The organism is Variovorax gracilis, from assembly GCF_030317115.1.
Lineage (GTDB): Bacteria > Pseudomonadota > Gammaproteobacteria > Burkholderiales > Burkholderiaceae_C > Variovorax > Variovorax gracilis.
This window is the reverse complement of sequence record NZ_JASZYF010000020.1, coordinates 1-57129: the sequence shown is the minus strand read 5'-3', so window position 1 is coordinate 57129 and position 57129 is coordinate 1. Positions and strand designations below refer to the sequence as shown.

The following is a 57129-nucleotide window of genomic DNA, read 5'->3' as shown; positions in this document are numbered from 1 at the left end:
CCGGTGACCGTGTAGCCGGAGGCAGTCATCGTAAGCTGGCCCAGCTTTTCGGATAGCGTCATCCGGGCCATGAGGGTGTCGATGCGACTCATTGGAGACTTCGAAGCAGAACCCAAGGGGGCCTGATGATGGCATGCTGCGGGGGGTCATCGGCGGCGTGGCGCCGATGACTCAATGAAACCAAACGTGACACACCCGACTACGACAACGGGAGCCGCTCGTGTTGAAAGATGACAGGACCCCGAGGGCACTGGCGGCCCTGCCCGATGAAGCCTTGATCGAGGCCGTGCAGCGCCAGACCTTCCGCTATTTCTGGGACGGTGCGGACGCAGCCAGCGGCCTGGCGCTCGACCGCCGCACGCTCGTCGGCCTCACAGGCGAAGACAGGGCCGACGACAGGGTCGCGATCGGCGGCTCGGGCTTCGGCGTCATGGCCTTGATCGTTGCGGTCGAGCGCGGCTGGGTCACGCGAGACGCAGCCCTGGATCGCCTGCAGCGCATGCTCGACGCCTTGCTCCGCGCCAGGCGATACCACGGCGCTTTCCCGCACTTCATGGACGGCGCCAGCGGCGCGACGATCCCGATGAGCCCCAAGGACGATGCGGGCGATCTGGTCGAGACTTCGTTTCTCGTCATGGGCTTGCTGTGCGCGCGCCAGTACTTCAGCGAGGACACGGCGTCGGAGCGCCGGCTGCGAAGCCATATCACCACGCTGTGGCACGACGTCGAATGGAACTGGTTCACCCAGGGCGGACGGGACGTCCTCTTTTGGCACTGGAGCCCGAACCATGGCTGGGCGATGAACCATGAAGTGCGCGGCTGGGACGAGTGCCTCATCACCTACCTGCTGGCCGCGGCCGCGCCGCGCCATGCGATCGATCCGCGGGTCTACCACCGCGGCTACGCGGCAGGGCGCGGCTTTGTCAACGGCCGGTCGTACTACGGCATCGAGTTGCCGCTGGGCATGCCGTACGGCGGCCCGCTGTTCTTCACGCACTACTCGTTCTGCGGCCTCGATCCGCACGGCCTGAAGGATCGCTACGCCGACTACTGGGATCTCAACTGCCGCCACTTGCGGATCAACCGCGCGCATTGCGTCGCCAATCCCAACGGCCACCGTGGCTACGGCGAATCGTGCTGGGGCCTGACCGCCAGCGACGACCCCGACGGCTACCTCGCGCACGCGCCGGACGTCGACAACGGCACCATCTCGCCGACGGCCGCGCTGGCCAGCCTGCCGTATGCGCCCGACGAGGTGATGCGGGTGGTGCGGCATTTCCTCACGGTGCATGGCGAGCGACTGTGGAGGGACTACGGTTTCGTCGATGCGTTCTGCGAGCAGCGCGGCTGGTTCGCAGAGACCTTTCTTGCCATCGACCAGGGCCCGATCGTCGTGATGATGGAGAACCATCGGACGGGCCTTCTCTGGAAGCTGTTCATGAGCGTGCCTGAAGTGCAGGCCGGGCTGCGTGCCCTCGATTTCAGCAGCCCGCATCTCGGGCCACCTGCACCGTGACCTTCAGCGTGACGCGCCAGCAAGACCCGGAGTTCGAGTCCTGGCTCGAGGGACAGCTGTGCCATTCGGCGAGCGCGATGCTGTCCAGCATCTCGCCGGTGTCGATTGTCAAGCATCGCCCAGGCTTCGGTCAGACGGTGCACCCGATCGCCGGCGCCATCGTCGCCTCGCCCGTACTGGGCGGCTACGACCCGGACCCGGACTACTTCTTTCACTGGTTCCGCGACTCGGCCGTCGTCATCGATGCACTGCGCCTGCTCTACGTCGACCGACGCGTCGGCGACGAAGCCCTGCAGCATCTGCGCGACTTCACTCGCTTCAGCCTTGATCTGAACCGACTCGACGGCCGCGCGATGGCCGCGGTGCCGGACCGCAGAGCGCGCGTGGCCCCCGAATTCCTGCAATACCTGCGTGAGGACTCTGACCTCGCAAGCGCCCACGGCGAGGCCGTCGCCGCCGAGACGCGGGTGAACCCCGACGGGACGCTCGACGTCGCACGGTGGTCGCGCCCCCAGCACGACGGCCCGCCATTGCGCGCCCTGGCGCTTCTGCGTTGGGTGGCCGGCGGGCGCCTCGACGCGCCCCTGTTGGCGGAGGTCAACGCCTTGATCCGCTTCGACATCGACTTCACGCTGCATCACTGGCGCGAGCCGTCGTTCGACATCTGGGAGGAGGAAAGCGGCCACCATTACTACACGCTGCGCGTCTCGGCGGCCGCGCTGGCCGAAAGCGCGGCATGGCTGCATGGCGAGGGTGACCCGGCGCAGGCGCAGCGCTGCAGAGAAGAGTCGCAGGCCGTGCTCAGCCGGCTCAACGACTTCTGGGTCGACGAACGGACAGGCGATCGCGACGCGACGCACGGCTACTACCGTTCGCGCAGGCTGCCGGATGACCAGCCCAGTTCGAAGGCGCTGGACATCGCGGTGATCCTGTCTGCGATCCATAGCCTCGGCGCAGAGGCCGCGCATGGCCCGGCCGATCCACGCATGCAGGCCACGCTGGCGCGACTCGATGCGCTGTTCGATGCGGCCTATCCGATCAACCACGGCCGCGCGGCCGGCCGTGGCCCTGCGATGGGCCGCTATGCCGGCGACGTGTACTACTCGGGCGGCGCGTACTACTTCTCGACGCTCGGCGCCGCCGAGTTCTGCTTCCGTGTCGCGGCGCTGGGCGGCGATGCACCCTGGTGGCTTGAGCGCGGCGACGCCTACCTGGCCACCGTACGCGCGTACACGCCGGCCAGTGGCGATCTGTCGGAGCAGTTCGATCAGCGCAGCGGCGCGCAGACCTCGGCGAAGCAACTGGCCTGGAGCCACGCCGCGTTCATTTCGTGTGTCTCGGCGCGCCGAATCGCGGCCGCCGCTTGTCAGGGGCCGCTGCGGCAATGAGCGCAACGTCGCAGAACGATGTCGAGCCGGCTGCAAGGACCGGCGTCTTCCGTCAGGTCCGCGAGCTGCTCGGCGCCTTGCGAGTGTCGCCGGTCGGCAAGACGCTGGTCGCGCTGATGGGCGGGATCGTCGTGGTCATCGCGCTCACGGCGTATGGACAGCTCGAGCTCAATAGCTGGAACAAGCCCTTCTACGACGCGATCTCGCGTCGCGACCTGAGCGACTTCATCGTACAGGTCGGCGTCTTCGCGGTGATTGCGGGCGTGCTGCTGGTCTTGAATGTCGCGCAGAGGTGGCTGGGCGAAACCTTGCAGCTGAAGTTGCGCGAAGCCGTGGTCAATGACCTCGTGGGACTGTGGCTGCACCCGCGCCGGGCGTTCTGGCTTCAGGCCAGCGGCCCCATGGGCGCCCACCCGGATCAGCGCATGCACGAAGACACGCTGAAGCTGTGCGATCTGTCGGTCGCCCTCGGCGTGGGCCTGCTGCAGGCAGCGATTCTGTTCGGCAGCTTCGCGAGCGTGCTGTGGGTCCTCTCCAAGGACTTCAGCATCTTCTACGACGGACAGGACCATGTCTTGCCGGGCTTCATGCTATGGGCGGCGATTGTCTATGCGATCGTTGGCTCGCTGATGACCTACTGGGTCGGCAACGGCCTGATCCTGCGCAACGCCGAGCGCTACGCGCGCGAAGGCGAACTGCGCTTCTCGCTGACCCGCATCAACGAGCATCTCGACGGCATCTCCCTGGCCGGTGGCGAGGCCGACGAGAAGCGTCGCGTCGCCATGCATTTCGGCGACGTCTTGCACGCCACATCGCGCGTGGTGCTCGGGCTGACCAACCTGACCTGGGTCACGGCGGGCTTCGGCTGGGTCACCATCATCGCGCCGACGCTGGTGGCCGCACCCCTGTACTTCTCGGGGAAGGTTTCATTCGGCGGCTTGATGATGGCCGCCGCCGCCTTCACGCAGGCGCAGTCGTCGCTGCGCTGGTTCGTCGACAACTTCAGCATCATTGCCGACTGGCGCGCCACGCTCCTGCGTGTCGCCGATCTGCGCCGGATGCTGGCGTCCGATCTGGAGGCACAAGCGGGCGGCAGCCGCATCGCCTACGAGGAGAGCGAAGCCGGAACCCTCTCGATCGAAGCGCTCGAGGTGCGCGCCTGGACCGGTCACGACCGGCTGGACGCTCCGGACCTCGTCGTGCACCCCGGTGAGCGCCTGTTGATCCTCGGCACGCCGGGCACCGAGAAGACCTTGCTGTTCCGGGCGCTCGCGGGCCTCTGGCCCTGGGGTTCCGGCACCGTGCGCCGGCCCCGCGGCGAGACGATCCACTACATGCCGCGCGGCACGCCCTACCTGCCGCGCGGCACACTGGCCGAGGTGCTGTCGTATGCGATGGAGCCGTCCAGCTATCCGAGAGAAGCCATGGTGGCCGCGCTGGCGAGTGTGGGCCTGCAGCGCCTCGAGCAATTGCTGCACAAGACGGGTCGATGGGAGCGCGAGCTCAGCATGGACGAGCAGCTGCGGCTGGGCTTCGCCCGCGTGGTGTTGCAGGCGCCGCCCTGGCTGGTCATGGACGACGCCTTCGGCGCGTTCGACGACGACACGCTCGAAGTGATCATCGACGTGCTGGACAAGCTCGCGCACACGGGCATCGTCCATATCGGCTCGGCCGGAGAGGCGCACGACCGGCTGTTCACGCAGGTCGTGCATCTGGTCAAAGCGCCGAACGCCGTGCCCGAGGAGCCGCGACCATGAGACAGCCTGTGTCAACCTCTCGTCGTGCGCGTCGCGCCCTCGTACGGCTGATTCTCGCGCTGCCAGCCTGGGCCTGGGCAGGGAATTTCGGCTTCCGGCCACCGCGCGATCCTGACGATGCCACTGCCGCGGACCTGATGCGAGATCTGGCGCAGCGCATCTTGCCGGTCTACCAGGAGGCGAACACCGAAGTCTTCCTGGCCAACGTGACTGCTCTGCAGATCGTGACCGGCGCCTACCGTGCGGCCTACGACAGCAGCAGGTCCCTGCGCAGCCGGCGCCAGGGAAAGCCGTTCGACGACCTGGTGGAGCGCGCGATCCTCGACGGCATCTATGCGCGTGCGCGCGTGCTCGAAGCGGACGAGCGCCTCGGCTTCGCCGAAGCCTACGCGCGCTCGTTCCAGGAACTGGTATCGCCGCTCGACAATGCGCAAGCCCAGGTCATCATGACGCGGCTCGAGACCCCGCTGGCCGTGTACAGGGAGCCGCTGCGCCAAGCGTTCGATCTCTGGCGCGCGAAGGGCAGCCTCCCGGAGGCCGATGCTGTGGCTCTCGTGCGCACCTGGCTTTCGTACGATTCGCGTCGCAGCGTCGGTGCGCTGCTGCCCGAATTGTTCGCGGCGGAAAACCGCAGCCGCTACGTGGCGCAGGCCGATGTCCGGATTCCCGTGCGCGCGGGCGTCATCCATGCCGGCCTGGTTCGTCCCGTCGGCGCGAATGGGGCCCTGCCGACGCTGCTGCGCTTCACGCTCGATCCCGCCGAGGACGACGCGCAGCGCAGCGCCGTGAAAGGCTACGTCGGCGTCACGGCGTACGTGCGCGGACGCACGCCCGACGGAAAAGGCGCCGTGTGGCCGTTCGTTCGCGACGGCGAGGACGCCGTGGCCGTCATTGACTGGATTGTCCAGCAGCCGTGGAGCGACGGCCGCGTGGCCATGCTCGGCGACGGCTACTCCGGCTACGCCGCGTGGGCGGCCGCCCGCAGGAGACCGGCGGCGCTCAAGGCCATCGCCACGATCGCGCCGATGGCGCCGGGCATCGACTTCCCGATGGCGGGGCAGATCTTCCGCAACGCCATGGTGCGCTGGGCGCAGGAGCACGCGACGGTCGAGCCCCTGCGGGCCGACGTCGACGCTGACGCCGATCCGGACACGATATGGCAGGCACTCGACGCGCGCTGGTATCGCGGCGATCGCCCCTACTGGGACGTGGACCGGGTCCTGCTGGGCAGGCGGAGCAGGCTGATCCGAACCTGGCTGACGCATCCGAGTCACGATCGCTACTGGCAGAAGTTCTTGCCCTCGGCGGAGCAGTTTGCGCGGATCGACATCCCGGTGCTCAGTTTCGCCGGCTACTACGGCGCCGACGCCGGCGCGCTGTACTTCCACCACGAGCATCGTCGCAACCGACCGCAGGCCGACACGACGCTGCTGCTCGGCCCCTACGACGCGACCTCGATCCGGCTCGGCACGGAGGCAACGCTGCGCGGCTACTCGCTGGACGCCGTCGCACGCGTCGACCTCCCCGAGCTGCGCTACCAATGGCTCGACCACATCCTGAAGGGCGCGAACAAGCCTGCTCTCCTGTTGGATCGCGTCAACTACCAGGTAATGGGCGCGGACCTGTGGCGCCATGTGCCGACGCTGGACTCGCCGGAGCGCGCCCGGCTGCGCCTGTACCTCGACACCCGCGAGCGCGAGGACCCGCACCGCCTGTCGTCGTCGCCCTCCGAAGGCGGTGGCAGGGCGCAACTCTCGGTCGATCTTGCCGATCGACGCGACGTTCGCATCCCATGGTCGAACGCGCTGCGCGTGAAGCAACTCCCGACGCGCAACAGCATCAGCTTCGTCAGCGAACCGCTGTCGGAGGACACGGAGATCGACGGCAGCCTGCGCGGCGTGTTCGACATCACGCCCTCGCGGCAGGACGTGGATTTCAACATCTCGCTGTACGAGCAGACGGAGAGCGGCGAATACCAACTGCTGTTCGAGCCCTACGACTTCCGCGCCAGCTACGCCGGCCATCGCGTGCGACGCCGGCTTCTTCGGGCCGGCGAGCGTCAGGTGCTTGCGTTCACCGCCGAGCGCGTGACCGCTTGCAAGCTGGCGATGGGCAGCCGCATCGTGCTGCTGATCGGCCTCAACAGGCGCCCCGACCGGCAGATCAACTACGGCAGCGGCAAGGACGTGAACTCGGAAACCATTGCCGACGCAAGATGGCCTGTGCGCGTGCGCTGGCATGCTCACAGCTACGTCGAGATTGCGACCGGCAAGCCTTGAGGCGGCGATTGCTCATCGCATCGTCGCAGCCTTGTCGACCACGGCGCCAATGACGACGCCCTCGTAAGGCGCCAGCACCAGGGGTCCCTTGATGAATTCGGCGCGGGCAGGATCGGTCGATGCCAGTACGATCGGCTGGCGCGGCAGCAACGCCGGCGACATCGGCGCCGAGGCGGCGCCGAAGTTCAAGAGAACCACCAGTCGCTGTCCTTCGCCGTTGCGCGCATAGGCGAGCACCTCGTCCTCGGCTGCAAGTGCCTCATAGCTGCCCCGGTTCAGCGCAGGCTGCGCGCGGCGCAACGCGATGAGGTGCCGGTAGAGCGCCAGCATCGACCCTGCTTCGTCGTGTGACTGCGCTTCCACGTTGTGCGTGCGCCAGTCGGCCGCCAGGCGCAGCCACGGAGTTCCCGTCGTGAAGCCTGCGCTGGCTGCGGCGCTCCACTGCATGGGCGTTCGCTCCGGGTCGCGACCCAGGCCCATGCCGGGTTTGTTCTTCTCGAACGGGTCCTGGACTTCGTCGGCAGGGATGGGGACGTCCGTCATGCCGATCTCGTCGCCGTAGTAGAGCGTCGGCGTGCCGCGCAGCGTGAGCAGCAGCATGGCCGCGATCCGCGCCATCTGCTGCCCGACGCGGCTCGCGATGCGGGGCTTGTCGTGATTGCCCAGCACCCAGTTCGGCGCGGCACCCGGGGGCAAGGCGGCTTCGTAGTCGCGCACCAGACGGTCGATGCGCGCCGCCTGCCACTCGGTCGCGATCAGCTGGAAGTTGAAGGGCAACTGCACGCCTTCGAGTGCGCCCTGGGCGTTGAGGCCGTAGTAGGCGACCAGGCGCGCGAACGGCAGGTAGAGCTCGCCGATCAGCACGCGCGACGAGTGCGTGTCGCTGAATGCATCGACCACGCGACGCATCTCGGCCACGATCTGCTGCACCTCCGGAAGGTCCGTGTTGTAGAGCATCAACCAGCGGTGGAACGGGTCCTGGCCCTCGACGAAGTCCGGGTTCGGCGGGTTGTCTCGAAACTGTGCGTCCTTGATGATTTGAGAGAGAACGTCGACACGGAAACCGTCGACGCCGCGCCGAAGCCAGAAGCGCAGCACCTCGTACATCGCGGCTCGCACCTCGGGGTTGCGCCAGTTGAGGTCGGGCTGCTCCTTCAGGAACGAGTGGCCGTAGTACTGGCCGGTCGACGGATCGAGGGTCCAGGCCGGGCCGCCGAAGTTGCTGACCCAGTTGTTGGGCGGCCCGCCATCTGGCGCCGGGTCGCGCCACAGGTACCAGTTGCGCCGCCGGTCACTGCGCGCGCTGCGGCTCTGCACGAACCACGGATGCCGGTCGGACGTATGGTTCGGCACGAAGTCCAGGATGACCCTGAGCCCCCGCGAATGGGCATCGCCGACCAGGGCATCGAAGCCATCCAGCGTGCCGAAGCGCGGGTCGATGTCGCAAAAGTCTGAAATGTCGTATCCGAAGTCCGCCATCGGCGAGGGATAGATCGGCGAAATCCACACCGCGTCAATGCCGAGCGAGACGAGATAGTCGAGCCGCGCACGGATTCCATCGAGGTCGCCAATGCCATCGCCGTTGCTGTCCTGGAACGAGCGCGGGTAGATCTGATAGACGATCCCGTTCTTCCACCATGTGTCGGCCGACATCCTGGTCCTTTCGCCTTCAGGTTCGATCGCGTGCATTTTCTCCAGAAAGTGCGGTGCATGATCAACAGCGTCCGACGCAAGAGGTCCGTCACAAGGCCTGCGCAGACAAGGCAGAGGGCACCTGCTCGGCCAGAAAATCGTACACCGCTCGTATGCGCGGACTGGTTCGGATCTCACGGTGCACGGTGAGCCAGATGGGGAAGCGCGGCAGCTTCAGCGTCGGCAGCAGGGGCTGCACCTGGGGGTCGGTGCGCATCACGTATTCGCTGATGAAGCCAACGCCCAGGCCAGCGCGCACAGCGGCCCATTGCGCCATCAGGTCGTCGCTGCGCAGGCCGAAACGCAACGTGTCCGGCGCGATGCCCATTGCCGCGGCATGTTGACGCACATCGTTTTCCTGGTCACCGCCCACCAACAAGTGGGTGCCGAGGTCTTCCGGGCGTTGCGGCTTGCCGTTGCGCCGCAGGTAGTTGCGGTGCGCACAGGCGCTGATGGTCACCTGCGCGATGCGCCGTGTGACCAGCGAGGCCTGCTGCGGGCTCACCATGCGCAAGGCGATGTCGGCCTCGCGCCGAAGCAGGTTGCTGACGGCATTGCTGACCACCAGTTCCACCGTCACATCGGGCAGCGCCTCCCGCATGCGCGCAAGCAGCGGCGGCAGCAGCACACAGGCCACAGGCTGGCTGGCGCTGAGTCGCACGGTGCCCTTCGCGCCTTCTTCTGCGCCCTGAGCCAGCCGCCATAGCGTGGCGGCGCTGCCTTCCATTGCGCGCGCCGTCTCGGCGAGCCGCAACGCCTGCTCGGTGGGCACCAGGCCGCGGCCGGTACGCTCGAACAGCCCGACGGCGAGCTGGCGCTCCAGCTCTGCGATGTGGCGGCCCAGCGTCGGCTGGCTGGCGCCGATGGCTCGCGCAGCCGCCAGCAGGCTGCCGTGGTCCATGGCCGCCAGAAACGCGCGCACCAGCGACCAATCAAAGCTTGGAATATTCATTAATGCATATCTGATCTCAACGTTCGTGAATTGTGCTGTTGCGCAGCGACTTCCACAATGCTGGTCATCAACGACAGGAGAACTCTCATGCAGATCCAGCGGCGCAATGCCTTGCGAATGATCGGCGGTGGGGTGATCGCGGCGGCCACCGCCGCCATGACGGCGTGCAGCGACGCGCTGCCGGCCGACGCTGTGGTCGCTTGGCAAGGACCGGGCGCCGAAGCCGACCTGCGGCACTGGGTCCTGGCGCATGCCATCCTGGCGCCGCATTCGCACAACCTGCAGTCTTGGCTGGTCGACTTGCGTGAACCCGACGTGATCACACTCCATATGGATCTGGAGCGGCTTCTGCCTGAAACCGACCCGTTCTCGCGCCAGCTGGTCATGAGCCAGGGCACCTTTCTGGAGCTGCTGGACCAGGCGGCGCGGCAACGCGGCTACCGCGCCGAGATGCAGCTCTTTCCGCTCGGGGCCTTCGATCGCAAGGGCCCTGATCAACGGCCCACCGCGCGCATCCATCTGCTGGAAGACGCGGCCGTGCTTCCCGACCCGCTGTTCGCCCACGTGTTCCGGCGCCGCACGAACCGTTCGCCCTACGAGATGCGTCCGCCCAGCGCGCAGGCGCTGCAGGCGATTCGTGACGCGGTGACGGGATTTCCGGTGACGGTGGGCTTGACCGAGCCGTCGCAGGCTGCCGCACTGAACGTCCACCGCGAAATCGCCAAGCAAGCGTGGAGCATCGAACTGAGCACGCCGCGCACGCTGCTGGAGTCGTACAAGGTGCTGCGCGTGGGGCCGAAAGAGATCGCGCAGCATCGCGACGGGCTCTCGCTGAACGACCCGATGGTGCGCTTGCTCACGACCATGGGCTTGTTCGACCGAACGAAAGCCTCGGCACCCGACAGCCACGCCATCCAGGGCCAGATCAAGCGTTTCAACGCAGCCATCGATTCGACGCCGGCGTTCTTCTGGATGGCGACGGCCGACAACGAGCGCGTCACTCAGCTGCTCGCGGGCCGGGCCTACGTGCGCGCGCAGCTGGCCGCCACGGCGCATGACTTGGCGATGCACCCGCTGCAACAGGCGCTGCAGGAGTATCCGGAGCAGAAGCAGATGCGCGCACAGATCCACCAGTTGCTGGGCGCGCAGCAACCGGGCCAGACGATCCAGATGTGGGCGCGGCTGGGCCACGGACCCGCTGTGGGTCCCGCGCCGCGCCGCAGCGTGCAGTCCCACCTGCTCCACGCCTAGGGTTGCACGTCCGTCCGCCCGTGGAAGCCGTCATTCCGAGCGAGGCCGTCTGCAAGCTCCCCAAGCGCGGCGGAAGGCCGCCACTTGCGCACCCGTGCGGCTTGGCAGGATGATGGCGTCCGTTGCCTTCGTGAGCACGCCGAGGTCCCGTCGAGGAGTTCCGAAAGAGGTGAGGCCAAATTGACAGCGTCTGCAATCACGGTTTGCGCAGGGGTAGGCGGGCTGTGCCATGTCGACTGAGCGCGTCGAAACCATCGTGATCGGCGGTGGTCAGGCAGGCCTGGCGATGAGCTACCACCTGGGTCGACTGGGCGGCGAGCATCTCGTGCTCGAGCGCGGAGAAGTGGCGGAACGCTGGCGCAGCGAGCGCTGGGATTCGTTGCACTTCCAGTCTCCCAACTGGAACATGAATCTCCCGGGTTGGTCCCGCATGACGGCCGACCCGCAAGCCGACCCCGATGCCTTTGCACCCCTGCGCGAGGTGACCGACTACATCGAGCGCTATGCGGCGACCATTCGCGCTCCCATGCGCACCCAGAGCGCAGCGCTCTCGGTCACGCGCAGGCCGGGGTCGCGCATGCTGCAGGTACAGACCGACGGCACCCTCTACCTGGCACAGAACGTCGTCGTGGCGACGGGCCCATACCAGGTTCCGCGCGCGCCACCTCCGCTTGGCGCTAGCGTGTTCCAGCTCCACTCGACCCAGTACCGCAACCCCACCCAGCTGCCCGCCGGCGCTGTCCTCGTGGTCGGCAGTGGGAACTCCGGCGTGCAGATTGCCGAGGAACTTCGCCGCGCCCAACGCCGCGTTTTCCTTTCGGTCAGCTCGCACGAGCGAATCCAGCGTCGCTATCGCGGAAGGGATTGCATATGGTGGCTGATCGCAACGGGTTCCGCCGATTCAACGCTTGGCGAGTGGACGGGCGCTCGACTGTCTCGTTTGATGACCGGTGTGGATGGCGGGTACGACATCGACCTGCGCCGCCTGGCGGCTGAAGGAATCGTGCTGACCGGGCGCGTAGTCGGCGCCGAGAACGGCAAGATCGCCATTGCGGACGATCTTGCCTCCAGCATGGCTCACGGCGACGAATCGCTGAAGGACTTCACCCGCCGATGCGAGGAGGCGGTTCGCGCGCAGCACTTGGATCTGCCTCCGCCGGAGCCATCTCCCGACCCGTTGCCCGATCCTCCGGAGCTTCAGACGCCGATCCGTACCCTCGATCTCGCTCGCGAAGGGATCGACACGGTGATCTGGGCCAATGGAGCGCACGCAGACTTCAGCTGGATCGATCTGCCCGTCTTCGGCCCGTCACCCGAATCGAAGAGGGCTCCCGTGCACCAGCGCGGAGTGACCAGCGAAGCCGGTCTGTACTTCCTGGGCCTGCCCTGGCTGCACAAGTGGAAGTCGGGCTTCCTGTTCGGCGCAGACGAGGACGCGGCCTACTTGGCGGCCAACATCCTCCCACCGAGGGAAGGCTGAACCAGCTCGCATCGATGATTTCCTTCGGCGCTCGCCGTGACGGGCAGAGTCAGAGGGGGCGCATCGACCCGGGCGCAGCGCCTATGCGCGTTGGACGACGCCCACGCCGACCAGCATTTCACATGGACCGACAAAACCGTCAACGGTTTCAAACCGGCTCAGCGCCTCTTCGATGGCTTTCCAGGCCTGAGCCCTTTCGGCATCGCTCAGCCCCACCATCATTTGGTGCAGCGCACCAAACGATTCACGCTCGAAACGCACACATTCGGCCGCGGTCGGCAGCTTGACGGGCGATGGCACCCTGCGCACCTCGATGTCGCGCAGGCCCGCTTTTTCAAACGTCGCTTCGAGCACGCCTTCCGCGCCGAGCGAGAACGGGCCCGGCTGTCCGGGCAGCGGTGGAGGCAGTTGTGCCCGCTCGCGGATGATCCTGACCGGAATCGAGAAGAAGGGATTGTTTTCCGGCGTCGAATAGACGATGGCCGCGACTCTGCCGCCCGGGCGCGCGGCAGATGCCTGCCAGCGCGCGCTGTTGGTCGGGAAAGTAGATCAGTCCGACGCGGCTGATGGCTGCGTCGAAGGATGCGGCAGGCAGCGCGTCGAGCGCCTCGCCGTCGATCTCGCGCGTTTCCAGGTTGGAAAGGCCCGCTTTCCTGGCGTCTGCCGCCGCCCGTTCGAGCAGCGCGGGCGCGATGTCCGTTGCGAGCACATGCCCTTTCGTGCCCACGCGGCGTGCCGCCGAGATCGACTGCTCGCCGGCGCCCGCGGCGATGTCGAGCACGCGGCAGCCGGGGCCAATGCGGGCCAGATCGAACATGACTTCGGTGGCCTCTCCAAGCCAGTTCCCGACGAAGGGGCCCCAGCGATGCCAAGCATCGGCAGCGGCTTGCCACTGAGCGCGGGTAGTGACCTTGAAGGCCGCAGCGTCGAAGGAAGGTTGCAGAACGGTGCTCATGGTGAGTCTCCCTACAGGGTTGGCATGCGCAAAGCATCGTCCTGCGGGCCGGCATGTTCCAGTCCAGAAATTGCACTAGCTCCGGCGCCGCTGACGGGATAGATTGACGTCACCATGATCGACTTTGGCCAGTTCTGCACCGTCGCACGCGGCGCCGAGGTGCTTTGCGAACGCTGGACTCCTCTGGTCGTGCGCGAACTGCTGTGCGGCAGCACCCGTTTCAACGACATTCGGCGCGGTGTTCCGCGAATGTCGGGTTCATTGCTGGCCCAACGGCTGCGCAAGCTCGAGGAGGTGGGTGTCGTCAAACGCGTGCAGGGCAAGGGTGTGTCGGCTGAATACCACCTGACCGGTGCCGGCGAGGAACTGCGACCGATCGTGATGGCGCTCGGCCATTGGGGTGCGCGCTGGATCGGCAGTCGCCTCAAGCGCGGGCAGCTGGACGCGGGCTTCCTGATGTGGGACATGCGCCGCTTCGTGCGTCTGGCCGAGTGCCCGACCGGGCGTTGCATTGTGGTTCACTTCCGCTTCACCGACGCGGCCGAGGGCGAAAGGCGATGGTGGCTGGTCGTGGACCATGGCAGCGCCAACCTGTGCCGCGACGATCCGGGTGAGGACGTGACGCTCATCGTCGAATCGTCGGTTCTGACGCTGACCGAGGTCTGGACCGGCGACCGCGACGCCGAAGAGATGGTTCGCCAACGCAAGCTGCGCGTGATCGGCCCGGCACGTGATGCCCGCGATCTGTGGCGCTGGCTGGGCCGCAGTGCCTTCGCCCAGACCCGCGAGGCGGCTCGCGCACAGCCGTAGGCGGGAATCCGTGGAAAGGGGCAAGGATCTGCGCTACGCTGAGGATCGCGGCGCTCTTCGGCGCGACAAGTGGTGGAGGCAACGATGGCCGATTCTCCTGGTTCCCCCAATGTGCTGTTCTTCATTCCGGACATTGGTGGCTTCACAAGGTTCGTGACGGAAACGGAGATCAGCCACAGCCAGCACATCGTCAGCGAGCTCCTCGAGTTGCTGGTGGACTCCAACGAGATCGGCCTGGAAGTGTCGGAGTTCGAAGGTGACGCGGTTCTCTTCTATCGCAAGGGCGAGCTTCCCACGCTCGATGAGTTGCTGGCACAGGCCAGGAAAATGTTCCTGAACTTCCATGGGCACCTCAAGAAGCGCGAGGCGGTGCGCGTGTGCCAATGCGGTGCCTGCGCGGGCATGCACAAGCTCACGCTCAAGTTCATTGCGCACAGCGGCCCGGCCAGCACCATGGAGGTCAAGGGGCATTCGAAGTTCATTGGCAAGAGCATCATCGTTGCGCATCGACTGCTGAAGAACACGGTGCCAGAGTCGGAATACCTGCTGGTCACCCAGGAAACGCTCGACCAGTTGCAGGGCGATCCCTCCCCACCGCCGATGTTCGAGAGCGGCAGTTGCCGCTACGAAGAGATCGGCGAGGTGGTCTACCGTCACCATTCGATGGTCGACTACCTGAGGGACCTGTCGCCACACAGTTAGGCGCCGTGCCTGTGCACGTTCCGCGCCTTACCCCGCTTGACCGAATTTAACCGCTCGATGGCGTGGGTCGCCCTAGACTCGCTGCGTCTTCTGGCTCCGGATGGCCAGGGAGCCAGGTCCCCGGGGCTGACCTCGAGAAGCGCAGCACTTCTCGTCTCGGACCGAGCCCCTTCAAGCAGCGAAGGGGTAATGGCATGGCGAAAAAGCACACAGCGCAGTGCGCATGCGGCGCGGTCAGGTTCGAGTTCGATACCGACCCCACATTCATCGCGGTCTGTACTGCCTGGATTGCAAGAGGGCGTCGGGCTCCCTGCGCGAGTATCTGGCCGAGGTGGAGCGCTACACGCTGGACGGACGCCTGGAATCGATCCGCTGTCCCACGCTGGTCACCGTCGCCGAAGGCGACATGCTGGCGCATTCCGCGCCTGCGCTTTTCGAAGCATTGAGCTGCCCGAAGCAGTTGTTGCACTTCAGTGCTGCCGAGGGCGCGGGCGGCCACTGCGAGATGGGAAATCGCTCGCTACGCAACCAACGCGTGCTGGACTGGCTGGACGAACAACTGGATGTGAAAGAGTGAAGCTCATTGGTTGACTGAGGCACTAAGGCTGGCGAAGATTCGACGAGGCTACCTATGCGCCTATGAAACCGCTGCTCGACCGCAGGTGAGGAGCGCTGCAATTGGAGAATGCGATGGCGACCAACCCGGCCCTGACGGATCAGCGGATCAGCGATGCCTACATCTACCTCCTGAGCCGCCTGCTCGTGCTTCGACAGCAGCAGTTGGACTTCAAGGAAGGCTTTCAGTGGAATCGGCTCATCCATCGCAAGCCGGGCGAGGTTGCCTGGCCCAATCCGAATCTCGATGTGGCCTATTCAGAGGCCTGGGTCGCCGTGGACGAGACGAGCTGCGCGTTGGTGTCCGTGCCGGTGATCACCGGCCGCTACTACACGGTTCAGTTCCTCAACGGCTGGGGAGAGACTGTCGCAAACATCAATGAGCGCGTATTCGCACAGCACCCGAACGGAAAGTTCGCGGTGTGCCTGAAGGGAAGCCGCGTTGAGATACCGGCCGACGCGCAGCGCGTGGACGTACCGGTCAGGGCCATGCGTGTGCTATCGCGCGTCGAACTCGGCGCGAACTGGGATGAGGCGGTCGCATTGCAGCAGCAGTTCGACATTCGCTCGACGGGCCAACCGGCGCTGCCTGCGGTTCCGAAGACGACGATGTTCGAGATGGATGCACTGCCGGGCGTCGAGGCATTTGACTCGGCCGAACTCGCGCTCGACAGCGAAGCCGACATCAACCCGGGCATGGACACGTTGCAGGCCGACGCGCGTGCGATTGCCAAGGCCGCCAGGCAGCCAGGCGAGCGCCAGCGGATCGACGGGGTGATCCGGTCGAAGGCGTTCGCCGACATCAAGAAGGCGATGCCCAACATCGGCCACGGCACGGTTCGCAACGCCTGGGCCCTGCCGTCGACATCGGGTGTCTACGGCGCAGACTGGCTGGTGCGCACGCTCGTCAACTACGGCGGCATCTGGGCCAATACCCCCGAGGAAGTCATCTACTTCAAGGCTTTCACGGACACGGCGGGCGAACCGCTGTCGGGGGATCGTGCCTACACGTTGCACTTCACGAAGGAACAGTTGCCCGCCCAGTACGCAACCCACTTCTGGTCGGTGATCGCCGTTGATTCGGTCCAGCGACGCGTGCTGCCCAACGCGCTGAAGCGCTACCTTCTCAACAAGGAATCCGAGCTGCAATACGGCGCGGATGGGTCGCTGACGCTGTACTTCGCCGATGCGCAACCCGAGGAGGCCCCGCACGGCAACTGGCTGCCGACGCCCAAAGGCCTGGGGTACAGCCTGACGTTCCGGTTCTATCGCCCCAAGGGCGACGTGGCAGCGCGCACGTTCTTTCCACCGCCGCTCGCTGTCCATTGAGCCTGCGCCGCTGTCTCCTCATCGCTTGGCCTCAGCGGATGACCGCGGTAGCGCCCAGGATCAGGCTGCGTGGGACAGTGACGCCCAATGTGGCTGCGGTTCTGAGGTTGAGAAACATTTCGAACTTTGTAGCCAGTTCCACTGGCAGCTCCTTCGGATCGGCTCCCTGAAAGATCCTCGCAACGTAGCGGGCGCATTTGCGCGCCAGGTCGTGATAGTCCTGCCCGTAGGACGCGAGGAATCCAGCCTCCGCATAACGTCTTCCATCCCCAATCGCCGGAAGACGGTGCTGCACGACGAGTTCGCCAAGGCGTTTGGCGTGGATGTAGAAGAGCGACGTTGTGTCGACCAGCACCGGCAGACGGAGTCGTCCAATCTCCGCGATGACTGAATCGATTTCATCGATCGAGTCGATCCGAAAGACCTGCGCCGAGGTGCCCAGTCTTTGCGCCGCCGCTGCCAGATACTGCTGGTTCCTGGGGCGGAATGCATAGGGAGAACGCGTCGTAGTCAAGAAAGCCACCTGGCGAGGACGGTCGGTGATCTCCACGAGGATCTGAAGACGCTTGGCAAGGAGTTCCGGTCCGAAGATCGCATTGCCAGTGACGTTTCCGCCAGGTTGACGAAGGCTTGCCACCAGGCCGTCGCCAACAGGATCTGACGATGTCAACATCACGATCGGGATGGTGGAAGTAGCCAGCATGGCTGCCTGTACGCCTGCTGTTCCAGCGACGACGTAGATGGCGTCGACCCGGAGGGGCAGAAGGTTGGAAGCGGCTGTCTCGGCCGTGGTGCCGTCCCGTCCAATGAAACTAGGCAACACCGTCAGATTCTGGCCTTCCACAAAGCCGAACCGCGCCAGTTCCATCACGAATTCGATCCAGATGGTGTCTCGCGGGTTGTCGTCGATCGACAGGACGCCGAGGCGGTATGCCTTGCGGACTTGCGAGAAAGCGGCGCTCGGCATCGCCAGCAGTGCAGACGCTGCGATCACGAGGCATCTGCGGTGAGTCTTCATCGCGCACCTCCTTGCCGAACGGGGCGGTCGAAGCGACTAGGCAGGTTGATGTGAATTCGAGCAAACGCACGGTGGAATTGCAACCGGGTTCCCCCTTGGAGCAGGGTCGAACGCCCCCACCCGCTGCTTGCTCGACCACCGATTCCTCCTGCGAACAGGGTCGAGCGCGATGCGCGTCATTGGCAGCAAGCTGCTCTAGGCGGTCGCAGCCACCCGCGTCGGAGCGCGGATTCCGGGCACTGCGGCCAGGCCGATCGGGTCATGCGCGGTGAGCGCGGCACGCATGCCGCCGAAGCGGCGCCGGTACTGCCCCGCGCTGATGTTCACCTGCCGGCGGAACAGGCGGCTGAAGTAGGCCGGGTCCTCGTAGCCAACCTCTTGCGCCACCGCGGCCAGCGGCAGCGCGCCGGTCTCCAGCAGATGCTTCGCCTCCTCGATGCGCAGGGTGTGCACGTACTCGAGCGGCCCCATGCCGGTGGCTGCCTTGAAGCGGCGCTGGAACGAACGCTGCGGCAGCCCGCTCTGCTCGATCATCGCCGCTACCGGTGCCGGATCGGCATAGTGATCGGCCAGCCAGTTCTGGCAGCGGCCGATGACGGCGTCTTCCAGCTGCACCGCGCGCGCCACGCGCGCAAACGGTTGCTGGCCGATGTCGTGCCAGTCGATGAGCACCACGCGTGCCACTTGCATGGCGGCCTCCACGCCCACGCAGCGGGCGATGATGTACAGGCCCAGGTCCATCCACGAGCTGCCGCCGCCGGCCATCACCAGTCGGTGCCCCTCGCCGGTGGCGATGAGTGCCCGCTGCGGCTGCACCCGCACGGCGGGGTGGCGCCGGCGCATGGCGTCGCAGTAGGCCCAGTGGGTGGTGACCTCGTGGCCGTCGAGCAGGCCGGCCTGCGCCAGCAGCATCGCGCCCGAGCATGCCGAGGTGATCAACGCGCCGCGCGCGTGGCACTGACGCAGCCATTGCACCTCGACGTTGAACTCCTTGACTTCCTGCTCGTGCGGCACCAGCACCGACTCGGGCACGCACACCACGTCTGGCGCCGGGCAGTCGGCCATGGCCATGTCGATGCGGATGGGTAGCTCGTTGCAGCCGATGACCACGCCCGGCCGTGCGGCCACGATCACCGGGTCAAGCAGCGGCTCGCCCACGCGGCCATGCACCAGCCAGTCCCAGTCGCGGCCCGCGCTTCGGAATAGCTCGTACATGCCATAGACCACGGAGGCCGAGCTCAGCGGCGTGGCAACGATGGCGATCTTCGGCAGTGGTGCGGCACCCATGGCTGATTTGTCAGTGTCGTTGCTGAAATGGCTTCCGCCCTCCGAAGGGAGCGCTCTTAGCCTCGAGGCACCGTCCCGAAGCCTTGGACAGCGCAGCCGGAATTCTCGGCGCTGGGGCCCACCGGCGGCAAATTTCCCATCCAACCGACAGGCAAGAAAGGACATGCGATGACCACCCTGCTGCGCGACGCCAACGGCGAATCGCTCTCCACCACCGACCGCGCCTCGGCCGAGGCCTACGACCACGCCCTGGACCTCTTCAACAGCTACCGCACCGACCCGGTCGCGGTGCTCACGCCCGTGCTCGAGCGTGATCCCGAGTTCGTCTCCGGCCAGCTGCTGATGGCCGGGCTGATGCTCTCGGCCTTCGACCCGCGCTTCTTCCCCATGGCGCAGGCCTGCGTCGACGCGGCCGCCGCCAGCCGGCAGCGCGCCGACGCGCGCGAGCAGTCGCTGCAGGCGGCCTTGGCCACCTGGTGCTGCGGTGACCTGCTGCGCGCCAACCAGATGCTGGGCCGGCACCTGATCGACCATCCGCGTGACATCCTCGCGCTGCAGCTGGCGCACGTCGGAGACCTGGTGCTGGGCCAGACCTTCATGCTGCGCGACCGCGTGGCGCGCGCCTTGAGCCGCTGGAGCCTGCGCGACCGCAGCTACGGCTACGTGCTGGGCATGCATGCCTTCGGCCTGGAGGAATGCAACGAGTACGAGCGCGCCCAGGCCACCGGCCGCCGCGCCTTCGAACTGCAGCCGCACGACGCTTGGGCCATCCACTCGGTGGCGCACGTGTGCGAGATGCAGGGCCGGGTGGACGACGGCATCGACTGGCTGGAAGCCACGCAGCCCCACTGGGCGCAGGACAACGGCCTGGCCGTGCACAACCACTGGCACCTGGCGCTGATGCACCTGAACCGCGACGACGCTGCGGCCGCCCTCGCGCTGTATGACCGATCGTTGGTGCCTGCGCCGGAGGCGATCTCCCTCAACCTCAATGACGCAAGTGCCATGCTGTGGCGGCTTTCGCTGCGCGGCGCGGTGGTGGGCGAGCGCTGGCAGGCGCTGGCCGCGCGCCTCAGGGAGCAGCACCTCTTCGGCCACATCGCCTTCAACGACGTACATGCCATGCTGGCACTGATCAGCGCGGGCGACGAAGCCGGGGGCCGAGAAGGATCCGCCGCCATCCTGGCGGCCGCGGACAGGCCGGGCGCTCCGCCCGTCTGGCACGCGGTGGCGGTCCCTGCCTGCCACGCGGTGCGGGCCTTCGTGGACGGCCGCTACACCGATGCGGCGGAACTGCTTCTGACTGCTTTGTCCAGCCACCAGTCGCTCGGCGGCAGCCATGCGCAGCGCGATCTGCTGCACCTGACGGCGCTGGAAGCCGCCACGCGAGCGGGAAACCGCGCCCTCGCGGGGGCCCTGGCAGACGAGCGAGCGCTGCGCAAGGGCCGCGTGCACGGGCATGCCGCGCAGATGCATGAGGCGCTGGCCGCTTGATGCCTCCGGGGCGCGCAGAGCAGAGCAGGGGGCCTCGCCGCAGCGGAAACTGCTGCGCCCCAGGAGCTTGCCCGCAGCATCCAGCAGCAGCCCCTGGCCCACGGCGGTGGGCTCGCCGGTGAAGCTGGAGATGCTCACCTGGTACGTCGCCTCAGTCCCAAGGAGCCGGTGCGACGAGTGCTCGGCGCGCGAGCGTGCATGCGAGCCTTCTGAGCCGCTCGGGGGCAAGTCGTTTATTGCGCCGCGTGCATCAATAGGACCAAACATTGCAATTCCCTTAAGTTAGCCTGCGCCGCACACTTGCTCCCAGATCTGCTGCCATGTGGTGCAGCTAGCCACGGAGACAACATTGGACGCACATCAAGACCAGCTGCAATCGTGGGTCGGACGCAGCGAGAGAATCGGAGACACCATCAATCCCACCCCCGTGGTCGCACTGACGGCGACCCTGGACCATCCGGCGACCCCGGTTGGTACGGGCACCACGCTTCCTCCACTTTGGCATTGGCTCTACTTCCTGCCGATGCATCGGCAGAGCGAAATCGGCGCTGACGGCCATGCCAAGCGCGGCGGCTTCCTTCCGCCGGTACCGCTGCCTCGACGCATGTGGGCCGGCGGCCAGTTCGAGTTCCGCTCCCCGATCCGCGTAGGTGACCGCGTTGCGCGCAGCTCGACCATCGATGAAGTCACAACGAAGGAAGGCCGCACTGGCAAGCTCGTATTCGTGAAGGTGCGCCATGAAGTGCGTTGCAACGAGGCCGTCGAGCCGGCGCTGGTCGAGTTCCACGACATCGTCTACCGCGAAGCACAGGGCCCGAACGATGTCGTGCCACCGCCCCAGGCCGCCCCGGCCGATGCCGCCTGGCGCCGCGAGATCGTGCCGGACGACGTGCTGCTGTTCCGCTACTCGGCGCTCACCTTCAATGGCCACCGCATCCACTACGACCGCCAGTACGTGACGCAAGTCGAAGGCTATCCAGGCCTGATCGTGCACGGCCCTCTGATCGCCACATTGCTGATGGACCTTCTGCGCCGCCAGCTGCCCGAAGCCGACGTCGCAAGCTTTCGCTTCAAGGCCGTCCGCCCGACTTTCGACCTGAACGCGTTTCACGTCAGCGGTCAACCTGAAGCCGACGGCAAGACGATCCGTCTGTGGGCTTCGGACCACGACGGCTGGCTGACGATGGACGCCACCGCAGTGCTGCGTTGACCGCCCAAGCACGACATCAAGAGAGACAAACTCATGCAGCCACTCAAAGGCATCACCGTCGTCACGCTGGAGCACGCGATTGCCGCGCCCTTCGCCACTCGTCAACTGGCTGACCTCGGGGCCCGTGTCATCAAGATCGAGCGCCCAGGTTCGGGCGACTTCGCCCGCGGGTACGACGAACGCGTTCGCGGCCTGGCGTCGCACTTCGTCTGGACCAACCGTTCCAAGGAAAGCCTCACGCTCGACGTGAAGCACCCCGAGGCAGCCACGATTCTCGAGCGCCTGGTCATTGAGAAAGCCGACGTCGTCGTGCAGAACCTGGCACCGGGCGCTGCAACGCGCCTCGGCCTGGGCTACGACAAGCTGTCCGGCGTCAAACCAGGCTTGATCGTCTGCGACATTTCTGGCTACGGGGACGACCCGCACAATCCGGGACCGTACCGTGACAAGAAGGCCTACGACCTCTTGATCCAAAGCGAGGCCGGCTTTGTCTCCGTGACAGGCACGCCCGAAGAGCCCTGCAAGGCGGGCCCCTCGATCGCGGACATCGCCGCCGGCATGTACGCGTACAGCAGCATCCTGGCGGCGCTACTGCAGCGCGGCCAGACCGGCAAGGGCCAACGCATCGACATCTCCATGCTGGAGTCGCTCGCCGAATGGACCAGCTACCCGCTCTACTACGCGTTCGAAGGAGCCGCGCCTCCCCCGCGCACCGGCGCCAGCCATGCGACGATCTATCCCTACGGTCCGTTCCCGGCAGGCGACGGCGCCACTGTCATGCTGGGCCTGCAGAACGAGCGCGAATGGTTCAGCTTCTGCGACAAGGTGCTGGAGCAACCCGATCTCGCGAAGGATCCGCGATTTACCGCCAACTTCAAGCGTGTGGCAGAGCGGGTTGCGTTGCGCCAGATCATCGTGGACGCGTTTCAGCCGCTCACTGGCAGGCAGGTGGTCGAGCGACTCGAGCTCGCGCAGATCGCCAACGCACAGGTCAACACCATGAAGGAAGTCTGGGCGCATCCGCAGCTCGAGGCACGTGGGCGCTGGACCGAGGTGGGGACGGCGATGGGACCCGTTCCCGCCATGCTGCCTCCCGGCACGTGGGATACCGGCCCCCGCATGGACCCCGTGCCTGCGCTCGGCGAACACACGGACGCGATCCTGGGCGAGCTCGGCTACAGCGCGGCCGAGATCGCCGGACTGCACACATCCAAAGCCGTCTGAGGTCGCCATCATGCCCGCTGAACTACTGCCTCCTGCACGCACCTACCTCTTCGTGCCCGGCACGCGCCCGGAACGTTTCAACAAGGCGCTGGCCAGCGGTGCCGACAAGGTCGTTCTCGACCTCGAGGACGCCGTGGCTGCCGACGACAAGGCCACGGCACGCGGCGTTGTCGCGACCTGGCTGCAGAGTGCAACGCTCGCAGACCGGTCGCGCGTCGTCGTACGTATCAATGACGCAAGCTCGTCCTGGTTTGCCGCGGACCTTGCGGCGTTGGGCGACGCGCATGGGATCAGCTTGCTCTTGCCCAAGGCAGAGTCGGCCGCGCAGATCGAAGAGACCCAGGCGGCTTCGCCCGACGCGGGCATCCTCGCGCTCATCGAAAGCGCACGCGGTGTGTCTGAAGTCGACAGCATTGCGGCCGCCGGCGCGCAGCGCCTGGTGTTCGGCACGCTCGATTTCGCACTCGACCTCGACATGGACATCTCGGCGGATTGCTCCGGCCTCGGCTATGCAGCCAGCCGGATCGCGATCGCCTCGCGCCTGGCGGGCCTGCCGGCACCGGTCGCAGGCGTCACGCAGCAACTCGACGACGAGGCGCGGTTGATCTCGGATGTTGCGGAGGCCCGACGGTTTGGCTTCGGCGCCAAGCTGTGCATCCACCCACGCCAGGTACAGCCGATTCACGACGCGCTGCGGCCAAGCGCGGCGGCGCTGGATTGGGCTCGGCGCGTCCTGGCTGCCGATGCCGCGTCGCCCGGCGTCGCCCGGCTGGACGGCCGCATGGTCGACCGGCCCGTGGTGCTCCAGGCAGAACGGACGCTGGCCTTGGCCCGCAACTGACAGACCTCATTCACCAACTTCCACCGCAGAAAGAGACAACACACCATGGCCTCCACCATCATCGACTCCCGTATCTTCGGCGACATGTTCAGCGACGCCCGCATGCGTGACGTCTGGTCCGACGAGAACCGCACCGCCAAGTACCTGGACATCGAGCGGGCCCTCGCGAAGGTCCAAGGAGAGCTCGGCATCATCCCGAAGGAAGCGGCCGATGAAATCGTCCGCAACTGCAATCTGTCGCAGATCGACTGGGCCAAGCTGAAGGCCAAGACCGAGCAGATCGGCTATCCCATCATTGCCGTGGTCAACCAGATCAATGCGAATTGCCGAGACAAGCTTGGCGAGTACTGCCACTGGGGTGCGACCACGCAGGACATCACCGACACGGCCGCCGTGCTGCAGATGCGCGAAGGCCTCGCGCTGGTCGAACAGGATCTGGACGAGATCGGAGATGCGCTCGCCGCCCTGGCCAGGAAGTACCGAGACACGCCCGTCATCGGCCGCTCCAACCTGCAACAAGCCACGCCGATCACCTTCGGCTACAAGATGGCCAGCATTCTGGCCGGCGTCGATCGGCACCGCGAGCGCTTGCAGCAGCTCAAGCCGCGCGTCCTGATGGGCGAGTTCGGCGGCGCGTCGGGGACCTTGTCCTCGCTGGAGAAGGGCGCCATGGAAACCCAGGCCGGATTGATGAAGGAACTGGGGCTGGCCCAGCCGCTGATCTCGTGGCATACGGTGCGCGACACCATCGCGGAGGTCGGTGCCTTCCTCGGGCTGGTCGGCGGCTCGCTCGGCAAGATCGCGATGGACGTCAAGCTGATGATGCAGACCGAAGTGGCCGAGGTCTTCGAGCCCTTTGCGCCGGGCCGCGGCTCGTCGTCGACGATGCCGCAAAAGCGCAACCCGATCTCCTGCCTCTACATCCACGCCAACATCTCGGTCGCGCGCCAGCATGCGGCCGCGCTGATGGATGCCATGGTTGCTGACCACGAGCGCTCGACCGGGCCGTGGGAAATCGAGTGGGTGTCGCTCCCGGAGATCTTCTGCCTGATGTCAGGCGCGTTGAAGCAGACCAAGTTCATTCTCAAGGGCCTGGAGGTCGACGCCACCCGCATGCGCGCCAACATCGACATCACCAACGGGCTCGTGATGTCCGAAGCCGTGATGATGGGGTTGGGCCGGTACATCGGGCGTGAATACGCTCACGACCTGGTCTATGACCTGTGCCGTCAGGCGCTCGTCGACAACCGTCCGTTGATCGAGATCCTGGCCGCCCACCCGGAGATCAACAAGCACGTCACGCGAGCGCAGCTCGATGCGATGTGCGACCCGGCCAACAACCTCGGCCAAGCCGGCGTGATGGTCGATCGTGTGCTCACCGCGCGCGGCTGAGCCAGACCCTGGCCCTTCACTGTCGACCAAGCCGGCGCAGACCGGTACGCACCTGTGCGCCCTGCATTTGGAGACAACATCGTGAACATCCGCAAACTTCTCAAGCTGCTCTACGTTCAGGTCCTGATCGGCCTGATCCTCGGCATTGCCGTGGGCCACTACTGGCCCGAGTTCGGCGCCGCGCTCAAGCCACTCGGTGACGGCTTCGTCAAGCTGGTCAAGATGATGATCGCGCCGGTGGTGTTCTGCACCATCGTGAGTGGCATCACGTCGCTCGGTGACTCCAAGGAGATCGGCAAGACCCTGCTCAAGGCGATGGGACTCTTCTACGCCCTGACGATCATTGCGCTCCTCACGGGGCTGGCCACCGTCCTGCTGATCCAGCCGGGCGCCGGGATGCACATCGATCCGAAGAACCTTGACGCTTCCGTGGCGACCCGCTTCGCGAACCAGGTGCACATCCACGGCTTCACCGACTTCGTCATGCACATCATCCCGAATGCATTTGTGGGCGCCTTTGCCGAGGGCGAGGTGTTGCCGGTGTTGCTGCTCGCGGTGCTGTGCGGATTCGGCCTGACGAAGATCGGGACGGCGGCCAGGCCGGTGCTCGAGGGCATCGAAGGCTTCTCGCACATGCTCTTCGCGGCCTTCGGCATCATCATGCGGCTGGCACCGATCGGCGCCTTCGGCGCGATGGCATTCACAGTGGGGCGCTACGGCATCAAGTCGATCGGATCGCTCGGACTGCTGATCGGCACCTTCTATGTGGCCTGCATCTTCTTTGTCGTCGTGGTGCTCGGCGTGCTGTCGCGTCTGCACGGTTTCAAGCTGTGGCAGCTGATGCGATACATCAAGGAAGAGTTGCTGGTCGTGCTCGGCACCTCATCCAGCGAACCCGTCCTTCCCCGACTCCTGCTCAAGCTCGAACGGCTTGGCTGCAAGAAGGGCGTGGTCGGGCTGGTGCTTCCGACCGGCTACTCGTTCAATCTCGACGGCACGGCCATCTATCTCACGCTCGCGTCGATGTTCATTGCCCAGGCCTGCGATATCCAACTGTCGTGGCTCCAGATCGGTTCGATGCTGGGCATCATGCTGCTCACATCCAAGGGCGCAGCCGGGGTGACGGGCAGTGGCTTTGTCGCCTTGGTGGCCACCCTCACGGTCATGCCTGATCTTCCAGTGGCCGGCGTGGCGCTGATCGTAGGGATCGATCGCTTCATGTCCGAGGCGCGGGCGCTCACCAGCACCATCAGCAACGCGGTGGCGTGCATCGTGGTCTCGATCTGGGAGAACGCTTGCGACCGAGACGTACTGAAGCGCGAGCTGGCGGCGAACTACGCCAATACCGAGCACGAGCTCGAAGAGGGGTCGGGAGACTTGCAGCTGCCGCTCGGCCACACCGGCACAGCACACTGAAACCGAGAGCGGGGCTCGGGTACGGCCCGTTCCCAAGCTCTTCAATTCACCGCGCGGCGGCCATCTGGCTTGCCGCGCTTTGCCTTCATCCCGGAGAAGAATGCATAGAGCTGCTGCGCTGCCGGGGACAAGGTCCGGCCCTTTCGTCGGATGAGGCCGATCTTGCGGGTGATCACCGGGTCGTAGAGCGGAACACTCACAAGCAGCGGATGGTCCGCGTCCGGCATGGCGATAGATGGCACCGCAGCTACGCCCAGGCCCGCCTCCACCAGCCCGAGCATCGTCGTGACATGCTGGGTCTCATAGATGCTCTGTGGACGGCCAGGCAGGCCTGACAGCGCCTGATCCAGCAGCAGCCGGTTGCCGGACGCCTTGCTGACCGAGATGTAGTCGTACTGCCCCAGATCGGCCCAGCTCACGCGGCGCTTCTTCGCGAGCGGGTGGTCGCGCCGGCAAGCCGCGACGAAACGTTCCTCCAGCAAGGGCTTGAACTCGATGTCCGCCTCCTTGCCTCCAACGAAGTTGAGGCCGAAGTCAGCCTCGCCGCGCGATACGGCGGAGAGAACTTCGTTTGCGCTGGCGTCGAAGACCTTGACCCGGATCTTCGGGTAGCGCTCGTGGTAGCGCGAGATCACCTGCGACAGGAAGTAGTACACCGTCGAAGGCACGCAGGCGATCGTCACCTCGCCCATGCGCGTGGCCGCCACACCGCGGATGCCCAACAACGTGTGGTCGAGGTCGTCCAGGAGCTGCTGTACCTTGCGGTCGAAGTCGCGTCCTACCGAGGTCAGGCTCACACGCCGGGTGGTGCGGTCGAGCAGTCGCACGCCGAGTGCTTCCTCAAGCTTTTCGATGCGTCGGCTGAAGGCCGGCTGAGATACATGCAGCGACTCCGCTGCCTTGCGGAAGCTGTTGAGCTCGGCCACCGCGCGGAATGCCTGCAGATCGTTGAGGTTGAAGTTGATGGCCATGGCGTATCGCCTCCTGAAGCTCTGTGCACTGATCCACAGTGTGCATCAATCGTTCCTAAACATGCAATTCACAGAAGTCTTCCATGAGCCGAACATTCACCCAAGGCCAAACAACAAGAAGCCTCCCGTTTCAGACCCTGTACCACAAGACATCCACCGGAGTAGACAAATTGAAGTTCCAGAAGATTCGCCTCTTAGCAGCTGTTGCGCTGGCTGCGTCCGTGGCCTGCGGCAGCGCCGCCGCCGCCTTTCCTGAAAAGTCGATCACCCTCGTGGTTCCTACGGCGGCGGGGGGTGCCAACGACGCCATGGCCCGTGTCATCGGGCAGGCGATGTCGGCCATCCTCAAGCAACCCGTCATCGTCGACAACAAGGCGGGCGCCAACGGCGCGATCGCCACCGAGTATGTGATGCGCGCTGCACCGGACGGCTACACGCTCATGCTGGGCTACATCGCAACGCACGCGATGAACCCCGCCCTGCAGAAGCTTCGTTACGACCCGGTCAAGGATTTCGAGCCCGTGGGCATGGTCGGGTCGTCGGCGACGCTGATGGTGCTCAACCCCGCCGTCAAAGCCGGCAACGCGAAGGAAGTCGTGGCGATGCTCAAGGCCGCGCCGGACAAGACGAGCTACGCTTCAGCCGGCAATGGCACCGCGCCGCACTTCGCCGCCGAGATGTTCAAGCTCTCGACCGGCACCAGCATGCTGCATGTGCCCTACAAGGGTTCCGCGCCGGCGATCACCGACACCATCGGCGGACAGACGCAGATGATGTTTCCAAGCCTCTTCACGGCCATGCCCTATGTCAAGGCGGGCAAGCTGAAAGCCGTGGGCGTTGCAGGCCCCAAGCGCTCGGCGCTCATGCCGGACGTACCCACGCTCCAAGAGCAGGGCATCGCCGATGTCGACGTCTCGCAGTGGTACGGCATCTTCGCGCCAGCGAAGACGCCAAAGCCGGTGATCGAACAGCTCAACAAGGTGCTCAATGAAGTGCTGGCCGACAAGAGCGTGATCAAGCGCCTCGAGGACCACGGCGCCGAAGTCTCAACTATGACGACCGATCAGATGCGCACCTATGTTGCGCAGGAGCAGGTCAAGTGGAAGAAGGTGGTCCAGGCCGCCAAGATCACGGCGGACTAAGATGAATCGATCGATCCCCTGCGTGCTGATGCGCGCCGGTACTTCGCGCGGACCCTTCTTTCTGCGCGACTGGTTGCCGGAGGGCGACGAGGCGCGTGACCAGGCGCTGATCGGCGCCATCGGTGCCTCCGATCCCCTCCAACTCGACGGTGTGGGAGGCGGCAGCACTTTGAACAGCAAGGTCGCCATCGTGTCGCGCTCGTCGCAGCCGGGCTGCGATATCGACTATCTCTTCGCGCAGGTAGGCGTCGGGCACCGGTCGGTCGACACGCGGCCCAACTGCGGAAACATGCTCTCGGGCGTTGCGCCTTTCGCGATCGAGCAGGGGTTGATTCCTGCGATGGACGGCATCACCAGCGTTCGTGTCTACAACATCAACACCGGGTCGCGCATCGACGTGACCGTTCGGACGCCGGGCGGCCGCGTGACCTACGAAGGTGACGCGCGCATCGACGGCGTGGCCGGTACGGCGGCACCCATCCTTCTCAACTTCCTTGACGCTTGGGGTGCAGTCACCGGTCATGTCTTCCCGACCGGCAAACGGATCGACACCATCGACGGGATCGAGGTGACCTGCATCGATGCGGCGATGCCGCTGATGATCGTGCGGGCGGCTGATCTGGGAGTGAACGGAGATGAGAAACCAGCGGCGCTGGATGCAAACGTCCCGTTGCTCGAGCGGTTGGAACGCCTTCGCCTGGAGGCCGGCCGCAGGATGGGACTCGGCGATGTGGCCAACAGCGTCATACCCAAGCCGGTGCTCGTGAGCGCAGGCGCGTCGAATGACAGCATTACCTCGCGCTACTTCACCCCGCGCAAGTGTCACGCATCGCATGCGGTAACCGGAGCCATAGGTGTCGCCAGCGCATTTGCCCTGCCTGGGACGGTGGCGAGCGGCATGGCGCGCGAACCGGGGCGGCATGGCCTTGTCGTGCTGCATCCCGCCGGTCAGATCGATGTTGAAGTCGAACTGGCGGGCCACGGCAATGCTGCGACGGTCGAGCGAGCCGCCCTGGTTCGAACGGCCCGGAAGATCATGCAGGGCGAACTGCATCTGCCTGACTACGTATTTTCGCGTCCAGGAGCACTAGAGGTCGAGTCGTCGGTCTTCCCGGGCAGAACCCTGACGATCATCGTGCCGACGCGCGCCGGTGGTGGCAACGATACGATGGCTCGAATCATCGCTGCCAAGCTGCGCCCGTTGTTAGGCCAGGAAGTGTTGGTCGATAACCGCGCGGGCGCGAACGGCGCCATCGCGAGCGAGTACGTGGCGGGCGCCGCGCCGGACGGCCACACATTGATGTTCGGATACGTCGGTACGCACGCGATGAACCCGGCTCTGCAAAGGCTGGGCTATGACCCGGTCCGCGATTTTGAACCGGTTGGGCTCGTCGGTTCTTCATCGACCTTGATGGTCGCCCATCCGGAAAGAGGTGCCCCGGATCTGCACACGCTCATCGGCCGGCTCAGGGACACGCCTCGGTGCTTCAGCTACGCATCTGCTGGCGACGGGACGCCTCCGCACTTCGCAGCCGAACTTTTTCAGCTCAGTAGCGGAACGTCAATGGCGAACGCGACCTTTGAAGGAGCGGCACCTGCGATCGCCGACACGGTGAGCGGTCGATCGCAGATCATGTTTCCCAGCCTATTTACCGCATACCCGTTCATCAGGGCGGGACGACTGCGCGCTTTGGCCGTCGCCGGGCCGAAGCGCCTGGAGGCACTCCCCGCTGTGCCGACGCTCGCGGAAATGGGGGTTGCGGGCGTGGACGTCGCTCAGTGGTACGGACTCTTTGCCCCTGCTGGCACACCTGGCCCGGCCATTGATCGTCTCAACCGCGCGCTCAACGAAGTACTGACCGATCCGGAGGTCGTCGAACGCTTCGAGAGTCAGGGCGCGAAGGTCGAAACCGGACCTCCTGCAGCGCTTCGCCGGCGCGTTCATGACGATCTCAACCGATGGCGGGGTGTCGTGGCTGAGGTCGCGCTCGCGCCACAGGACTCGCCTGTCCCTGTTCTGGACTGATCGATCCGTCTCCACCTTGGCAAGCGCCAAACACCGAAGTCTCACGGCTTCGGAGGTCGCGCCACGAGCGGCGCTCATCGCCCTAGCACCACTTTTTTGAAACTGTTCTGGATAGACAAGACATGAGCAAATCCTTCATCGCCATCGCAGGGCTTGCCGCTTCGGGGGCCGCGGTGGCGCAATCATCCGTCACGCTTTTCGGCGTGGCCGATGCAGCCGTCAGCTACTACAGCACGAAGAGCGTGCTGTATTTTTCGCCGATCGCTTCGCTGCCTCCTATTGCAACGCGGGCCGAGGTGCAGCTTTCCCAAACCGCCCTCTCCAGTGGCGGGAACGCCTCAAGTCGCTTCGGATTCCGTGGTACAGAAGATCTCGGCGGTGGACTGGCTGCCGGCTTCTGGCTGGAAGCCGGCTTCAACCAGGACACAGGCCTCATTCCAAATGCGGCTTTTGCACGTCGGTCCACAGTCAGCCTGTCGAGCAACAACTTTGGTGAAGTTCGCCTTGGTCGCGACTATGTGCCAACTTATTGGAACGAGAGCGTGTTCGATCCCATGGGCGCGGTTGGCGTAGGCGAGAACCTGATCAAGACAGTGAGCGGCGCCATCGCAATCGCTCGGGGACCGGGCCCACCAGTGTCCTCGAGCGACAACGCGGTTCGTGCGTCAAACAGCGTTGGATACTTCCTTCCGCGAAGTCTTGGTGGCTTCTTTGGGCAGCTGATGTATGCGCTTCCGGAGAACGTGGATTCCAGCAACATTGCAGGCAGCCCCTCGACGAAGGGACGCTACTATGGAGGTCGATTCGGATACGCCAACGGCCCTTTGGATGTTGCAGTCGCCTATGGGGAAAGCAGTGCCGCCGACACCGCGACCTTGACCGCCGCCGGCGCCCCAACCGGTGGTTGGCTCTTGGAGAACCTGCGAACGATCAACTTGGGGGCCTCATATGACTTCGGCATCCTGAAGCTCATGGGCGAGGTCTCCCAAGTGCGCGACAGCACAAACAGAGTCGCACCAGGGCGGGGGGTCATCAGACCCCCTGCAGTCAAGGAACACGACAACTACAACGGCGCGATGGTAGGGATGACCGTGCCTTTGGGCGCAGGGATGTTCAAGGCTTCGATCGCACGTGTAGAGTTTGAGAATGACTTGGGGGTGGTGCCACCGGGTGCGCCCGATCGCGATGCTTCTGTCAGCAAGCTTGCGGTCGGGTATGTTCACAACCTCTCCAAACGGACCGCACTCTACGTGACCATGGCGCGGGTTCGGATCGACGATGGCCAGAACAATCCCGCGATCATGAGTGTTTCTGCCGGTGGGCTTGCGTATCTGCCAGCGGGTTCCGCGACCTCGGGCTTTGCACCGCGCAGCGCTACTGGCTACGATTTCGGATTGCGCCACTCGTTCTGATGCAACGATGCCGGCGCCGAGCCGGCCCTATTGCCGACCGTGAACATTCGATGGCGCAATGGCCTGGCAGCCCGTCAATCTTGTCTTTGCGTTCGCATCGGTTCACCATCATCGGTTCGGGCGTGCCGTCGTCCCGTGCCGGCGACTTGGCCCGAACGTTCCAGCAAACCAACGTCGAATGCGAGAGGGGGTTCCCATGAATACGCACACTCGGCTGCCAGGTTGCATCGTCTCCCTGGGCTTCCTGCTGTTCCTGCCACATGCGGCGATTGCAAAGGACAAGGCAACTCAGCCCAGCGGAGTCTGGGCGGTGTCGAGCATCGTCATCCGCGAAGTCGATTCGGGGGCAATCAGAAACCTGCTCGGAGAAAAACCTGTCGGCCATGCGATCTTCACCCGGGGCGGCCACTTCGTATGGGGTTGGGTCGGCGACGGCCGCAAGTCGCCGGCTGGGCCGGTGGCGACCGATGATGAACGCGTCGCGCTGTACCAAAGCCTGGCCTTTGGCACTGGGTCGTACCGCGTGGAGGGTAGCTCGGTGTTCCTTCGCTACGCCTCGTCGTGGAACCAGATATGGACCGGCACGGAACGGAAGGCAGAGATGCAGGTTTCAGGCAAGACGCTCACCTGGAAGTCGCCGCCGTACAAGCTTCCGGACGGGAAGGACGCGATCTCGGTCATCACCCTTGAGCGGAAGGAGTAGAAGACTGCCCGCCGCCCGGCTCGCGACCGGATCGTCACCGCGGCCGTTCATGAGGATGACCGGGCATGCTGAACCGGGTAGGGCATGCCGAGTACGTCTCGAGACGCAGGGCGTGCGACATCCCCTCGACGAGGAGTCAGGCGGCCTTGCGCAAGAACCCCTGGTTGGCCCCGTTGCGATTGGGCGCGAAGCCATTCGCCAGGAGCGATTCTTCCGCGGTGTCGTAGAAGACACCGATCTTCGAGATTTCGCGCGCCTGTCGGGCGGTCGCGATGGGGCGGCCGAACTGGCGCGAGATCTGCACCAGTTGCTCGATCTGCGCCACGGTGCCGATCTTGGCCGTGCGCGTCTGGTTCCAAAGCACGTCCTCGGTGCCGCAGCGCACGTGCAGACCCATGGCGATGCCCATCATGTTCACGGGCAGGACGTTGCGGACCGAACTTTCCACCGTGAGCACCGCGCCATCGGGAACGGCGCGCAGGAAGTTGGCGAGGTTGTAGATGTTCGGTGCGTCCATGCCACCGCTGATCGCCACCCAGTTCATCACCAGCGGGCCCTTGTAGACGCCGCGGCGCATCAGCCGCTCGACCGACTCGAAGCTGTTGATGTTGTAGCACTGGAAGGCGCTCTGGATGCCGGCGGCCGTGAGGCGGCGGATGTGCTCCTCGACCCAGCCGGGCTGGGCCGGCACCGTCATCTCCTTGTAGGCCTCGAAGATGGCGGGGATTTCCCGCGAGGTGCCCTTGAAGTCTGCCAGTTCGGCATGCTCCGTGACGTTCATCTGCGATGTGTTGACAGTCACAGTCACCTGGTCCGGTTTCGGATCGAGTTCGGCCAGCATGTGGCGCGTATCGTCGGACAGCCACTTGGCGGCCGCGCCCTCGGACTCCGGCGCGAAGCTGATCGAGCCGCCCACCTGGATGATCATCTCGGGCACGCGCGCACGCACGCCGGCGATGAGTTCGTTGAACTTGGACAGACGCTTGCTGCCCTTGCCATCGAGTTCGCGAACGTGCAGGTGCAGCACCGTTGCGCCGGCGTTGTAGCAATCCACCGCCTTCTGGATCTGCGCCTCCATCGTGACCGGGATTTCTTCCGGGAAGTCCGACGGATGCCAGCCCGGTGCATAAGGAGCGGCCGTGATGATCAGGGGCTGCTGGTTCTCGGGAAACAGGTGGCCGTCTAGGAAGTTCATGTCGTTTCGTCTCGGGTTGCAATGCGGATGTCGGAAGGATGGGAAGCACTCCGTACGGAGCACCTGGTACTCGGGAATGCTGGCTCGGGTCAGTTCGCTTGAATGCCGAACTTCTTTGCGATGGCGGCATTGCGCTCGGACAGCGCCCTGGTCTCGCCAAGCAGCGCGGGCGTGTCGACGCTCAGTTCAGGCTCGAGGCCCACGTCCATCAGCTTCTGCTGCACGGCGGGTGCCTGCGCTGCCTTTTCGATGGTTGCGTGAAGCCTCGCCAGCACCTCGGCCGGCAGCTTGCTGGAGCCTATGAAACCGACCCATCCCTGGAACTGGAGCTCCGGATAGCCGAGTTCTGCGGTGGTCGGCACATCAGGGAGGAATCTGGAGCGGCTTTTCCCGGAGAAGGCATAGGGGCGCAGCTTGCCGCCCTTGATCAGGGGCATGGAGGTCACCATGCCGTCGAACATGATGTCGACCTGGCCGCCGAGCAGGTCCTGCAGCGCGGGCGGTGATCCGGGATAGCCCACGTGCTGCATGTCCAGCCCGGCCCGGTCGCTGAGGATCAGTCCCGCGTACTGCGACACGGTGCCCGGGCTGTAGCTCGCGAAACTGGACTTGCCCTTGAGCGTCCTCAATTGCGCGACCAGGCTCTGGAAGTCCTTGGCGGGGTAGCCTGACGTGGTCACGAGCACGACGCCCGACCTGGCGATCGACGCGATCGGGAGCACATCCTTGAGCGGGTCGAAGGGCATCTTCATCACCTGCGGCGTCTCGGCCAGTACGTTGCTCGCCGCCACAACGATCGTGTTGCCGTCGGGCGCGGCCTGCAGCATGGCCTGGAGGCCGATCGAGCCGCCTGCGCCAGGGCGGTTCTCAACGATCACCGGTCGACCGATGTCGACAGCCATCTGTTGCCCGAGCACGCGGGCGACGATGTCCATCGTTCCACCGGGGGGCGCCGGGACGATGAGCCGCACCGGCCGGTCGCCCAAGGCCCAGGCGCCGAGCGCCAGCGAGCATCCGATCATCGCCAAGGAGGCGCGTGCGAGTCGCAGAAGATTCATAGGTTGTCTCCGGTATTCGTCGTGGCCGTCGTGGGTCCAACCCCGCAGGGCATGGCCGTGTTCCGGGGCAAGCGCCAGCCTCTGTTCATGCACCGCTGAGATGCACGATGCTGCCGAGGCGCTAGAGAACGTGGGTGTCGATCAAGCCACCAGTTCGCTGTCCGGCTTGCGCAGGAACCCCTGGTTGCCTCCGTTGCGATTGGGCGCGAAGCCATTGGCCTGGAGCGTCTCTTCCGCCGTGTCGTAGAAGACCCCGATCTTCATGATCTCCCGTGCCTGGTTCGCTGTGGCGATGGGACGGCCGAATTCGCCAGCGATGCGCACCAACTGCTTGATCTGCTCGACGGAGCTCATCTTTCCCGTGCGGGTTTGATTCCAGAGCACGTCCTCGATACCGCACCGCACGTGCAGGCCCAAGGCAATGCCGATCATGTTCACGGGCAGCACGTTCAGCACTGAACTTTCCACCGTGACCACCGCGCCGTCGGGCACGGCACGCAGGATGTTGGCCAGGTTGTAGATGTTCGCCTGATCCATGCCGCCGCTGATGGCCACCCAGTTCATCACCAGTGGTCCCTTGTAGACGCCACGACGGATCATTCGCTCGATCGTTTCGAAGCTGTTGATGTTGTAGCACTGGAATTCGCTCTGAATTCCGGCCGCTGTCAGGCGGCGGATGTGTTCCTCGACCCAGCTCGGATTGGCGGGCACAACCATGTCCTTGTAGGTTGCATAGAGGTGCGGGAATCCCCGCGACACGCCCTTGAAGTCTTCCAGGCCCGCATGCTCCGTCACGTTCATCTGCGAGGTGTTGACCGTCACCGTCACCTGATCGGGCTTCGGATCGAGCTCGGCGAGCATGTGGCGCGTGTCGTCGCTCAGCCACTTGGCGGCTGCGCCGTCGGATTCGGGTGCGAAGCTGATGGAGCCGCCCACCTGGATGATCATCTCCGGCACGCGGGCGCGCACCCCGGCGATCAGCTCGTTGAACTTCGACAGGCGCTTGCTGCCCTTGCCATCGAGTTCGCGCACGTGCAGGTGCAGCACGGTGGCACCGGCTTCGTAGCAATCCACCGCCTTCTGGATCTGATCCTCCATCGTGACAGGGATGTCTTCCGGAAAGTCCGAGGGGATCCAGCCCGGCGCATAGGGCGCGGCCGTGATGATCAGGGGCTGCTGGTTCTGGGGGTACAGGTGGCCGTCGAGGAAGTTCATGAGGATGGGTCTCCGAATGGGAATGTGACGTCGGGAATGTCGAACGGGGATGAAAAGATTTCAGGGATTCAGTACGGCACGTCGCCCACGATGCCGGCGCGCTCCATCTTTCGCGGTGCGGGCCAGTAGTCGTTGACTGCGTAGTGCTGCGTGCTGCGGTTGTCCCAGACGGCCACGTCCCCAGGCTGCCAGGACCAGCGCACCTGGTACTCGGGAATGGTGGCCCGGCTCGTCAGGTAGTTCAGCAGCAGCGATGCGCCCGGCAACTTGTCGATGCCGTGGCGGATGTTCTCCGGCGTGTTGTAGTTGACGAAGTGCGTGGTGAAGCCGCCTACGTACAGGATCTTCTCGCCGGTCTCGGGATGCGTGCGCACCACGGGGTGTTCGACCGGCGGGTTGTCCCGGTCCAGCTTCCTGCGTGCTTCCTCCGGCATGACGGCGCCGAAGGAAGGCTCGATGCTGGCCTTGGCCCGAAGCTTCAGGATCTTCTGCTTGATCTCCTCCGGCAGTTCCTCGTACGCCTGGACCATGTTGACCCAGATGGTGTCGCCGCCGATCTCCGGGCATTCGATGCAGCGCAGCACGGCACCCATGGAAGGGCTCTGGCGCCACAGGCCGTCGGAGTGATACGAGTTCTCGTAGCTGTGCCTGGAGTCGCTGCGATAGATGAGCCCCAGGCCCGGATACTTGGGGTCACTGTTGACCACCGGGTGGTCTTCCAACTTGCCGAAGCAACTGGCGAAGGCGACGTGGTCGGCGCGCGTGATGTCCTGGTTGCGAAAGAAAAGCACCTTGTGCTTGAGCAGCGCGGATTTGACCTGTGCGAAGAGTGCGGGGTTGCGCGCTGCTTCGCCGAGATGGACTTCGCTGACTTCGGCGCCAATGGCCGGCGTGACTTGCTTGATCTGCATTTCTTGCTCTCTGATGGAATTGCGGCGCTGGGTCAGTTCGCCTGGATGTTGAACTTCTTGACGATGGCGGCGTTGCGCTGGGACAGCAACTTGTTCTCGGCCAGCAGGGCAGCCGAATCGATGCTCACATCGGGCTCCACGCCCACGTCGATCAGCTTCTGCTGCACGGCGGGCGCATCGGCTGCCCTCTTGATGATTGCCTGGAGCTTCGCCAGGACGTCGGCCGGCAGCTTGCTGGAGCCGTAGAAGCAGACCTGTCCCTGGAACTGGATGTCCCGGTAGCCGAGTTCGGTCATGGTCGGCACGTCCGGGAAGTACCTGGACCGGCTTTTCCCGGAGACCGCGTAGGGGCGCAGCATTCCACTCTTGATCAGGGGCAACGACGTCACCATGCCGTCGAACATGACGTCGACCTGGCCGCCGATCACGTCCTGAAGCGCGGGCGGCGATCCGGCGTAACCGACGTGCTGCATGTCCAGTTCAGCCTGGCTGCTGAGGATCAGCCCCGAGTACTGCGACACGGTTCCCATGCCGTAGCTGGCGAAGCTGGATTTGCCCTTGCGCGCCTTCAACTGCGCGACGAGGCTCTGGAAGTCCTTGGCTGGGTAGCTTGCACCGGTCACGAGCACGTAGCTCGACGACGCCACCCTGGCGATGGTGACGATGTCCTTCAGCGGGTCGTACGGAACCTTCATCACCTGCGGCGCTTCCACCAGCAAGTTGCTCGCCCCCAGCAGGATCGTGTTGCCGTCCGGTGCCGCCTGCAGCATGGCGCTGAGCCCGATCGAGCCCGTGGCGCCGGGGCGGTTCTCGACGATCACCGGTCGGCCGATGTCCGCGGAAATCTGTTGCCCGACCACGCGGGCGGCGGTGTCCATCGTTCCGCCCGCTGGTGCCGGGACGATGACTCTCAGGGGCTTCTCGCCGGATGCCCAGACGTTGAGCGCCAGCGAGCACGTGATCAACGCCATCGCGGGGCGTGCCAATCGATGCAGGTTCATTTCCAGTCTCCATTTCCTGTTCGTTTCGGACAGTTCTGTCAGCGGGTCCAGTATCTGGCGCACCGGCGACCCGCTCTTGCTTATCGGGGACATGAAATTGTCGAAATGGGGCATAACCGACGGCGAGCTTCCACTCCCGTTGCCGTCCCTCAAGAATCGCGTCTCCACATGCATTCACAAGGACACAAACCATGACCAAGGCCATCCGCCTTCATGAAACCGGGGGCGCAGAGGTCCTCAGATTCGAGAACGTCGAAGTCGGCGAACCCGGCGCGGGCCAGGCCCGCGTCCGCCACAGCTTCATTGCCGTCAACTTCGCCGACATCTACTTTCGCACCGGCCTCTACCCGCTGGCTCTGCCCAACGGCCTGGGCACCGATGCGGTGGGTGTGGTCGAGGCCGTCGGGCCCGGCGTGACGGACATCCGCGTAGGCGACAGGGTGGGCTACCTGGTCGGGCCGCCGGGCGCCTACGCGCAGGCTCGCGTGATGCCTGCAGAGGTGCTCATTCCCCTGCCCGAGGGCATCACGGATCGCACCGCCGCGTCGCTCATCATGAAAGGCATGACCGCGCAATATCTGTTTCGCCAGGTCTATCCGCTGAAGGGAGGCGAGACCATCCTCTACCACGCGGCGGCAGGCGGTGTCGGTCTCATCGCGTGCCAGTGGGCGCGAGCCATGGGCGTGACCATGATCGGTACCGTCAGCACCGACGAAAAGGCCGCCATCGCGAAGGCCAACGGCTGCGCGCACACCATCGTGACATCGCGCGAGGACATCGCCGCGCGCGTGAAGGAGATCACCGAAGGAAAGGGCGTTCCCGTCGTCTACGACTCGGTCGGCAAGGACACGCTGGAAGCTTCGCTCGATTGCCTTCAGCCTCGCGGAACCCTGGTGAGCAACGGCACTTCGTCGGGCCCGGTGATCCTCGACACCAGGCTGCTCGCGACCAAGGGTTCCATCTGGCTCACCCGGCCGGCGATGAGGCACTACATCGAGCCGCGTGCGCACATGCTCGACATGGCGCGGGAGCTGTTCGACCATGTGCTCGCCGGCCACATCGTCAGCGAGCCGAAGCAGAGCTTCGCCCTGGCCGATGCCGCAGAAGCGCACCGCGCGCTCGAGGGGCGCAAGACGATCGGCTCCACCGTCCTCGTCCCCTGAGCGACGTGCGATCGCGATCCGCCCGCCACGGCGACGAGTTCTGCGATCGTCGGCTGGGACCGGCCGTGCCAGGCGCGGGAGGCGCATCTCCGCGGGGAAGGTCGGTACCATAATGGCGCTCAAGCACCGTCCCATGAGACACATTGCACGACTCATGCGCAGCGCCAGCTTGAGCGGCTACGTCGAGTTGGTGAAGTCGCTCGGTCGGGACCCCTATGCCTTCATGCGAACCGTCAGGCTGCAGGCGAAGGTCCTCGAAGATCCCGAGACGCTGATCCCGAGAGATGCCGTGCGGGAATTGCTGGAGATCACCGCGCGCGCCACGCACACCGAGGATCTGGCGCTGCGTCTTGCGGCGCAGCGCAAGCTCTCCGCCCTCGGACCCATCAGCCTCGTGCTGAGGGAGGAGGCCACGCCGAGGGACGCCCTCGACACGCTGTGCCGCTATCTCAAGCTGGTCAATGCCTCGCTGACGGTCCATGTCGAGGACACCGACAGCGTGGTGGTCATCCGGGAAGACTTGATGCCAAGCCCCGGGCTGCCGATGCGACAGTCGGTGGAACTCGCCGTGGGCACCATGTTTCGCATGCTGAGCGATTTGATCGGCCCGCACTGGCGACCGCTCGAAGTCTGCTTCACGCATCGACCACCCGAAGACGTTGCCGCCCATCGCGCCTTCTTCGGCCGGCGCGTCAAGTTCAACCAGGAATTCAACGGACTGGTCTGCCTGGCGATCGACCTGTCCAAGCCACGCGAGCCGGGAGACCAGGTGGCGGCCGGCTTCGCACGCAAGTACCTGGAAGCGGCCCTCAGGGATCGCAGTGAAAGCGTGCATGACAGCTGCCGACAGCTCATCCTCGCATTGCTGCCGGGTGGCGCCTGCGGTGCCCGGGAGGTCGCTCGGCACCTGGGCGTCGATCGTCGCACGCTGCACCGTCGGCTCGCCGCGGAGGGTCTCACGTTCAGTAGCTTGCTCGACCAGGTGCGCTCGGACCTGGTCAAGCGCCATCTGCGCGAGAGCGACCTGCCGCTGAGCGAGGTGGCAGAGCTGCTGGGCTTCTCCGGCCCCAGCAGCTTCAGTCACTGGTTCCAGAGCCAGTTCGGCTGCAGCGCCTCGCAATGGGTCAGGCAAGCGGCGGACATGGCGGCGGCGGGAGCGCACAGGCCGTCCTGATCGGTTGGCGGTTTCCAGTTCGCGGCGGTCCTGGCGGCGGCGACCCGGAACTGTCTCAGATCGACAAGTCCGCGTCCCCAAGGAGCAAGCGCCAAGGCTTGCGTCGCTGGATACTTGATTCCAGGAAATCAGGCAACGCCCGTCGCTTGATTCATTCCATTTGAATCAAGCTACCGAGGAAACATCTGCCATGGCAGCACCCCAAAGCAAGGTCATCGTGACGTGTGCGGTGACCGGAGCGATCCATACGCCGAGCATGTCGCCGTACCTGCCGATCACGGCGGACGAGATCGCCCGCGAGGCGATTGCAGCCGCGGAAGCGGGCGCGGCCATCGTTCATCTGCACGCGCGCAATCCCGAGACCGGCCAGCCCTCGCAGGACCCGGCGCTGTTCAGGACCTTTCTTCCGGTCATCGCGCAGCACTCGGACGTGGTGGTCAACCTCACGACGGGCGGTGCTCCGAACATGCTGGTGGAGGAGCGCCTGCAGCCCGCATTGCAGCTCAAGCCCGAGGTGGCGTCGCTGAACATGGGATCGATGAACTTCGGCCTGTATCCCATGCTGGGCCGCCACAAGGAATTCAAGTACGAGTGGGAGCGGCCCTACCTCGAGGGCTCGGAAGACCGCGTGTTCCGGAATACCTTCAAGGAGATCCGCTACATCCTCGAATCCTGCGCGGCGAGCGGCACCCGGTTCGAGATCGAGTGCTATGACACCAGTCACCTCTACACGGCGGCGCATTTCATCGACCGCGGCATCCTCAAGCCGCCATTCTTCATTCAGTCCGTCTTCGGACTGCTGGGCGGAATCGGCACGCACCCCGACGACCTGATGCACATGCGCAGGACCGCCGAGCGCCTGTTCGGCCAGGACTACTACTGGTCGGTCCTCGGCGCCGGGCGCAGCCAGATTGCGCTGGCTGCCATGGCCGCTTCGATGGGAGGGAACGTTCGCGTCGGGCTCGAGGACTCGCTGTGGGACGGGCCCAGGCGCCTCGCGAGGAGCAACGCCCAGCAAGTGCAGCGCATCGTCTCGATGCTGAAATCGATGAACCTGGAAGTCGCAACCCCCGCGCAAGCGCGCGAGATGCTGCAACTCAAAGGCAAACACGCGGTCGCGTTCTGATCCATGACTGAAACTGTAGTTCTCGTGACCGGCGCTACCGCCGGAATTGGCCGCGCGACCGCTCGTGCATTCGCCCGCGAAGGCGCCCGGTTGATATGTTCCGGTCGCAATGCCACGGCCGGAGCCACGCTCGTTGCCGAACTGCGCGAGATGGGCGCCGAGGCGGAGTTCGTAGCTGCCGACGTCAGCCGCGAGGAAGAGGTGCGCCAACTCGTCGACCGCACCGTTGCGCGCTATGGCCGGCTGGATGTTGCCGTCAACAGTGCCGGGACCGAGGGAACGCCCGGGTCGATCGTCGACCAGACCGTCGAATCCTATTCGGCGACCTTCGGCGCGAATGTCCTGGGAACCTTTCTCAGCATGAAGCACGAACTGCGCGTGATGCTTCAGCAGAAGCACGGCGTCGTGGTCAACCTTTCCTCCACGATGGGGAGCCGCGGCAACGCACAGAACCCGATGTACGTCGCGAGCAAGCACGCGATCGAGGGCCTGACCAAGTCAGCAGCACTCGAGGCAGGCCGGTCGAACGTGCGAGTCAACGCGGTGGCTCCCGGTCCCATCGACACCGGGATGCTGGAACGCATCGCAGGAGGGGTTGAAAAGATCGCGGCGGTCGCCGCGGCGATTCCTGCCGGCCGCATCGGCACCGCCGAGGAGGTCGCCGACGCCATCGTCTTCATGGCGTCCGATCGCGCCAGGTACATCTCGGGGCAGATCTTGGCAGTCAATGGCGGCAAGACGGCCATGTAGGTCGAGGCGCCCACCGCCCGTGCGTCCGACGCCGTCCGGATGCAGACATGCGCATTCCTCGGGCGGCCATTTGACCGCCCATCACTTTTCAGTAACGAAGATAACGAAGGTAACGAAGAGACGCCCATGAGAAAACCCTTGATCGCCTTGACCGTCCTCGCTGCCGGTGGCGCCGCGGCTCAGTCCTCCGTCACGATGTTCGGCGTCATCGACGCCACGGTCAGCGGCTATTCGAACATGGCGGAGACTCCGTTCGGCGTCGGCGTCACCACCAGCAGCACGGTCCAGAACAGTGGGGGCTACGCCAGCAGCCGCCTGGGCTTTCGAGGCACGGAGGATCTCGGTGGCGGTGCGGCTGCCAGCTTCTGGCTGGAAGCCGGAGTGCTCAACGACACCGGCACCGGCTTCGCACCTGGCGGCGGGCTTGCTTTCAACCGTCGTTCGACGATCAGCCTGTCAGGCGTGCTGGGCGAAATCCGCCTCGGCAGGGACTACACACCCACCTTCTGGAACGACGCCGTGGCCGATCCGTTCACCTCCAATGGCGTGGGCATCAACCTGATTGCGACCGCGAGTGGTTTCAACACACCAGGCCAGGCCGCCAACGGATTCCAGGCGAACCCCAACTACATTCGCGCTTCCAACTCGGTGGGCTACTTCCTGCCACCGGACCTGGGCGGCTTCTATGGCCAGTTCATGTACGGCTTCAACGAAGCGATCAAGTACGACCCGGGCGTCTTGACACCCGACGCACCGAACAGCCAGCGAGCCGGGCGCTACGTCGGCGGTCGCTTCGGCTACACGAAGGGGCCCTTGGATGTGGCATTGGCGGCAGGTCGAAGCACGATTGGAGACCAGTTCTTCCTGGGCACGACGACCAACCTCCAGATCTGGAACGTCGCCGCCACGTACGACTTCGGCGTCATCAAGCTGTTCGGCGAATACTCGAACAACAAGCTGAAGACAGACTTCTCCGGCATCCCGCCGGTCGCGAACGCTCTTGGCTTCACCAGCCCGGGGGCCAATGGCGCGCTGGTCGGCTTGACGGTGCCGGTCGGGCCCGGGCTGATTCGAGCCGTCTACACCCAGGTGAAGTACAACAACGTCACTGCCGCAAATCAGATTGCTCCTGGCCTGTCTCCGGACCCGAAGTCCGAGAAGTTCGCTCTCGGCTATGTCTACAACCTGTCGAAGCGTACGGCCGTCTACGCGACGGTTGCACGGATCGACAACAAGAACGGTGCCGACCTGACTGTGGGCGGGCCCGCCTACTTCACGAAGGCGATCAACGGGTCGGTGCCAACGCCACAGTCGTCGACTGGCTATGACGTCGGCATCCGACACGCCTTCTGATCGAACCCTTCGCCCAGTTGCAAGCGCATTCCCAATGACCGCATTGACTTTGGCTGGTTGGCCCACGCTCGGACGCCAGTTGTTCCCCGGCGTCCTCGCCAGTGTCGTCGTGGCCGCGGCGGCCACGTTCCTGTCGCAGCACTATGGCGCGCCTGTCATGCTCTTCGCGCTGCTGCTCGGCATGGCGATGAACTTCCTGTCCGCCAACGGCCCCTGCACTGCCGGCATCGAGTGGACAGCACGTCAGGTGCTGCGCCTGGGCGTGGCGCTGTTGGGCTTGCGCATCACCACTGGCCAGATTGCGGCCATGGGCTGGCATCCGGTGCTGATGGTGGCGGCGTCGGTAGCGCTCACCATCGGCCTGGGCATCGGGTTGGCGAAGCTGATGGGGTATCGCAGCTTCTTCGGCCTGCTCACGGGCGGCTCCGTCGCGATCTGCGGCGCCTCGGCGGCCATGGCGCTTTCAGCGGCCATGCCGAACCATGCCATCCGGGAACGCGCCACTCTGTTCACCGTGATCAGCGTCAGCGCGCTGTCGACGCTGGCGATGATCGTCTATCCGATGATCGTGCGCGCGCTGGGCCTCGATCCGGTACAGGCTGGCATCTTCCTCGGCGGCACCATCCATGACGTGGCCCAGGTCGTAGGTGCCGGCTATGGCATGTCCGTCGCCACCGGCGATGCCGCCACCTTCGTGAAGCTGCTGCGCGTCACGATGCTCCTGCCGGTGATCGCGTTCGCGGGCTTCCTGACCCGAGCCCATCAAGGCAACGCCGTCGAGGGCAAGCGTCCGCCGCTGTTGCCCGTGTTCGCGGTTGCCTTCGCGGTACTGGTCGCGATCAACAGCACGGGCTGGGTGCCCAAGGCGGTCACACAAGCGGGCATGGACCTTTCGCAATGGTGTCTCGTTGCCGCGATCGCCGCGATCGGCATGAAGACCCAGTTGAAAGAGCTGGCAACGGTGGGGTGGAAGCCCATCGCCCTGATGGTTGGCGAAACAATTTTCCTCGCCGTGATCGTGGCGGCTTGGCTGCACTGGAGCGGCGGAGCACTCGGGTGAGCAATGCAGGCGTCAGCCTCCGTCCCGCTGGGCGGTTTCGCGGCGTAACACCGGAGTGACAGTTGCCGGCTTCTTGTTGAACCCGCCGTTGGCTGAGCGGATGATGTTCGGTGCTGCGCGCAAGCTGAATGACGGTCTGAGGCCGCGTTGAATCGCAGCGTTCATGTGGCCTTGCAGAAGGAACAACCATGAACTACCCATTGCAGATGATCAGCCTGGCGGCCTTCATTGCGGCGACGACATTTTCTGCGTTTGCGCAGGCCCCGGTCACGTACAAGGCAACGTGCCAAGGGATTGGCATGGCTCCGCAAGAACCTGTCGGCGACCGCGAAGGTCACACCTTTTCGTTCGGCCAATACAGTTGTCAGATCCAGGGTGGACCGTTCGACGGCGCGATCTTGACGGGTTCGACCGTTTGGGAGTCGGAAAAGGGCAATTCCATCCTCCTGGCTGGCAATGGCGCAATTCGCAAGCCGGGCCTGTCGGCGATCTTCCTGCTGACCGATGGCAAGAACTCGACGACCATGGTGGATGGCAAGGCGACAGGTTTTGCCGGAAGCGCAAAGGGCGTCTACAAGATCGCAGCGGGCACCGCGTCGTCGCTTGCCGGCAAGTCATACAGATCCACGTTCCGGACCATCGGAGGCGGGCAGTTTGTGATCGAGACGACCGTGGACTAAAGCTCGAAGCCATCCGTCGGGAGGCGCTCTCTCCCTTGCACCCGACCCCTCAGGTCCTGAACGCGTGTCGCGCCGCTCAGGGCCATTTCGCAGTCGAACTCGGCGGCCAGGATGCGCAAGGCGTGGCGTGCGCCTGCCTCGCCGCCGGCAGCAAGCCCGAACAAGGTGGGGCGTCCAAGTTGGACAGCGTCAGCCCCGAGCGCGATGGCCTTTGCAATATCAGCCCCGTGGCGGAAGCCGCTGTCGATCAGGATCGTCAGCCTCCCGGCCGCGGCGTCGACGACCGAGGGCAACTGTTCGATCGTCGAGGATGCGCCATCGAGTTGCCGACCTCCGTGATTGGAAACCACCACGCCCTCAAGGCCGGCAGCCAGCGCGAGCCTGGCATGTTCGGCCGATGCCACTCCTTTCAGGACCAGCTTTCCTGGCCATCGCTCACGCAGCCAGTCCAGATCGCGCCACGTGAAGCCGTCGTTGATCTGGCGCTGCATCACTTCAGAGATGGTGGCACCTTGCGGCACGTTGCCGACGATCTCGGCGAACAGCTGGAGTGTCGGGGAGCCGTGGCGCAGCATTTGCACCGCCCATCCCGGTCGCCGGGCGGTATCTGCCAGCTTGCGTGGCGACCAGCGAAAGGGCAGGGTGAAGCCGTTGCGTATGTCGCGATTGCGCCGACCCGCAACCGCGGTGTCGCCTGTGAGTTGCAGGACCTTGAACCCTGCGTGGTCGATGCGATCCAGTAGCGCCTGCGCCAATCCGCGGTCCCTGAGCATGTAGAGCTGGAACCAGCGCATCGGTCCAGCGGCCTGAACCAAGGGGTCGAGACCGACAGTGGCGGCCGTGCTCATGACAAAAGGAATGTTTTCTTGCCGCGCGGCGCGCGCCAGGCACAGGTCGCCCTGTGCCCAGTACGCGCCATTCATGCCGGTCGGACCGATCACCATCGGGAGCGCGACTCGCTCGCCAAACAGGGTTGTGCCGGGATCGCGCTTCGACAGGTCGACCAAGATCTCTGGGCGCAGCAGGAATCGATCGAAGCCTGCGCGGTTTCGACGAGCGGTGGCTTCAGAGCCAGAGGCTCCATCGATGTAGTCGAAGACCATGCGCGGCAGCTTGCGCGAAGCGATGAGCCGCAGGTCCTCGATGGAGGCGGCGTGCGCCAGGGATGCGGCGATGGTCATGGATCGCTTCGCATCAGGCATCCACCGCAAGCCCGACCGAGGCCGGCCCGGTTGACGCTTCCCTGAGTGAGGGGATCTTCATGATGTCAATCGGCTCGCAGCTTGGCGCTTTGAACCAAAGCCTTTGACGCCACGGCTTCGTCGTCGATCACTTTCTGAAAGGCAAGCGCGGTGCCACCAACCGCGGTCGTTCCCATGCCATCGATGGCCGTCTTGACCGCCGGGTCCGAGATCACCTTGTTCAACTCGGCGTTGAGCTGCGCCAGGATCGGCGCAGGCGTTCCCTTCGGCGCCAGGATCCCGAGCCAGGTCAGGTGCACAAAGGGTTTGCCGATCACCTCCGTGACGGTGGGCACATCGGGCAGCGTGGGCCAGCGCTTCTCGGAAGTGACCGCAAGCGCTTTCAGCTTCCCCGCCTTGACGTGGGGAAGCGCGGCGCCCAACGTGGCTGACACCACAGGGATCTGACCGCCCATTGCGTCGGCCAGAGACGGACCGGACCCCTTGTACGGCGCGTGCGCCAGGGTAACGTCGGCGGTTCGCTGGAACATCTCGAACGCAATGTGGCTGGGAAGCCCGATGCCAGGACTGCCGTAGGCGATGCTTCCGGGTGAAGCCTTGCTCTTGTCGATCAGTTCCCGCAGGGTGCTGAACGGCGCATTCGGCGCGGCGACGAAGATCGAAGGGCCGCGAGTCAGTTCGATGACCGACGCGAAGTCGTCGAGCTTGTAGGGCGGCTTGGCGAACAGGGAGACATTCAATGGATGGTTGTTCCCCGTCAACAGCAGCGTGTAGCCGTCTGCCGGGGACCGCACGACGGCTTCCGTGGCGATGTTGCCGCCACCGCCGCCCTTGTTGTCGATCAGCACAGGCTGACCCATCGCTCGCGAAAGGCGGTCTCCCACGAGGCGCGCGATCGCGTCGGCGCTGCCGCCAGGGGACGACGGCACGACCAGACGGATCGGCTTGTCGGGCCATGCCGAATGGGCAGGAAGCGCGGTGGCGCTCGCGCCTGCTGCGAGCGCCGCGATGGCGAGCCTGGAAAGTGTCGAAGAGATCATGGGGTCTCCAGTAGTTGAATGGCGTCTTGCAGTTCCGGATGGACGTGAACCGTGCCGGCCTCGGCCAGCCGCTGAATCTCGGCCTCGGCATAGCCCAGTTCGCGCATGACCTCTGCCGTGTGCTGTCCATAGAGCGGGGCGCCGCGGCGGGTCACGCCGTTGCCATGCGAGAACTTGATCGGGAGGCCCAAGGCGTCCACCTCGCCGGCAACCGGATGGTCGACACGGATCACCATGTCGCGCGCGCGCGTCTGCGGATCGTCCAGGACCTGCTTCATGTGCTTGACCGGGCCTGCTGGTACGCCAGCCTGCTCGAACGCCTCGACCCAGCTGTCCGTGCTGCGTGTGCGAAGGACACCGGACATCGTCTCGACGAGGAGCTCAAGATTCTTCATGCGCGCACCATTGGTCGCGAACATGGGATCGGTCGCCATGCCGGGGAGGCCGAGCGCATTGCAGGTGCCGACCCAGGTGGCCTGGCTCATCGCGCCGATATTCAGCCAACCGTCTTGCGTGGGGAAGGCCTGATACGGCGCCGCCACCGGGTGAGCCGAACCCATGGGTGCGGCGGACCGCCCGGTCGCGAAAGCCATGGCCGCAGGCCAGTACGTGTGCACCAGCGAAGCTTCGAGCAAGGAGGTGTCGACATACTGACCCTCGCCAGTACGCAAGCGCTCGATATAGGCAGCCAGGATGCCGGTCGCGGCGAGGATGCCGGCTGTGACGTCGCCTACCGGTACACCGACCTTGACGGGAGGGCGGCCGGGGCCTTCGCCGGTGAGTCCCATCAGGCCCGACATCCCCTGCGAGATCAGGTCGTAGCCCGCGCGTTGGGCATAGGGCCCGGTGATTCCGAAGCCGGTGATCTTGCAATACACCAGGCCGGGATTGGTCTCGCGCAACGAGTCGAAGGCGAGACCCATCTTCTCCATGGTGCCCGGGCGGTAGTTCTCCAACACGATGTCGGCCGTGTCGATCATCCGCTTGACCAGGGCCTTGCCCTCGGCGCTCTTGAGATCGACCGCGATGCCGCGCTTGTTGCGGTTCAGGATCATGAAAGAGGCCGACTCGCCGTTGACTTCCGGCGGGACGGTGCGCCGTGTGTCATCCCCTCCGGGCAGCTTCTCGACCTTGACGACGTCAGCACCCATGTCGGCCAGCAAGAGGCCGCCGACCGGGCCGGCCATCACATGCGCGAGTTCGACCACGCGCAGCCCGGCAAGCGGGCCTTTCCATTCCTTAGTCATCACTTTCCTTTGAATGCGGGGGGTTCTTTGGCGAGGAAGCTGCGGTATCCCTCGACGAAATCTTCGGTGTCGTAGCAGGCGTAGCCTTCTTCCTGCTCGTGCGCGGACACCGGCGTGCCCTGCCGCAACCGGGCGACGAACTTCTTGTGCCAACGCGCCGAGAGCGGGGCTCCGGCCACAATGCGCGAGACGGTCTTTTGCAACTCGTCGTCGAATTGCACGTTCGGAACGACGCGGCTCACGATGCCTTTGGCATGGGCTTCGGCGGCGCCGATCAAACGACCTTCGAGCAAGAGTTCCAGCGCGACCTGCGGACCCGCCAGACGCACAAGGCCTTCGAGTTCGGGATACGCCAGCACGGCACCCAGTCGTGCGATCGGCACGCCGAAACGCCCGTCATCGCTCGCGATACGGAAGTCGCAACCGGCAGCGAGTTCCAGTCCCCCGCCGACGCACACGCCACGAATCGCGGCGACGGTCGGGATGGGGCAGTCGCGCACCGCGTGCATCGCACGGTGTCCATGCCGGGCGAAGGCGATGCCCTGTTCCCTGGTGGATCGGATGGCCGCGAACTCGTCGATGTCGGCGCCGCTGCCAAAGGCCTCCGTGCCGGCGCCGCGAAGCACGATGCAGCGAAGGTCGCTCTGGGCCGAAAGTTCGAGCACGGCATCGCCCATGGCGATCCACATCGCCTGGCTCATCGCATTTCGCTTGGCCGCGTTGTCGATGGTGATGGTGGCGACGTATCCGTCACGCTCCACAATGATGGTTCCGCTCACAGAGGATCTCCGTTGATGTGGCTGGAGTTTGGAGTGCTGCGAGGCGCTTGAAAAATACGGATTGCGGCTGCCGCTATCGATCGGCGATATATCCGGGACAACCCTTGGGAGCCAGAACCTTGGAACTTCGTCAGCTCAAGTACTTCGTGCGCATCGTGGAGGCGGGCAGCGTGTCGCGGGCTTCTCAGTCCCTGCACGTCGCCCAGCCGGCGCTGAGCAGTCAGCTCGGCCGGCTCGAGGATGAACTCGGCACGAAGCTGTTGACGCGGAGTGTTCGTGGCGTGGTGCCGACGGAGGCGGGCGCCGCCGTCTATCGCCAGGCCCAACTCATCCTCAAGCAGGTCGACGCGACGCACCTCATTGCGTCGCAGGCGGACGCAGGTCCGGCGGGCCGCGTCGCGATCGGGCTGCCCTGGACAGTGACGTCCGTGCTGGGACTGTCTCTCCTGACGGAGGTCAGCACCGAACTGAAGGCGGTTCGCCTCGAGGTGGTGGAGGGGCCGAGTTCGGTCCTCGCGCAGATGCTGGCCCAAGGCAAGTTGGATCTTGCGGTGCTGTTCGACAACACCACGGACGGAGGCTTGCGCATGCAGCCGGTCGTGGCTGAACCGCTCCTGCTGGTCGGTGCCCGCGGGACGCTGACGGGGCGAAGCAGCGCTACGCTGCAAGAAGTTGCCGCACTTCCGCTGCTGTTGCTCAGTCGTCCCAATGGCATCCGCGAAGAGATCGAGCGAATCTGGGCTGTTCACGAGGTGAAACCGAACGTTGTGGCCGAGATCAATGCGCCTGGCCTTTTGATCGAGGCGGTCAAGGCGGGATTGGGCTTCTCTGTGTTGCCTTCGTGCGCGATGGAGGAACAGCTCCGTCGAGGCGACATCGATGCCCTTGAGCTGGAAGGCGGTTCGCTGACCCGTACGGTCTACCTGAGCACGTCACGCCTGTTCGCCCTGACGCGCGCCGCAGAGCATGTCTACATGCTGGTGGAGCAGTTGATGAAAGACGCGATAGACAAGGGGGACTGGACCGGACGACTGCTTGCCGAGGCGCCCGAGCCGAGCTGAGCCGGGCTCAAGCCGCTTCAAGATCGAAAGGGCGCCCAACGCTTCTTCCGAGTGCTCGCAATTCGGCGAGCAGGCCTGCCGGCACGGGTATGCCTTGCCGGAGGCGTTGCTGTTCGCACTCCGCCTGGCGCTGGCCTGGGTAGCGGGCGCCCAGCCCCGAGGCTTCCAGATAGGTCTGCATCCATGCGCTCACGCTGGCATCGAACGCGCCCTGGCCGACGGCCAGCGCGGGGTTGATGACCAGCAGGAATGCGCTCACGTTGGCGGCCGGCCCGCGCAGATCGGTTGGCGCCGCCGCGTCCTCGCCTGGCACGAATCCATGGAGGCTGCCCGCAAGGCATTCGACCAGCATGGCCAGCCCGAGTCCCTTGTGCCCCGCGATCGGCTGCATGGCGCCTTGCAGCGCCAGGGCAGGGTCGGTGGTGGGCGTTCCATCGGGCCCGATGGCCCAGTCGCGAGGGATTGCATCCTTGCCTTCACGCAGAGCCTGTGCCACATGGCCTCGCGCCACCACGCTGTGCGCCATGTCAAAAACCAGAGGAGGGCGTCCCACGAGCGGAACGGCGAACGCCAGGGGGTTGTTGCCAATGACGGGTCCTCTTGCGCCGGGCAAGGCCATGACAGGTGGCGTGCGTTGGCAGAGGATGGCGAAGAAGCCTCGCTCGGCTGCCGACAGGACGAAGCCTCCGAGTGCCGCCAGATGGCCGGTGGACCGAATGCTGCATGCGACCAATGCGCTGGTGCGAGCGGCCAGCATCGCTTCATCCAGCGCAAACGAGGCGACGACCTGGCCCAGGCCATTGTCGCCATCGCAATGCAGGAGGCCGTGGCGTCGCTCCATCCGGGGACGGGCCTGCGCGTTCACTTCGCGTGTGGCCAGTTTGTCCACGTAAGCCGGCAGGCGGGCCAGACCGTGTGTGTCGATGCCGCGCAGGCTTGTCCGTACCAGAACCTTTGCCGTCAAGGTTGCGGGCGCTTCCGCGACGCCCTGGCGCATCAAGACCGCGGTGGCCCAGCGCTGCAGAGCCTTGGCCGCAAATCGCTCGGAGACAGGAGAGAGGTTCATTGCGACCTTGTTCGACGGGTCGAGGTCTGAAGTGCCGCCTGCGCCTCTTCCTCCGATTCGAAGACATGGGGCGCCAACTTGCGGCGTCGCAGCGCTTCGCCCAGCTTGGAGCGCAGGAACGCGCTCGTGGTGTAGCGGGTCACGCCCGAATAGAAGCGCGAAACGATGTCGCTCACGCATTGCGTCCACGCGTCTTCCATCTCGCGGTCCAGCACGAACCCTTCGTAGTTCACGACGGCGTTGACACGGTGGCCCAGTGGCTCGCAGATCGAGATGATCTTTCGCGCGATCGCTTCCACGATGTCCGCTGATCTCACTTCAAAGCGCTCGAGGTTGATGTAGAGCACGTTCTTCGATTCGTCGTAGACGAACCGTGCGTCGAAGGGCAGGTGGACGAGATCCTTTCTCAAGCCCATCGGCTCGTCCACAAAGATCCTGGCATCCATGGGCATCGGATCGATCACCACGGGCGCGAAGTCCATCCTGTCGAGGATGTCCCGCTGGAGGTCGACGCCCGGCGCGATCTCGGTCAACTCCATCCCGGCTGCGGTGAGCCGGAATACGCAACGCTCGGTGACGAAGATCACCTCCTGGCCGCGCGCTGCCGCATGGCTCCCCGAGAAGGTCCGGTGTTCGACGAGCGGCACGAACTTGCGTGTTGCGCCATCGCGCGCAATGACGAGCCGGCCGCCGTGCACCTCGATGTCGCAGGCACCCGAATTGAACGTGCCAGCGAAGACCACTTTTTTCGCGCTCTGGCTGATGTTGATGAAGCCGCCCGCACCTGCGAGCCGCGGGCCGAATTTCGAGACGTTGACATTGCCTTCGGCGTCGGCTTGCGCGAGGCCCAGGATCGCGAGGTCGAGGCCGCCGCCGTCGTAGAAGTCGAACTGGTACGGCTGGTCGATCACGGCCTGTGTGTTGATCGCCGCGCCGAAGTTCAAACCGCCTGCCGGGATGCCGCCGATAACGCCCGGTTCGGCGGTCAGCGTGATCAGGTCGGCGACCTTTTCCTCGGCCGCCACGCAGGCGACGCCTTCGGGCATCCCGATACCGAGGTTCACGATGCCGTTGGAGCGAAGCTCCATGGCGGCGCGCCGCGCGATCACCTTGCGCACGCCCAGCGCAATGGTTTCCGCATCGCTGGACGGCACGCGCATCTCGCCCGCGAACGCGGCACTGTAGCTCGTGCCGAAGGTCTGCTGGTGGTTTTCGGGCGAGGCCACGACGACGCAGTCGACCAGTACGCCTGGAATCTTGACCTGCCGGGGATTGAGCGACCCGCGCTCCGCGATGCGCTCGACCTGCACGATCACGAGGCCACCCGAGTTGTGCGCGGCCATCGCGATCGACAGCATCTCGAGCGTCAGCGCCTCGCGCTCCATCGTGACGTTGCCGTCGCCATCGGCGGTCGTGCCGCGCACGATCGCGACGTCCACGGGGATCGCCTTGTAGAACAGGAAGTCCTCGCCGCCGACGTTCATCAGGGTGACCAGGTCGTCCTTCGTTCGGTCGTTGAGCTTGCCGCCCCCGAAGCGGGGATCGACGAAGGTGCCCAGCCCGATACGGCTCAGATGACCCGGCTTTCCTGCCGCGGTGTCGCGAAAGAGGTGCGTGATCACGCCCTGAGGCAGGTTGTAGGCTTCGATCTCGTTGTTCACGGCCAGGCGCTGGAGCTTGGGAACCAATCCCCAATGACCTCCGATCGCACGTCGCACCAGTCCCGCGTGTGCAAGGTGATTCAGCCCGCGATCCTTGCCATCGCCCTGCCCCGCCGCATAGAGCAAGGTCAGATCGCGGAGATTGTCCGGTCCGGCGTCCTGGGGCTGGCCCAGATAGCGAGCCTCCAGCGCGGTTGCCACTTCTTCGGCAAAGCCGATGCCGACAAAGCCGCCGGTCGCAACCGTGTCTCCGGAGCGGATCAGCCGTACGGCGTCTTCGGCATTGACGATCTTCCCTCGGCTGGCCGACCTCAACGACGGCGGGGAACGCTGGGTGGATGTGTCTGTGGTGGGCATGGAGCGAAGTCGTCCGGCTCGTTCATCGGTCGTCCTTGGCTCCTGCCTTCACAGGCGAGCCGGAGTGACGGTGCCACGGCATTCACCGAATCCGATGCGCCGGAAGCCCTCTCTCTGGCAGTAGCCGCGCAGAATGACGGTGTCGCCGTCTTCCAGGAACGTTCGAGTCTCTCCGTTGGCCAGCTTGATCGGCTTCTTGCCGCCATCGCTGAGCTCCAGGAGGGAGCCACCCTGCCCAGCACCAGGGCCGGACAGCGTGCCCGAACCGAAGAGGTCACCCGCTCGCAGGTTGCAGCCGTTGACGGTATGGTGCGCGACCATCTGCGCGACCGTCCAATAGGCATCCGCATAGTTGGACGTCATGAGGCGTTCGCCCGGTGAGCCGGCCGTCTTCATCGCCGGGGTCTGCAGCCAGACCTCGAGGTCGATGTCGATGGCGCCTGATTCACGGTTGGCCGGCGAATCCAGGTAGGGCAGCGGCTGCGGATCGCCCGGGGGATGGGCAAAGGCCTTGCGGAAGGGCTCGAGGGCGTCCATGGTCACGATCCAAGGCGCCAGCGTGCTGGCGAAGTTCTTCGAGAGAAAGGGGCCGAGCGGCTGGTACTCCCAGCCCTGGATGTCGCGCGCGCTCCAGTCGTTGAAGAGGGCGATGCCGAACACGTGCTCCTCGGCCGACGACATCGGGATGCGATCGCCCGCGATATTGGGCCGCGAGATGAAGATGCCGACCTCCAGTTCGTAGTCCAGGCGGCGGCACGGGCCAAAGGTCGGGGCTTCCGAGTCCGGCGACTTGGTCTGGCCGAGCGGCCTCGGGAAGCCGTGCCCGCTGGCAAAGATCGACGAGGCCCGGCCGTGGTAACCGATGGGCACCCACTTGTAGTTGGGCAGCAAAGGGTTGTCGGGGCGAAACTGCTTTCCGACCGTCGTGGCGTGATGGATGCTGGTGTAGAAGTCGGTGTAGTCGCCGATCTCGCAGGGCAACTCCATCGTGACTTCCGACTGTGGGATCAGGGCGGCGCGAAACTTGACCTCATCCGCGCTCCCCTTGCGCAAACCTTCGGAGATCGCTTGTCGCAGGGCCTGACGGGCTTCTCGGGGAAGCCGCATCAACTGGTTCATCTGCACGTTCTGGACGAGGCCCACACGGCGCAGGTCGAGCACCTGGTCGCCGATGGCGACGCCGATGCAGAGGCCGTCGTCGTCTTCGCGCCGGAAGCGCCCGAATGGAAGGTTCTGGATCGGAAAATCGGTGGCTGGATCGTTGGCCGAATCGAGCCAGCTTTGCAGACCCGCGTCATGCGTGGTGTCGGTGGTGAGTGCCATGGTGGGTTCCTCGGTGGAGTTCAAGGCTTGTTCGGATCAAAGTGCTTCTGCAGTCCCTGCCAGCAACGGTAGTAGTCGTCCTGCAGTTCGGCCGATTCGAGCGCGTGTCGGGTGGGACGCAGGACGCAACGCGTCTCGAACATGAACGCCATCGTGTCCCGGATCACGTCGGGCTTCGACAGGTCGGCGTGACTGGCCTTTTCGAAGGTCTCGGCATCGGGCCCGTGGCCGGTCATGCTGTTGTGCAGGCTCGCGCCGCCCGGCGAAAAGCCTTCCGCCTTGGCGTCATAGGCACCGTGGACCAGGCCCATGAACTCGCTCGCGATGTTGCGGTGGAACCAGGGCGGACGGAAGGTGTCCTGCATCGCGAGCACGCGCGGCGGAAAGATCACGAAGTCGATGCTGCTGACACCGGGCGTGTCGGAGGCGCTGTGAAGCACCAGGAAGATCGACGGATCCGGATGGTCGTAGCTGATCGAGCCGATGGCGTTGAAGCGACGCAGGTCGTACTTGTACGGCGCGTAGTTGCCGTGCCAGGCGACGACATCGATGGGGGAATGGGTCATCTGCGCAGACCACAGCTGGCCCATGAACTTGGCCACCAGTTCGTGCGGCCCGTCGATGTCCTCATAGGCTGCGACGGGTGTCAGGAAGTCGCGCGGGTTGGCCAGGCCGTTGGAGCCGATGGGTCCCAGGTCGGGAAGTCGGAAGTTGGCGCCATAGTTCTCGCAGATGTAGCCGCGCGCCAGATCGTCGAGCAGTTCGACGCGGAATCGAACGCCGCGCGGGATGACGACGATGTCCTGAGGCTCTGCCTCGATCACGCCCAACTCGGTGACAAAGCGCTGGCGTCCTTGCTGCGGAACGATCAGCATTTCGCCGTCGGCGTTGTAGAACACGCGCCGCGTCATCGACCGATTCGCGATGTACAGATGGGCAGCGGCGCCGGACTGGGCGTGCGGGTCGCCGTTGCCCGCCATCGTCACGATGCCCTGGATGAAGTCCGTTGGCACCTTGGGTGGCGGCAGCGGATTCCAGCGCAGCTGGTTCGGTGGCGCGGGAACCGCGCCGAAGTCGCTGACGATGCGGCCGGCGTCGATGCGCTCGAAGGGGGTGTGCATCGCGGACGGGCGGATGCGGTAGAGCCACGAGCGCCGGTTGTCCGCCCGCAAGGCGGTGAACGAGGTGCCGCTGAGCTGCTCGGCGTACAACCCATAGGGACAGCGCTGCGGGGAGTTCCTGCCCTCGGGCAGCGCACCGGGCAGCGCTTCCGTAGCGAATTCGTTGCCAAAGCCTGACTGGTACTTGTGCATGGTGGCTTGATCTCCGGGATCGACGTCAGTGCGAGAGTTCCTCGAGGGAGAGTCCATGGGTCCTGGCTGAAAGAGCACTCAGTCCGTCTGCAGCACGCCGCGGCGCACCTGGTCGCGTTCGATCGACTGGAACAGCGCCTTGAAGTTGCCCTCGCCGAAGCCCTCGCTGTAGTCGCCCTTGCGCTGGATGAACTCGAAGAACACCGGGCCACCGAAGGCCGTCTCCGAGAAGATCTGCAGCAGCAGGCGCGGCGTGCCGCCTTCGGTGGTGCCGTCCAGCAGGATGCCGCGCGCCTGCAACTCGGGCACCGGCTGGCCGTGGCCCGGCAGGCGCGTCTCGAGCATCTCGTAGTAGATGTCGTTGGGCGCGGTCATCAGCGGCACGCCGGCCAGGCCGAGCTGGTCGATCGTGTCGAGCAGGTGTCGCTGAGCAGCGCGATGTGCTGGATGCCCTCGCCGTTGAACTTCATCAGGAACTCCTCGATCTGGCCCGAGCCCTTGGCCGACTCCTCGTTCAGCGGAATGCGGATCT

At 65.2% G+C, this 57129-nt stretch carries 49 protein-coding genes and 1 pseudogene (1 of these 50 only partly in view); 28 read left to right on the top strand and 22 right to left on the bottom strand.

Features of this window, described 5'->3' with window-relative positions; genetic code table 11:
- Nucleotides 1-92, bottom strand: partial view of a glycoside hydrolase family 3 N-terminal domain-containing protein gene (locus tag QTH97_RS26745; RefSeq protein ID WP_286571553.1) — the beginning only. The gene continues 2053 nt to the left of window position 1, outside the view; the window shows 92 of its 2145 coding nt (coding positions 1-92); the start codon lies at nt 90-92; its stop codon lies off the left edge, out of view.
- Nucleotides 93-220: 128 nt separating this feature from the next.
- On the opposite strand from QTH97_RS26745, the gene QTH97_RS26740 reads away from it, so the two are divergent.
- Genes QTH97_RS26740 through QTH97_RS26725 form a run of 4 tightly spaced genes read left to right on the top strand, consistent with a single transcriptional unit; the run spans nt 221 to nt 6940 of the window.
- Nucleotides 221-1516 (top strand): glucoamylase family protein, encoded by a 1296-nt coding sequence (locus QTH97_RS26740; protein WP_286571552.1) that lies wholly within the window; start codon nt 221-223, stop codon nt 1514-1516.
- Nucleotides 1517-1524: 8 nt separating this feature from the next.
- The gene (locus QTH97_RS26735) at nt 1525-2904 is read left to right on the top strand and encodes a glycoside hydrolase family 15 protein (protein ID WP_286571551.1); all 1380 of its coding nucleotides are present in this window, start codon (nt 1525-1527) and stop codon (nt 2902-2904) included.
- Entirely contained in the window at nt 2901-4661 is a 1761-nt protein-coding gene (locus tag QTH97_RS26730) for an ABC transporter ATP-binding protein/permease (RefSeq protein WP_286571550.1), read from the top strand. The genes QTH97_RS26735 and QTH97_RS26730 overlap by 4 nt, the downstream gene beginning before the upstream one ends.
- An 8-nt stretch (nt 4662-4669) precedes the next feature.
- Nucleotides 4670-6940 carry a CocE/NonD family hydrolase gene (locus QTH97_RS26725; RefSeq protein WP_286571549.1) on the top strand — a complete coding sequence of 757 codons (2271 nt, stop codon included), beginning with the start codon at nt 4670-4672 and terminating at the stop codon, nt 6938-6940.
- A 12-nt stretch (nt 6941-6952) separates the two neighbouring features.
- Here the strand turns inward: QTH97_RS26725 and QTH97_RS26720 are convergent, their stop codons facing one another.
- Together QTH97_RS26720 and QTH97_RS26715 are read right to left on the bottom strand one after the other, a co-directional pair.
- Complete coding sequence (locus tag QTH97_RS26720) at nt 6953-8593, bottom strand: alpha-amylase family glycosyl hydrolase (protein WP_286571548.1); 1641 nt, start codon at nt 8591-8593, stop codon at nt 6953-6955.
- Nucleotides 8594-8681: 88 nt separating this feature from the next.
- A complete protein-coding gene (locus QTH97_RS26715) occupies nt 8682-9584 on the bottom strand; it encodes a LysR family transcriptional regulator (protein ID WP_286571547.1) in 903 nt (300 codons plus the stop codon).
- Nucleotides 9585-9671: 87 nt separating this feature from the next.
- Here QTH97_RS26715 and QTH97_RS26710 point away from each other — a divergent pair, with 87 nt between their 5' ends.
- Nucleotides 9672-10835: an Acg family FMN-binding oxidoreductase gene (locus QTH97_RS26710; protein WP_286571546.1), complete on the top strand. Its 1164-nt coding sequence runs from the start codon at nt 9672-9674 to the stop codon at nt 10833-10835.
- Between the two features lie 229 nt (nt 10836-11064).
- Nucleotides 11065-12315, top strand: a complete 1251-nt coding sequence (locus QTH97_RS26705; RefSeq protein ID WP_286571545.1) for an NAD(P)-binding domain-containing protein — start codon at nt 11065-11067, stop codon at nt 12313-12315.
- Between the two features lie 81 nt (nt 12316-12396).
- Here QTH97_RS26705 and QTH97_RS26700 read toward each other — a convergent pair whose 3' ends face one another.
- On the bottom strand, nt 12397-12669 hold the full coding sequence (locus tag QTH97_RS26700; protein ID WP_286571544.1) for a hypothetical protein: 273 nt from the start codon (nt 12667-12669) through the stop codon (nt 12397-12399).
- Nucleotides 12650-13132 carry a class I SAM-dependent methyltransferase gene (locus tag QTH97_RS26695; protein WP_286571542.1) on the bottom strand — a complete coding sequence of 161 codons (483 nt, stop codon included), beginning with the start codon at nt 13130-13132 and terminating at the stop codon, nt 12650-12652. The genes QTH97_RS26700 and QTH97_RS26695 overlap by 20 nt, the downstream gene beginning before the upstream one ends.
- Nucleotides 13133-13384: 252 nt before the next feature.
- Here QTH97_RS26695 and QTH97_RS26690 point away from each other — a divergent pair, with 252 nt between their 5' ends.
- From QTH97_RS26690 to QTH97_RS26675, 4 genes are all read left to right on the top strand, one after another.
- Nucleotides 13385-14080 (top strand): winged helix-turn-helix transcriptional regulator, encoded by a 696-nt coding sequence (locus tag QTH97_RS26690; RefSeq protein WP_286571541.1) that lies wholly within the window; start codon nt 13385-13387, stop codon nt 14078-14080.
- Nucleotides 14081-14164: 84 nt separating this feature from the next.
- Nucleotides 14165-14782, top strand: a complete 618-nt coding sequence (locus QTH97_RS26685) for a DUF2652 domain-containing protein (RefSeq protein ID WP_286571540.1) — start codon at nt 14165-14167, stop codon at nt 14780-14782.
- A gap of 223 nt (nt 14783-15005) precedes the next feature.
- Nucleotides 15006-15359, top strand: a complete 354-nt coding sequence (locus QTH97_RS26680; protein ID WP_286571539.1) for a hypothetical protein — start codon at nt 15006-15008, stop codon at nt 15357-15359.
- Between the two features lie 113 nt (nt 15360-15472).
- Complete coding sequence (locus QTH97_RS26675) at nt 15473-16726, top strand: DUF1214 domain-containing protein (RefSeq protein WP_286571538.1); 1254 nt, start codon at nt 15473-15475, stop codon at nt 16724-16726.
- A 31-nt stretch (nt 16727-16757) separates the two neighbouring features.
- On the opposite strand, the gene QTH97_RS26670 is transcribed toward QTH97_RS26675, so the two are convergent.
- Both QTH97_RS26670 and QTH97_RS26665 read right to left on the bottom strand, forming a co-directional pair.
- Nucleotides 16758-17744 (bottom strand): ABC transporter substrate-binding protein, encoded by a 987-nt coding sequence (locus tag QTH97_RS26670; protein ID WP_286571537.1) that lies wholly within the window; start codon nt 17742-17744, stop codon nt 16758-16760.
- A 195-nt stretch (nt 17745-17939) separates the two neighbouring features.
- Nucleotides 17940-19031, bottom strand: coding sequence for a GlxA family transcriptional regulator (locus QTH97_RS26665; RefSeq protein WP_286571536.1), 1092 nt, complete (start codon nt 19029-19031; stop codon nt 17940-17942).
- Nucleotides 19032-19199: 168 nt separating this feature from the next.
- On the opposite strand from QTH97_RS26665, the gene QTH97_RS26660 reads away from it, so the two are divergent.
- The 6 genes from QTH97_RS26660 to dctA all read left to right on the top strand — a co-directional run bounded on the left by QTH97_RS26660 (nt 19200) and on the right by dctA (nt 26608).
- Nucleotides 19200-20525 carry a tetratricopeptide repeat protein gene (locus tag QTH97_RS26660; protein ID WP_286571535.1) on the top strand — a complete coding sequence of 442 codons (1326 nt, stop codon included), beginning with the start codon at nt 19200-19202 and terminating at the stop codon, nt 20523-20525.
- Between the two features lie 349 nt (nt 20526-20874).
- On the top strand, nt 20875-21735 hold the full coding sequence (locus tag QTH97_RS26655; protein ID WP_286571534.1) for an HTD2 family dehydratase: 861 nt from the start codon (nt 20875-20877) through the stop codon (nt 21733-21735).
- Between the two features lie 33 nt (nt 21736-21768).
- Nucleotides 21769-22959: a CaiB/BaiF CoA transferase family protein gene (locus QTH97_RS26650; RefSeq protein WP_286571533.1), complete on the top strand. Its 1191-nt coding sequence runs from the start codon at nt 21769-21771 to the stop codon at nt 22957-22959.
- A gap of 10 nt (nt 22960-22969) precedes the next feature.
- Nucleotides 22970-23800 (top strand): HpcH/HpaI aldolase/citrate lyase family protein, encoded by an 831-nt coding sequence (locus QTH97_RS26645; protein ID WP_286571532.1) that lies wholly within the window; start codon nt 22970-22972, stop codon nt 23798-23800.
- Between the two features lie 45 nt (nt 23801-23845).
- The gene (pcaB, locus tag QTH97_RS26640; protein ID WP_286571531.1) at nt 23846-25192 is read left to right on the top strand and encodes a 3-carboxy-cis,cis-muconate cycloisomerase; all 1347 of its coding nucleotides are present in this window, start codon (nt 23846-23848) and stop codon (nt 25190-25192) included.
- An 81-nt stretch (nt 25193-25273) separates the two neighbouring features.
- Nucleotides 25274-26608 carry a C4-dicarboxylate transporter DctA gene (dctA, locus tag QTH97_RS26635; RefSeq protein ID WP_286571530.1) on the top strand — a complete coding sequence of 445 codons (1335 nt, stop codon included), beginning with the start codon at nt 25274-25276 and terminating at the stop codon, nt 26606-26608.
- Between the two features lie 41 nt (nt 26609-26649).
- Here dctA and QTH97_RS26630 read toward each other — a convergent pair whose 3' ends face one another.
- Complete coding sequence (locus QTH97_RS26630; RefSeq protein WP_286571529.1) at nt 26650-27579, bottom strand: LysR family transcriptional regulator; 930 nt, start codon at nt 27577-27579, stop codon at nt 26650-26652.
- A gap of 170 nt (nt 27580-27749) precedes the next feature.
- Between QTH97_RS26630 and QTH97_RS26625 the strand changes: the two genes are divergently transcribed.
- From QTH97_RS26625 to QTH97_RS26610, 4 genes are all read left to right on the top strand, one after another.
- Complete coding sequence (locus tag QTH97_RS26625) at nt 27750-28721, top strand: Bug family tripartite tricarboxylate transporter substrate binding protein (RefSeq protein WP_286571528.1); 972 nt, start codon at nt 27750-27752, stop codon at nt 28719-28721.
- Between the two features lies 1 nt (nt 28722).
- Nucleotides 28723-30747 carry a 4-oxalomesaconate tautomerase gene (locus QTH97_RS26620; protein WP_286571527.1) on the top strand — a complete coding sequence of 675 codons (2025 nt, stop codon included), beginning with the start codon at nt 28723-28725 and terminating at the stop codon, nt 30745-30747.
- A 122-nt stretch (nt 30748-30869) separates the two neighbouring features.
- Nucleotides 30870-32159 carry a porin gene (locus QTH97_RS26615; protein WP_286571526.1) on the top strand — a complete coding sequence of 430 codons (1290 nt, stop codon included), beginning with the start codon at nt 30870-30872 and terminating at the stop codon, nt 32157-32159.
- Between the two features lie 196 nt (nt 32160-32355).
- Nucleotides 32356-32862, top strand: coding sequence for a lipocalin-like domain-containing protein (locus QTH97_RS26610; RefSeq protein WP_286571525.1), 507 nt, complete (start codon nt 32356-32358; stop codon nt 32860-32862).
- Nucleotides 32863-32998: 136 nt separating this feature from the next.
- On the opposite strand, the gene QTH97_RS26605 is transcribed toward QTH97_RS26610, so the two are convergent.
- From QTH97_RS26605 to QTH97_RS26585, 5 genes are all read right to left on the bottom strand, one after another.
- Nucleotides 32999-34057 carry a beta-keto acid cleavage family enzyme gene (locus tag QTH97_RS26605; protein ID WP_286571524.1) on the bottom strand — a complete coding sequence of 353 codons (1059 nt, stop codon included), beginning with the start codon at nt 34055-34057 and terminating at the stop codon, nt 32999-33001.
- Between the two features lie 89 nt (nt 34058-34146).
- The gene (locus QTH97_RS26600; RefSeq protein ID WP_286571523.1) at nt 34147-35115 is read right to left on the bottom strand and encodes a Bug family tripartite tricarboxylate transporter substrate binding protein; all 969 of its coding nucleotides are present in this window, start codon (nt 35113-35115) and stop codon (nt 34147-34149) included.
- A gap of 141 nt (nt 35116-35256) precedes the next feature.
- On the bottom strand, nt 35257-36330 hold the full coding sequence (locus QTH97_RS26595) for a beta-keto acid cleavage family enzyme (protein ID WP_286571522.1): 1074 nt from the start codon (nt 36328-36330) through the stop codon (nt 35257-35259).
- Between the two features lie 68 nt (nt 36331-36398).
- Nucleotides 36399-37241 (bottom strand): TauD/TfdA dioxygenase family protein, encoded by an 843-nt coding sequence (locus QTH97_RS26590; protein WP_286571521.1) that lies wholly within the window; start codon nt 37239-37241, stop codon nt 36399-36401.
- A 32-nt stretch (nt 37242-37273) separates the two neighbouring features.
- Nucleotides 37274-38242, bottom strand: a complete 969-nt coding sequence (locus QTH97_RS26585) for a tripartite tricarboxylate transporter substrate binding protein (RefSeq protein ID WP_286571520.1) — start codon at nt 38240-38242, stop codon at nt 37274-37276.
- Between the two features lie 191 nt (nt 38243-38433).
- Here QTH97_RS26585 and QTH97_RS26580 point away from each other — a divergent pair, with 191 nt between their 5' ends.
- The 7 genes from QTH97_RS26580 to QTH97_RS26550 all read left to right on the top strand — a co-directional run bounded on the left by QTH97_RS26580 (nt 38434) and on the right by QTH97_RS26550 (nt 45548).
- Nucleotides 38434-39405: a quinone oxidoreductase family protein gene (locus QTH97_RS26580; RefSeq protein ID WP_286571519.1), complete on the top strand. Its 972-nt coding sequence runs from the start codon at nt 38434-38436 to the stop codon at nt 39403-39405.
- Nucleotides 39406-39538: 133 nt separating this feature from the next.
- Nucleotides 39539-40579, top strand: a complete 1041-nt coding sequence (locus QTH97_RS26575; RefSeq protein ID WP_286571518.1) for an AraC family transcriptional regulator — start codon at nt 39539-39541, stop codon at nt 40577-40579.
- Nucleotides 40580-40769: 190 nt separating this feature from the next.
- Complete coding sequence (kce, locus tag QTH97_RS26570) at nt 40770-41705, top strand: 3,5-dioxohexanoate:acetyl-CoA acetone transferase (protein ID WP_286571517.1); 936 nt, start codon at nt 40770-40772, stop codon at nt 41703-41705.
- A gap of 3 nt (nt 41706-41708) precedes the next feature.
- Complete coding sequence (locus QTH97_RS26565) at nt 41709-42455, top strand: SDR family NAD(P)-dependent oxidoreductase (protein ID WP_286571516.1); 747 nt, start codon at nt 41709-41711, stop codon at nt 42453-42455.
- A 126-nt stretch (nt 42456-42581) separates the two neighbouring features.
- Entirely contained in the window at nt 42582-43808 is a 1227-nt protein-coding gene (locus tag QTH97_RS26560; protein WP_286571515.1) for a porin, read from the top strand.
- A gap of 34 nt (nt 43809-43842) precedes the next feature.
- Nucleotides 43843-44868: a YeiH family protein gene (locus QTH97_RS26555; RefSeq protein ID WP_286571514.1), complete on the top strand. Its 1026-nt coding sequence runs from the start codon at nt 43843-43845 to the stop codon at nt 44866-44868.
- Between the two features lie 188 nt (nt 44869-45056).
- Nucleotides 45057-45548 (top strand): hypothetical protein, encoded by a 492-nt coding sequence (locus QTH97_RS26550; RefSeq protein WP_286571513.1) that lies wholly within the window; start codon nt 45057-45059, stop codon nt 45546-45548.
- Here QTH97_RS26550 and QTH97_RS26545 read toward each other — a convergent pair.
- The 4 genes from QTH97_RS26545 to QTH97_RS26530 all read right to left on the bottom strand — a co-directional run bounded on the left by QTH97_RS26545 (nt 45545) and on the right by QTH97_RS26530 (nt 49816).
- Nucleotides 45545-46729: an alpha-hydroxy acid oxidase gene (locus QTH97_RS26545; protein ID WP_286571512.1), complete on the bottom strand. Its 1185-nt coding sequence runs from the start codon at nt 46727-46729 to the stop codon at nt 45545-45547. The two genes, QTH97_RS26550 and QTH97_RS26545, sit on opposite strands and share 4 nt — an antisense overlap.
- Before the next feature lie 86 nt (nt 46730-46815).
- Nucleotides 46816-47790: a tripartite tricarboxylate transporter substrate binding protein gene (locus tag QTH97_RS26540; protein ID WP_286571511.1), complete on the bottom strand. Its 975-nt coding sequence runs from the start codon at nt 47788-47790 to the stop codon at nt 46816-46818.
- Entirely contained in the window at nt 47787-49037 is a 1251-nt protein-coding gene (locus QTH97_RS26535; protein WP_286571509.1) for a CaiB/BaiF CoA transferase family protein, read from the bottom strand. The genes QTH97_RS26540 and QTH97_RS26535 overlap by 4 nt, the downstream gene beginning before the upstream one ends.
- Nucleotides 49037-49816, bottom strand: a complete 780-nt coding sequence (locus QTH97_RS26530) for an enoyl-CoA hydratase/isomerase family protein (protein WP_286571508.1) — start codon at nt 49814-49816, stop codon at nt 49037-49039. Before QTH97_RS26530 ends, QTH97_RS26535 begins: the two co-directional genes overlap by 1 nt.
- A 119-nt stretch (nt 49817-49935) precedes the next feature.
- Between QTH97_RS26530 and QTH97_RS26525 the strand changes: the two genes are divergently transcribed.
- Entirely contained in the window at nt 49936-50877 is a 942-nt protein-coding gene (locus QTH97_RS26525) for a LysR substrate-binding domain-containing protein (protein ID WP_286571507.1), read from the top strand.
- Between the two features lie 7 nt (nt 50878-50884).
- On the opposite strand, the gene QTH97_RS26520 is transcribed toward QTH97_RS26525, so the two are convergent.
- The 5 genes and pseudogenes from QTH97_RS26520 to QTH97_RS26500 all read right to left on the bottom strand — a co-directional run.
- Nucleotides 50885-51943 (bottom strand): Ldh family oxidoreductase, encoded by a 1059-nt coding sequence (locus tag QTH97_RS26520; RefSeq protein WP_286571506.1) that lies wholly within the window; start codon nt 51941-51943, stop codon nt 50885-50887.
- Nucleotides 51940-53961 (bottom strand): acyl CoA:acetate/3-ketoacid CoA transferase, encoded by a 2022-nt coding sequence (locus tag QTH97_RS26515; protein ID WP_286571505.1) that lies wholly within the window; start codon nt 53959-53961, stop codon nt 51940-51942. The genes QTH97_RS26520 and QTH97_RS26515 overlap by 4 nt, the downstream gene beginning before the upstream one ends.
- Before the next feature lie 48 nt (nt 53962-54009).
- Nucleotides 54010-55284, bottom strand: coding sequence for a fumarylacetoacetase (gene fahA, locus QTH97_RS26510; protein ID WP_286571504.1), 1275 nt, complete (start codon nt 55282-55284; stop codon nt 54010-54012).
- 20 nt (nt 55285-55304) lie between these two features.
- Complete coding sequence (gene hmgA / locus QTH97_RS26505) at nt 55305-56597, bottom strand: homogentisate 1,2-dioxygenase (protein WP_444813473.1); 1293 nt, start codon at nt 56595-56597, stop codon at nt 55305-55307.
- A gap of 78 nt (nt 56598-56675) precedes the next feature.
- Nucleotides 56676-57129 (bottom strand): annotated as a pseudogene (locus tag QTH97_RS26500) (4-hydroxyphenylpyruvate dioxygenase family protein); the annotation flags it as partial.

What these genes read in the sequence shown, in the direction of transcription:
- QTH97_RS26595 (WP_286571522.1), bottom strand. Translation starts at nt 36,330, where the DNA reads ATGAACTTCCTCGACGGCCACCTGTACCCCCAGAACCAGCAGCCCCTG.
- kce (WP_286571517.1), top strand. Translation starts at nt 40,770, where the DNA reads ATGGCAGCACCCCAAAGCAAGGTCATCGTGACGTGTGCGGTGACCGGA.
- QTH97_RS26710 (WP_286571546.1), top strand. Translation starts at nt 9,672, where the DNA reads ATGCAGATCCAGCGGCGCAATGCCTTGCGAATGATCGGCGGTGGGGTG.
- QTH97_RS26690 (WP_286571541.1), top strand. Translation starts at nt 13,385, where the DNA reads ATGATCGACTTTGGCCAGTTCTGCACCGTCGCACGCGGCGCCGAGGTG.
- QTH97_RS26535 (WP_286571509.1), bottom strand. Translation starts at nt 49,037, where the DNA reads ATGACTAAGGAATGGAAAGGCCCGCTTGCCGGGCTGCGCGTGGTCGAA.
- QTH97_RS26705 (WP_286571545.1), top strand. Translation starts at nt 11,065, where the DNA reads ATGTCGACTGAGCGCGTCGAAACCATCGTGATCGGCGGTGGTCAGGCA.
- hmgA (WP_444813473.1), bottom strand. Translation starts at nt 56,597, where the DNA reads ATGCACAAGTACCAGTCAGGCTTTGGCAACGAATTCGCTACGGAAGCG.
- QTH97_RS26545 (WP_286571512.1), bottom strand. Translation starts at nt 46,729, where the DNA reads ATGACCATCGCCGCATCCCTGGCGCACGCCGCCTCCATCGAGGACCTG.
- QTH97_RS26550 (WP_286571513.1), top strand. Translation starts at nt 45,057, where the DNA reads ATGAACTACCCATTGCAGATGATCAGCCTGGCGGCCTTCATTGCGGCG.
- QTH97_RS26615 (WP_286571526.1), top strand. Translation starts at nt 30,870, where the DNA reads ATGAGCAAATCCTTCATCGCCATCGCAGGGCTTGCCGCTTCGGGGGCC.
- QTH97_RS26670 (WP_286571537.1), bottom strand. Translation starts at nt 17,744, where the DNA reads ATGAAGACTCACCGCAGATGCCTCGTGATCGCAGCGTCTGCACTGCTG.
- QTH97_RS26560 (WP_286571515.1), top strand. Translation starts at nt 42,582, where the DNA reads ATGAGAAAACCCTTGATCGCCTTGACCGTCCTCGCTGCCGGTGGCGCC.
- QTH97_RS26565 (WP_286571516.1), top strand. Translation starts at nt 41,709, where the DNA reads ATGACTGAAACTGTAGTTCTCGTGACCGGCGCTACCGCCGGAATTGGC.
- QTH97_RS26665 (WP_286571536.1), bottom strand. Translation starts at nt 19,031, where the DNA reads ATGGGTGCCGCACCACTGCCGAAGATCGCCATCGTTGCCACGCCGCTG.
- QTH97_RS26650 (WP_286571533.1), top strand. Translation starts at nt 21,769, where the DNA reads ATGCAGCCACTCAAAGGCATCACCGTCGTCACGCTGGAGCACGCGATT.
- QTH97_RS26675 (WP_286571538.1), top strand. Translation starts at nt 15,473, where the DNA reads ATGGCGACCAACCCGGCCCTGACGGATCAGCGGATCAGCGATGCCTAC.
- QTH97_RS26645 (WP_286571532.1), top strand. Translation starts at nt 22,970, where the DNA reads ATGCCCGCTGAACTACTGCCTCCTGCACGCACCTACCTCTTCGTGCCC.
- QTH97_RS26610 (WP_286571525.1), top strand. Translation starts at nt 32,356, where the DNA reads ATGAATACGCACACTCGGCTGCCAGGTTGCATCGTCTCCCTGGGCTTC.
- QTH97_RS26540 (WP_286571511.1), bottom strand. Translation starts at nt 47,790, where the DNA reads ATGATCTCTTCGACACTTTCCAGGCTCGCCATCGCGGCGCTCGCAGCA.
- QTH97_RS26620 (WP_286571527.1), top strand. Translation starts at nt 28,723, where the DNA reads ATGAATCGATCGATCCCCTGCGTGCTGATGCGCGCCGGTACTTCGCGC.
- QTH97_RS26515 (WP_286571505.1), bottom strand. Translation starts at nt 53,961, where the DNA reads ATGCCCACCACAGACACATCCACCCAGCGTTCCCCGCCGTCGTTGAGG.
- QTH97_RS26520 (WP_286571506.1), bottom strand. Translation starts at nt 51,943, where the DNA reads ATGAACCTCTCTCCTGTCTCCGAGCGATTTGCGGCCAAGGCTCTGCAG.
- QTH97_RS26660 (WP_286571535.1), top strand. Translation starts at nt 19,200, where the DNA reads ATGACCACCCTGCTGCGCGACGCCAACGGCGAATCGCTCTCCACCACC.
- QTH97_RS26630 (WP_286571529.1), bottom strand. Translation starts at nt 27,579, where the DNA reads ATGGCCATCAACTTCAACCTCAACGATCTGCAGGCATTCCGCGCGGTG.
- QTH97_RS26695 (WP_286571542.1), bottom strand. Translation starts at nt 13,132, where the DNA reads ATGTTCGATCTGGCCCGCATTGGCCCCGGCTGCCGCGTGCTCGACATC.
- QTH97_RS26590 (WP_286571521.1), bottom strand. Translation starts at nt 37,241, where the DNA reads ATGCAGATCAAGCAAGTCACGCCGGCCATTGGCGCCGAAGTCAGCGAA.
- QTH97_RS26555 (WP_286571514.1), top strand. Translation starts at nt 43,843, where the DNA reads ATGACCGCATTGACTTTGGCTGGTTGGCCCACGCTCGGACGCCAGTTG.
- QTH97_RS26580 (WP_286571519.1), top strand. Translation starts at nt 38,434, where the DNA reads ATGACCAAGGCCATCCGCCTTCATGAAACCGGGGGCGCAGAGGTCCTC.
- QTH97_RS26685 (WP_286571540.1), top strand. Translation starts at nt 14,165, where the DNA reads ATGGCCGATTCTCCTGGTTCCCCCAATGTGCTGTTCTTCATTCCGGAC.
- QTH97_RS26720 (WP_286571548.1), bottom strand. Translation starts at nt 8,593, where the DNA reads ATGTCGGCCGACACATGGTGGAAGAACGGGATCGTCTATCAGATCTAC.
- QTH97_RS26600 (WP_286571523.1), bottom strand. Translation starts at nt 35,115, where the DNA reads ATGAATCTTCTGCGACTCGCACGCGCCTCCTTGGCGATGATCGGATGC.
- pcaB (WP_286571531.1), top strand. Translation starts at nt 23,846, where the DNA reads ATGGCCTCCACCATCATCGACTCCCGTATCTTCGGCGACATGTTCAGC.
- QTH97_RS26605 (WP_286571524.1), bottom strand. Translation starts at nt 34,057, where the DNA reads ATGAACTTCCTAGACGGCCACCTGTTTCCCGAGAACCAGCAGCCCCTG.
- QTH97_RS26575 (WP_286571518.1), top strand. Translation starts at nt 39,539, where the DNA reads ATGAGACACATTGCACGACTCATGCGCAGCGCCAGCTTGAGCGGCTAC.
- fahA (WP_286571504.1), bottom strand. Translation starts at nt 55,284, where the DNA reads ATGGCACTCACCACCGACACCACGCATGACGCGGGTCTGCAAAGCTGG.
- QTH97_RS26715 (WP_286571547.1), bottom strand. Translation starts at nt 9,584, where the DNA reads ATGAATATTCCAAGCTTTGATTGGTCGCTGGTGCGCGCGTTTCTGGCG.
- QTH97_RS26730 (WP_286571550.1), top strand. Translation starts at nt 2,901, where the DNA reads ATGAGCGCAACGTCGCAGAACGATGTCGAGCCGGCTGCAAGGACCGGC.
- QTH97_RS26680 (WP_286571539.1), top strand. Translation starts at nt 15,006, where the DNA reads ATGCGGCGCGGTCAGGTTCGAGTTCGATACCGACCCCACATTCATCGC.
- QTH97_RS26585 (WP_286571520.1), bottom strand. Translation starts at nt 38,242, where the DNA reads ATGAACCTGCATCGATTGGCACGCCCCGCGATGGCGTTGATCACGTGC.